Raw genomic sequence first — 55,986 nt, 5'->3', positions numbered from 1 at the left:
CCGCTTATGGTTTCGCTCTTACAGCGACTCACTTTGGAAAAGCCCCAAAGTAAGCAAAGGGCTCTGCCCCGCCTGTCGGCACCTCGCCTAGGCTCGGTGTTCCCTCACTCCGGCATTGCTCCGCGGGCCGCCGCGACGGGGCGTCCCTGCCCCGTCGCGGCTAAACCGGCGTCCTGCCGGTTTACCCGCTCCTCAATCCCTGCGTTCGGCCTCGGGCTTATTGGGGCAGTCAGAGCCAGATCAAAATCAAAAGCAAAAGCACAGCGGCCTACAGGCCGGCTTGAGTGGTAGAAGCCACAGCAAAAGCCAAAGCGAAAACAGAGCTGCTTTTCTGTAGGAGCCGGCTTGCCGGCGAAAAACCTGAGGTCGCCGCGTTCATTCAGGACGCCAACGTCATCGTTAACGACCATCGCCGGCAAGCCAGCTCCTACAGGGGATCGTGCTCGCTTTGGATTTTGATTTTGCCTTTGCTTCACACCACTCAAGCCGGCCGGTAGGCCGCTGTGTTCTTGATCTGCTTTTGATCTTGATCTTAGGCGCCCCGTTAAACCACGCTGGCCGAACGCAGGTAGTACGGAGCGGGTAAACCGGCAGGACGCCGGTTTAGCCGCGACGGGGCAGGGACGCCCCGTCGCGGCGGCCCGCGGAGTAATGCCGGAGAGAGGGCACACCGAGCCCAAGCGAGGTGCCGAGTGGTGGGGCAAGAGCGTTTTGCTTACTTTTGCGCTTTTCAAAAGTGAGCCGCTGTAAGAGCGGAACCCATATCAGCCATCACCCAAATAACGGATATGTACTCAACCCTCAGACACCCAAAGTCAACCCCAGAATTGACCACCCTAGGTACGCCGCAACATCAACGCCGCCACAGAGCACGCCGCCAACGCCACACACGCCAGAAAGAACGCATCACTGTAGGCCATCAAAAACGCCTGATGGCGAACACCCTGGTCCAGCACAGTCAGCACCACCTGGTGATCCGGCAACTGCTCCTGCAGCACCCCGCCATCGGGCAAACGCGCTTGCAGGGCCGGGTCAAACAGCGTCACCGACTCGCCAATACGCGCCGAATGCACCCGCTCGCGCACCACCACCAATTGCGCCAGCAGTGCCGTACCGACCGCACCGCCAAGGTTGCGCAACATCGAGAACACCGCCGACGCCGACCCGGCCTGCGCCTTGGCCAGCCCATGGACCGCCAGCACCGACAACGCCACCATGATCAGCGGCTGCCCCATGCCACGCACCACGATCGAAGGCACGATCACATTGCTGGCGCTGTCTGCCGACAGGTGCGCGCCCATCCAGCAGCCCAACGCCATGATCGCAAACCCCGAGGCCACCAGCATCTTGGCACTGACCCACTTCATCAGGCGCGGCAGAAACGGCGCCATGATCAGTTGCACCAGGCCATAGGCGATCAGGCTCACGCCGATTTCACTCGCGTTGTAGTGCTGCAACTGCGACAGGTAATTGGGCACCAGAAACACCAGGCCGTAGGTGCTGGCACCGAAGATAAACATCGCCACGCTGGCCACGCCAAAGTTGTAGTGCCCCAACAGCCGCAGGTTGATAAAGCCGTGGGCGCCCCACAATTGGCGCGCCACAAAACCGATCAAGCCAACCACCGCCAGCAGCGTCATCCACACGATAAAGGTCGAGCCGAACCAGTCCTTGCGCCCGCCCTCCTCCAGTACGATCTGCAACGCACCCAGGCCCAGCACCATGCAGCCGATACCCAGCCAGTCACCCTGGCGAAGCAGGCCCAGTTGCATCGGCTGGCGGTCGATGGACCAGGCCACCGCCGCCAGCAACGCGATCCCCGGGAACAGTTGCAGGTAGAAGATCCAGCGCCAGGAATACGCGTCGGTCAGCCAACCGCCAATCGACGGCCCCGCCGCCTGGGCGACGCTGTTGGCGAGGCTGAACAAGGCCATGCCCAGTGGGATCTTGCTGGCCGGCAGCTCCGTGATGATCAGCTGGAACGACAAGGGAATCAGCACCGCCCCGGCCGCGCCCTGCACCACCCGAATGAAGATCATCACTTGCAGGTTCGGCGACAGCGAACACGCCACCGAAGCCACCAGGAATATCCCCGAGCCCCACAGCATCACGCGGCGCAGGGAAAACACCTGCACCAGCCACGCCGTGAGGGGAATCATGATGATTTCAGCCACCAGGTAAGCGGTGGAAATCCACGAGCCTTCCTCAAAGGTCGCGCCCAGTGCGCCTTCGATTTCCGGCAGCGCGGCGCTGGTCACGTGCACGTTCATCCCGGCCATGAAGCAGCCGAACAACCCGCCGATCACCGCGACCCAGGCGCGAAACGGCACACGCCCTTCAACCTCCATGGACAGGCTCCTGGCGGGCGGCCGGGCGGGTGTCGACCGTGGCGATCACCGACATGCCCGGCAGAATCCGTGACTCGCCGGGCTCCAGGCGGATCTTCACCGGGAACCGCTGGACGATCTTGGTGAAGTTGCCGGTGGCGTTGTCCGGCGGCAACAGCGCGAACACCGCACCGGAGCCGGGGGCGATGCTCTCCACTTGGCCGTGCCAGTGCGCGCCGGAAAAACTGTCCACCGAGATGTCCACCGATTGCCCGGGCGCCATGTGCTGCAACTGGGTTTCCTTGTAGTTGGCGATCACATACGCCTGCTCCACCGGCACCACCGCCAGCAGCGGCAGACCGGGCATCACGTATTGCTGGCGACGGACCTTGCGCTGGCCCACCACCCCGTCGAAGGGCGCGCGGATCTCGGTGTCCTTCAGCGCATTGCGGGCCAGGGCCAGGTTGGCCTGGGCCTCGCCGATGCGCGCCTGATGCTCGACGATTTGCGCCTGCGCCTGCTGCCGACGCGCCTGCAAAACCTGCAACTGCGCTTGCTGCCGCACGACCTGGGCGTTCGCTTGCACCAGCGCTGCCTGGGCCTTGGCCTGGCTGGCGCTGACGGTTTCCAGGTGCTGGGCGCTGGCAACCTGCTGCGCGACCAATTCGCGGTAACGCTGATAATCGAGCCGCGCGCGCCGGGCTTCGGCCTCGCCACTGCTCAGCTCCGCCCGGGCCTGGGCGATGCGTTGCTGTTGCTCGCTCATTTGCGCGTCGAGGGTTTGCACCCTGGCCTGTTGCGCGGTGGCGGCGGCCTGCGCCTGTTGCAGTTGTGCCTGGGCGCTGTTGAGGCGCTCGGTGAAGTCCCGGTCGTCGATACGCACCAATACATCCCCGGCCTTGACCGGCTGGTTGTCCTCCACCAGCACCTGGGCGACATACCCGGCGATGCGCGGGCTGATGGCGACCCAATCGGCGCGCACATAGGCGTCGTCGGTTTCCTCAAGAAAGCGCCCCCACTGCCACCAATAGCCGGCAAAGGCGGCGAGCCCCACCAGCGTAGCCAGAGAAGCAGTGGTCACCAGGGCACGACGATGACGTTGCATTACAGACAGGCGAATGGGTTCAACAGCCTGGTTCATGGTGTGGCTCCATTGACTACAGCGACAGATAAGGGGGCGGTTTGATCGTCACGCTGCCAGCCGCCACCGAGGGCCTGGAACAGGTCGATCTGGCGATTGATCAAGCGCAGGTCGGACTCGGCCACGCGGGCTTCAAGGCCTACCAGGCTGCGTTCGCTGTCCAGCAGTTGCAGAGCATCCAGTGCACCGGCGTGGTAGCCGCGGGAGGCGAGGTCGAAGGCGCGGCGGTTGTTGTCCAGGGCTGCGGTCAACGCCTGGCGACGCTGCTGCTCGCCTTGATACAAGGCCATGGCTTGCTCGACCTGCTTCAAAGCGTTGAGCACGGTGCCGTCAAACCTCGCCAGGGCCTGGCGGGCTTCGGCCTGGCTCTGTTTGACCCGCGCCTGGGCGATCTGGCGGTTGGGAAAACGCCAGGACACCAGCGGGCCGACGGAATACACCGTCGCGTAGCGGTCTCCCAGCTTGCCCAGGCTGCTGGCGGACGAACCGAGCATCGCGCCGAAGGTAATGCGCGGATAAAGCTCGGCCCGGGACAGGCCCACTGTCGAGGTGGCAGCGCGCAGTTGCCCTTCGGCGCGGCGGATATCCGGCCGGCGTTGCACCAGCGCCCAGCCCTCGCCCACCGGCAACGGCGCTTGCAACTGCGGGCCTTGGGCACAACGGTGTGGCGTCACTTGTTCCGGCGGTAAACCGCTGAGCACCGCCAACTCATATAAGGCGCTGCTGCGCCGGGCCGTGAACATCGGCAAGGGCGCGCGGGTTTCTTCCAGCAGGCCTTGCAGACGCGTCAGGTCCAGGTCCGTCGCCGCGCCGGCCTTTTGCAGCTTTTGCGTGACCGCGACGCTTTGCTCCAGCACCTGCACCGAGTGCGCCTGCACCTGCGCTTGCAACCCATAGACACACGCCTGGGCATAGGCACGGGCGGTCTGCGCGGCCACCGTCACCCGCAACTCGTCCTCCAGCGCCCGGGCCACCTGGGCATCCGCCCGTGCTGCGGCGATGCGGTAGCGCACCTCGCCCCACAGGTCGAGGGTGTAGCTCAGGGAAAACTCAGGGGTGTGGCTCCATTCGGCACCGGCATGGCCGTGGGTGGCCTGGGCCAGGGTCTGGTCATCCCGGCTGCGACCGTAGGCCAGGCCATAGTCCAGGGAAGTGGACGGCAGGCGCTCGCCCTCTGCCTGTTCCAGCCGCGCCAGCAAGGCGTCGACGTGGGCCGCAGCGGCCTCAAGGTCTTTGTTCTGGTGCAGGGCCCGTGCTACCAGGGCGTCCAGCTGCGGGTCGCGGTACAGCTGCCACCAACGGGCGGGCAACGGCTCGGCCGACTCGACCGAGAGCCGCGGCGGCACCTGCGCCGTGACGGTCGTCGGCTTGCCGGCCACGCCACTGCACCCGGCCAATACGCTCAACAGGGCGAAGGGTATCCAGGGATGAAAAGAAGGGCTGTGCATCACAAGGCTCGCTCAAGAAGGAGCCTTGCAGGTTAGGCAGGTGGCCTGTCCGATTCGCCCGCGTCAGGGCCATGTATCGTCGCTAAACGGACAACAACGTTACATGACGCAACACTACGCCCCCGGCCGGAAATGACTCGGCGGATAACCCAGCGACCGACGAAACATCGCACTGAACGCACTCGGGCTCTGATACCCATGCTCCAGCGCCACCTCCAGAATCGACACGCCCTGGGCCAGCAACTTCAAACTCAAGGCCAGCCGGGCACGCTTGCGCCACTCGCCGAAGCTCATGCCCAACTCCCGCTGGAACACCCGGCTCAGGGTACGGGCGCTCATGTTCAGGCTGTCGGCCCAGGATTCCAGGCTGCTGTCGTCAGAGGGGTTGCGGATGAAATGCGTGCACAGCCGGGCCAGCCGCGCCTCACCGGGTACCGGAACGTGCATCGCCACCACCGGTGCGGCCAGCAATTCCATGCGGATCAACTCGACCATGGCTTGCAACCGCGGGCTGTTATGCCCGGCGATCAGGGTGGCGGCGACGATCAGTTCCCGCAGCAACGCCGACACCTCGATCACCTGGCAGGTACGCCCCAGCCCCGGCTCGGCCTCGGGCATCAGGAACAGCGTGCGCATGTGCACCTCGCCGGCCATACGGATTTCGTGCGGGGTGCCGGCAGGCACCCACAGCGCATGCCCGGACGGCACCAGCCAACTGCCCTGGGCGGTGCTGACCACCATCACCCCGGACACCCCATGGATCAGTTGCGCCTGGGCGTGGCAATGGGGATGCACCACGTCGTCGTTGCGGTAGTTGTCGGCATAGGCTTCAAGCCAGGGCCTGGGCGGGTGGGTCATGGGGAAACATCTCATCTCGATCAGGCTTTGATTCTAGCGAAAAGTGTGTTGGCGAAAACGATAGATATAGACAGCCATCGTCGCATTCCAGACAGCCGGTGAACTTGTGAGCCGCCCCGTCAGTCAGCTAATGGGGCACTCTGAAAAAGGTTGGGTGGGCGATGCGTATTTCGTTGGAGCAACAAGTGGCGCTGGTGACGGGCGCCAGTTCCGGGATCGGCGCGGGGGCTGCCAAGGCCCTGGCGGAGGCCGGTGCCGCCGTGGTGCTGAACTACAACGCCCAGGCCGCGCCGGCTGAAGCCTTGGCGGCGCAGATCAATGCCAACGGCGGCCGGGCGATTGCGATTGGCGCCGATGTGTCGAAAGAAGCCGATGTGGAGCGGCTGTTTGCGCAAACCCTTGAGGCGTTCGGGCACCTGGACATTCTGGTAGCCAACTCGGGCATGCAAAAAGATGCCGCCGCCGTCGACATGACCCTCGACGACTGGAACGCCGTGATCGGCGTCAACCTCACCGGCCAGTTCCTGTGCGCCCGTGCGGCCCTGCGAATCTTCAACCGCCAGGGCATCCGCGAAGGAGTGTCCCGGGCCGCCGGAAAAATCATCCACATGGGCTCGGTGCACCAGGTGATTCCCTGGGCCGGACACGTGAATTACGCCGCGTCCAAGGGCGGCGTTGAAATGCTGATGCGCACCCTGGCCCAGGAAGTCAGCCAGCAGCGCATCCGCATCAACGGCGTTGCACCCGGGGCGATTCGCACCGCGATCAACCGTGCCGCCACCGAAGGGGCGGCCGAGGTGGAACTGCTCAAATTGATTCCCTATGGCCGCGTGGGTGACGTCGAAGACGTGGCCAATGCGGTGGTGTGGCTGGCCAGTGACGCCTCCGACTACGTGGTGGGCAGCACCTTGTTTATTGACGGCGGCATGAGCCTTTATCCGGAGTTTCGTGGCAATGGTTGATTTGAAAAACGAACCACAAAGTGCAATCGATGCCCACGGCATCATTGGCGACATGCGCAGTGCGGCGCTGGTCAACGACAAGGGCAGCATCGACTTTTTCTGCTGGCCGGAATTCGACAGCCCCTCGATCTTTTGCTCATTGCTCGACTCCCCCGCCGCCGGGATTTTCCAGCTCACGCCGGACCTGCCCGACGCCCGCCGCGAGCAGATCTACCTGCCGGACACCAACGTGCTGCAAACCCGCTGGTTGAGCAATGACGCGGTGGTGGAAGTCACCGACTTCCTGACCATCAGCGAAGAAGCCGACGACCTGCCCATCCTGATACGTCGGGTGCGGGTAGTCAGCGGCAAGGCGACCATTCACCTGCGCTGCGCGGTTCGCCATGACTATGCCCGCGCCCCCACCCGCGCCACGCTGGATGACGCCGACGTGTGCTTTGAGGCAGCAGGCCAACCGGGCCTGCGCCTGACCGGCAGCCACGCCATGCAGCTGGAAGGCGATGCCGCTGTGGCGACCTTTGACCTGGGCCACGAAGAAGGCGCCGAATTTGTCCTCGGCGGCGTGGACGACGCCCGGGTCAAAAGCGACTGCACCGACCTGTGCCTGGAACGCACCCTGAAATTCTGGCGCGCCTGGATCGCCCAGTCCAACTACCGTGGGCGCTGGCGCGAGATGGTCAATCGCTCGGCCCTGGCCCTGAAGCTTCTGACCTCGCGCAAACACGGTGCCATCCTGGCCGCCGCCACCTTCGGCCTGCCGGAAACCCCCGGCGGCGAGCGCAATTGGGACTACCGCTACACCTGGATCCGCGACGCCTCGTTTACCGTCTACGCCTTTATGCGCCTGGGGTTTATCGAGGAAGCCAACGGCTACATGCGCTGGCTGAAAGGCCGCGTCGGTGACTGCTGTGATCAGCCGATGAAAATCAACATCCTGTATGGCATCGATGGCCGCCAGGAACTGCCGGAAACCGAGCTGAGCCACCTCAGCGGCCACGGCGGCGCGCAACCGGTGCGCATCGGCAACGAAGCCTACGACCAGGTGCAGCTGGATATCTATGGCGAGCTGATGGACGCGGTGTACCTGGTCAACAAATACGGCGAAGCCATTTCCCACGAGGGCTGGAAACACACCGTGGAAGTGGCCGATCAGGTCTGCGAAACCTGGAACCACAAAGACGTCGGTATCTGGGAAATGCGCGGCGAGCAGCATCACTTCCTGCATTCGCGGCTGATGTGCTGGGTGGCCCTGGACCGGGCGATCCGCCTGGCGTCCAAGCGTTCGCTGCCGGCGCCGTTTGCCCGCTGGGACCAGACGCGCCAGGCGATCTACGCAGACATCTGGAGCAACTTCTGGAACGAAGAGCGCGGGCATTTTGTGCAGCATATCGGCAGCACCGCGCTGGATGGCTCGATGCTGTTGATGCCACTGGTGCGCTTTGTGGCGGCGACGGACCCGCGCTGGTTGTCGACACTGAAAGCGATCGAGAAAAGCCTGGTGCGCGACGGCATGGTGTACCGCTACCGCAACGACGACAGCCAGATTGACGGCTTGCAAGGCACCGAAGGCGCATTTGCCGCATGTTCGTTCTGGTACGTGGAATGCCTGGCGCGGGCCGGGCAAGTGGAAAAGGCCCACCTGGAGTTTGAGCAACTGCTGCGCTATGCCAATCCGTTGGGGTTGTATGCCGAAGAGTTCGATAACCAGGCCCGGCATTTGGGGAATACACCCCAGGCGTTGAGCCATTTGGCGTTGATCAGCGCGGCGACATTCCTGGACCGGAAGTTGAGCGGGGTGAAGACGGTTTGGCAGCCGTGAGGCCGTACCCCCTCTGACCACAACAAAGTAACCCTGTGGGAGCTGGCTTGCCTGCGATAGCGGTGTTTCAGTTATTGATGCATGAGCTGATCCAACGCTATCGCAGGCAAGCCAGCTCCCACGAGGACCGCACCAGACTTGGAGGCCAAGTATTCCCGATGCACAATGCGTAGCCCTTCGATCCATGCCAGGACTCCAATGCGCCAGGTTCTACTGATCATCGACGTACAACCCTCCTTCGCTCCACCCGACTGGCTGGTGGACGGCATCAACGCCCTGCTGGGCCGCATGCCGTCAGTGGCCACCGTCGAGCGCCACGACGAAAGCATCACCCCGTTCGCCCGCCAACTCGGCTGGCAGCCAGCGCCCGACGACAACAGCCTGATTGCCGCCGACCATGTCTTCATCAAACACGGCTACGCCCCCACGCCTGAAACCATCAGCCACCTGAAAAGCCTCGCGCCGGAGCGGGTACTGGTGTGCGGCATCCAGACCGACACCTGCGTACTGGCGGCCGGGTTTGCGTTGTTTGATGCGGGCTTGCAGCCCACGCTGATCAGCGACTTGACCGTGGGCTCATCGCTGGATCGCTCGGGGAAACTGGGGGCGGACTTGTGGCGGCATCACTTCAAACACATCGTCACCCGCGCAGAAATTTGACCCGCCCCCCACTGTGGCGAGGGAGCTTGCTCCCGCTGGGGCGCGTAGCGGCCCCAAAAAGCTCACCGCAACCTCCCAGAAAGCACACAGTTAACAAAGCGGTCTGCTGCGCAGCCCAACGGGAGCAAGCTCCCTCGCCACAGGTATTTGGCAAAAATCACTAGATATGTGTATATCAGCTCCACTGTTTACCGCACCGCCAAATATTCAAGGAAGGAATATGACCCAGCGCATACGACAAAGCATCAACGTGCCCCCTCGGCCCATCCTGAGTTGGAGCGAGACGTGGGAAAGCAGCGACAAAGGCTTAATCCAATGCTGGGAGGTGGGGCGAGCGTTGGCGACAAAACGCCCAGACCTTTCGCAAGCATGCCTGGCTGGCGAGCTGCCTTCACTTGGGTGGAAAGGAGGCGTCAGCCGAAGCCTGAAAAAGCTGGAAAAGTTCGGCTCACTCAACTATCTGGCACAGTGGCAAGGTCTTCGTGGTGAAAGTCTTGACATCGACCCAACGGTAGAAACAGTGATGACCTGTTCACGCACCCACATGATCGTGACCTTCACGCCAGACAAGACAAAGTATTTTAATCAGGCCACTGAAACCGAAGAGTAAGGAGCAAGGACGCATGACTGATCTTCATCAGGAATTCGAACGCAGTCACTTCTTCCACAAGGCGCGAATGGATCGACGCTCTGCCGACGCATTACTTGGCGTCACCGCCGGATTGGTCGCCGACGGAAACATCAATCAGTTGGAAGCTGAGTTTCTTAAGAACTGGATAGAAACCCACCTGCTCCAACTGGAGGACCCGGTGGTAAACATTCTTTATCAGCGTCTTGCCAGCATGCTGAGTGACGGCGTTCTGGACGCGGAAGAGTCCACAGAGTTGTTAGAAATGCTGCATCAGTTTTCCGGCGTCTCGGTGGGATCACCTCAACGCCCCTCCTCTGTCACCAGCCTTCCACTGAACAATCCGGCGCCGACACTAGAGTGGCAGGACCGGACGTTTTTGTTTACCGGTGTCATGGCGTATGGGCCGCGCAAGGAATGTGAGTCGCTGGTGGTCGAGCGCGGCGGCCTTATCGGCAACTCGGTCAGCAAGAAGGTTCATTTCCTCGTGGTCGGAAGTGTTGGTAATGAACAGTGGCTGCATAGCTCATATGGCACGAAGATCAAAAAAGCCGTCGAGCTGAGAAATAGCGGCATTCCGATCGCAATCATCAGTGAAACCCATTGGCAGCAGGTACTGTTCGGTTGACTCCTATCATCTCCATCCTGATTCACGTCCCCGACTGGCACACCGCTACCGATTGGTATGCCAAGGCCTTTCCTGGAGCTATCCGAATCTACCACGCGCCCGATGACTTCGGTCATCTGGACGTAGACGGCGTGGCTATTGAAATCGTGAATGCCGACAACAAGGTCGCGAGCGGCGCGGCTGGGTCGGTGGTGTATTGGCGGGTGGCGGACCTGACTCAAGAGGTGCAGCACCTGGTTGCATTGGGCGCCACGTTGTATCGAGGGCCAATGGAAATCGAAGGCGGCGAGTGGATGTGCCAGGTGCGCGACCCATGGGGCAATTGCATCGGCTTGCGCCAAGCCGGTCTAGACAAGTAAAGCAATTGCAGCCTTTCGGATGACGTTCGGTAACTCGTTTGGTCTACAGTTCCACCACCTTCTCTCCACCCTCGGAGCCTCCATGCCCGCCCTCGCCCCATTGCTGCACGTACGCACGCCCATGCTCGATATCGCCTACGAAGCCCATGGCCCGGAAGGTGGCGAGGTGGTGATTCTGCTGCACGGTTTTCCCTACGACCCGCGCGGATATGACGAGATCGCTCCGGTGGTCGCCGAGCGTGGCTACCGGGTGCTGGTGCCGTACTTGCGCGGGTATGGCCCGACGCGTTTTATCAATGCCGGGGTGATGCGCTCCGGCCAGCAAGCGGCGCTGGCCAAAGACTTGCTGGATTTCATGGATGCCCTGTCCATCGAGACCGCCACGCTGGTGGGCTATGACTGGGGCGGACGCGCCGCGTGTATCGTCGCGGCACTTTGGCCCGAGCGGGTACGCGGCCTGGTGACGGGCGATGGCTACAACATTCAGGATATTGCCGCGTCGACCCGGCCTCGGGCGCCGGAAAAAGAGCATCGGCTGTGGTACCAGTTTTACCTTCACACCCAGCGCGGCGTCGCCGGCTTGACCGCCAACCGGCGTGAGTTCTGCCAGTTGCTGTGGGCGCTCTGGTCTCCGTCCTGGGCCGAGGGGCCGAGCCTGTACGGCAACACCGCGCCTTCGTTCGATAACCCGGATTTTGTCGAGGTGGTGGTGCACTCCTACCGTCACCGCTTCATGTACGCACCGGGTGACCCGGCGCTGGAAAGCATCGAACAGGCGCTGGTGCAGCCGCCGCCGATTTCGGTGCCGAGCATCTCGCTGTGCGGCGCCGATGACGGCGTGGGCCCGGCCCCGGCGGAAGATGAAGACCTGGGGCTGTTCAGCGGGTTTTATCGCCGCGAGGTGCTGGCCGGTGTGGGCCACAACATTCCCCAGGAGGCGCCCCGGGCGACCCTTGAGGCGATCTTCGAACTGCTGGCGCTCAGTCCCCGGCCGGGATCCTGAAGCTGAACACACTGCCCTGCCCCACCACGCTTTCAGCCCACAGGCTGCCGCCGTGGGCTTCGATAATGCCGTGGGAAATGTACAGCCCCAAGCCGCTGCCGGTGGGGTTGCCTTCGCGGGAGGTCCAGTAACGATCGAAGATATACGGCAGTTGCGCCGGGTCGATGCCCACGCCGTTGTCGCACACGCGAAATAACACCTCGTCCCCCGCCGGCTCGGCAATCACCTCGATCACCCCGCCCACCGGGGTGAACTTCAAGGCGTTACCCAGCAAGTTGGAAAACACCTGGAACAAACGCTCCGGGTCGGCCTGCACACACAACGCCGCAGCAGAACGCCACGTGAGGTCAACGCCCTTGGCGGCTCCCAGCGGCTGCCACATCGAGCAGATTTGCTCCAGGGTCGCCGCCACATCGAGCGGTTGCAGGGAAACGCTGTAGCGCCCGGCCTCGATGCGCGAGATATCGAGCAAGTCTTCCAGCAAGGTGTTCATGCGTGAAGTGGCGTTCTGCATGGTTTCAATCGCGGTGGAAAGGCGCCGGCTCGCCTTGTTGTCGTCGGCAGGCAACATGCTGCGCATCATGCCGCATTGCATCAGCAGGATGGTCAGCGGGCTGCGCAGGTCATGGGAGACCACCGCCACCAGTTCATCACGCGCCCGTACGGCTTCGTGCTCGCGCTGGACCTGCCGCGCAAGGTCGTGTTCCAGGGCATTGCGCCGCAGGTTTTCCACCGCCTGCAATTGCGAGAGTGTCCAATACAGCGCCTTGCCGTCGACCTGCTGCTTCCACAGTTCAAACGACAGGCGCGGGCTCAGGGACGTGGCGCCGGGCTCCTGATGTTTGACCGGCTGGCCGCTCCACTCCACCGTGGACTGAACCTCTGGACGAAACCACATCACCGCGTTGTCCACCGGCTTGGGCAGGCAGAACGCCAACAGGCCACTGGCATGAGCCTGATAGGCCGCCGCCGGGGGAAAGTCCACGGACAACTGATGGCTATGCACCACGCCTTTGCCCTGCTCGCGCACCCACCGGTACAACCCGTGGATTTCAGCGCGGGTGGGGCAAACACCGAACACGTGCAGGCGCCCTTCCACCAGAATTGCCAGGCCACCGGCATCGGTCAGGTTCAGCAGTGTTTGCGCACAGGGCAACAGGCTTTCCATCACGTCGCACTGGTCGGCCGTCATGGCGGCCACCAACTCTTCGACCATGGCGGCCTTGTCGAGCTGGTGGCGGCGCTCCTGCCGCTCCTGAAGCAAGGTGATCTGCATCGACAACAACTGGCCGATGCTGGTGCACGCCGTGCGCAGTTCATGGGGCACGCGCAACGGCTCGCGATGGCCACAGGTGATCAGGCCCCAGAGCTGGTCGTCCTTGAGCAGCGAAATGCTCATGGAGGACCGCACGCCCATATTCTTCAAATAGTGGCAGTGCACCGGGGACACGCTGCGCAACACGGCGAAGCTGAGGTCCAGGGGCGCGCCGGTATCGGGGCGCAGGGCCGGCAGGATCGGCACCGGTTGATATTGGGCGTCGGGAATCACCCGGACCCAGTTCAGGCGATACAACTCGCGGGCCTGGGGCGGGATGTCCGAGGCGGGAAAACACAACCCCAGGTACGGCTGCATGCCGTCGCTGAGGGCTTCGCCGATGACCTTGCCGTGACCTTCCTGCTCGAAACGGTACAAGGTGACCCGGTCGTAACCGGTCAGGGCGCGAATCTCGGTGACGCTGGTCTGGTACAACCCGTCAAGCGTCTTGGCCGACTGCAAGCGGCGCAGGGTGCGGCCGAGCTGGCCGACGGCGCTGTGCTGAACCGTCATGGCGCGCTCCAGTTCGAGCACCAGCAGGCCCTGATGACGATGCAGCAGGATGTCGTAGGCGTAGCCCTCCAGCGTCAGTTGATGCAACTCGTCTTCGTCGGCGTCCAGGTCTGCCAAGGCCTGAATGACCTTTGCCGCCGCCTTGCTGCCCAGCACACTGGCCAAGGCCTGGCCCGACACGCGCTCTGCGTCCAGGCCCAAGGCGACGCTCAGGTTGCTACTGGCCTGCAGCACCTCTAACGCCGGCTCGCTCAACGTCAACAGCAGCCCGTGGGGCTGGATCGAGCCGGGAATGTGGATGGGTTCACTGGCGCAATCGTCCAGCGGCGTATCGACCGTAGTCATCGCAGCACCCCGCAGCGTTCCAGCCACTGCTCGAAACACACAAAGGTCGACTCGGCGACGTTCACCGCCGCCAGGCGTTTGGCCGCAGCCTGCAGTGGGGAAAGGCACACAAGGAAGCGTTGCCACAGCGCACTGGTCTCAGCACCGTACACATTCATGAACGCGCCGCCGTTGACGGAGCCGACACCAATTTTGATCTCGATCAGGTTGCGCAACACCTGGCCACCGAGGGTGGCGCCTTCCAGCACATACAGGGCGCCGAGGGCCTGGGCCACGTTCGTGATGGCCGGCAACTCGGAGCAAAGAGGCAAGGCGTCGATTTGCGGGTCACTCAGGCCCAGCGCCAGCAAATCTGCCTGCAAATACGGGGTTTTGCTGCGCCGTCCCCATTCCAGCTCGGGAATGATTTCGCCCCAGGGTGCCAGCGCTCGCTCCAGCGGTTGGTAGAAGCCGTAGTAGGCGCTCATCAGCTCGCGGTAGAGCGCCAGGTCCATGCGGGAAAAAGGCAGCCGGGTATCGAGGCGTCGATGCAGGGCAGCGGTCGCCGCGCGCAATTCAACAAGGACAGGAGGTGGTGAATTCATAAGCAGTGCGTACGCCGGAAGGGTCGAAACCGCGACGTAGAGGCCTGGGATCAAGTCACTGCGCAATGGACTGTGGGTAACATAGCACCTTGATACAAAAACATTCCTATTCGTTCATTTTCGATCAGTTCTAACAAGGCGAGGAAAAGCGCTCGCGGTAGGCCTGGGGCGTGATCGACACCGCCCGCAGGAAGCTGCGGCGCATGGTTTCTTCGCAACCAAAACCACAGTGCACGGCAATGCGCTTGATCGACGCGCTGCTGTCCGCCAGTTGCCGGCGGGCGGTTTCCACGCGTATCAGCTCGACGGCCCGCGCAGGCGTCTGGCCGGTTTCGGCGCGGTAGTGGCGCACAAAACTGCGCTCGCTCATGCCCGCCTGGGCAGCCAGCGTGGCGATGTTCAAGTCCAGGGTCAGGTGTTCGGCGATCCAGGCGTGCAGCTCAGCAAAACGGCTACCGCCCTTTTGCAGGGACAACGTCACGCTGAATTGCGATTGCCCGCCGGGCCGCTTGAGAAACACCACCAGGTGCCGCGCCACTTCCAGGGCCACCGCGCGGCCCAGGTCCTCTTCCACCAGCGCCAGGCACAGGTCGATGCCGGCAGTCACACCAGCGGAGGTCCACAGGTTGCCCTGCTGGATGAAAATCGGATTGGCCTCCACCGTCAGGTGCGGGTATTTGCGCGCCAGTTCTTCGCAACGGGTCCAGTGGGTCACCACGCGGCAGCCGTCCAGCAGACCGCTGGCCGCCAGCAGAAACGCGCCGGTGCACACCGAGGTCATGCGCCGCGACTGTGCGGCTTTTTGCCGAACCCAGTCCACCAGGGCCGGGTCTTCGGCGGCACCGTACACGCCCCAACCGCCGGCGATCACCAGCGTGTCGCAGGGCGCGTCGGCGGCCGGCAACGGCTCGGCCACCAGCGCCAGGCCCGCCGAGGTCATCACCGGCTCCGATTGCGCGGCGATCACGCTCACCGCATAGGGCACCGGCAATCCCCGCTGGCGCGCCAGGTCATTGGCCGAGGCAAACACCTGCAAGGGCCCGGTGACGTCGAGCACTTGAACATTGGGAAACGCGAGCACGTTGATGATTCTGGGCATGATTGGCGTAATTCGTGGGTTCAATGGCGTATTCGCCAAAGTCTAGGTGACTAGAGTGAAGCCGTCCATCCCTTTATCAGGCGTATTCCCCATGACTCTACAGATCGGCTTTTTGTTGTTCCCCGGCATCCAGCAACTGGACCTCACCGGGCCCTACGACGTATTGGGATCGCTGCCGGATGTGAAGCTGCATCTGGTCTGGAAGGACCTGGCGCCAGTCACCTCCAGCACCGGCCTGGTGTTCAGCCCGAGCACCACCTTTGAGCAATGCCCAACGCTGGATGTGATCTGCGTACCCGGCGGCTCGGGTGTCGGCGCGTTGATGGAAGATGAGCAAACCCTGGCGTTTCTCAAGGCCCAATCGCACACCGCGCGTTACGTGACGTCGGTGTGCACCGGCTCCCTGGTGCTGGGTGCGGCGGGCTTGCTGCGTGGGCGGCGGGCGACCACCCACTGGGCCTACCACGACCTGCTCGCCCCGCTCGGCGCGATCCCGGTACAGGAGCGCGTGGTGCGTGACGGCAACCTGTTGACCGGTGGCGGGATCACCGCCGGGATCGACTTTGCCCTGACCCTGGCGGCCGAGTTGTACAGCGAGGCGGCGGCGCAACTGGTGCAGTTGCAGATTGAATACGCCCCGGCCCCGCCGTTCAATGCAGGCCGGCCGGAAAGCGCCCCGCCCCACGTGCTGGAAGAAGCCCGCAAACGCACCGCCGAGTCGCGCAAGACCCGGGGTGAAATCGTGGCACGGGCGGCGGCGCGGTTGGGTTAAGCGCTCGCGTGCCCGTGGCGGTCGGCGGGCACCAGATGCCCGATCGTGCCGTCGCCATACGCCCGTTCCACCTTGGAAATCACCACGTGATAACCGCCGTACCAGCGGCGGTACAGGCGCTTGGCTTCCAGGTGGGTCGGGTGGCTGGCAAAGGCGCGGATTGACGCTTCATCGCGCCAGTAATAACTGGCGTTGATCAACCGGCCATCCGCCGAGCGCCACGACTCGGCCCCCACATATCCCGGCAGCCTTGCCGCCAGTGCGTCGATCAAATCCGTGAGGCGCTGGAACTCATCATCCCGTTCACCGGGCTTGTAGATAAAAGCTGCGATGTACATGCGTAACGTCCTTTTATGAGTGGTGTTTCACGTCGGGCGAGCCATCAGCGCCAACCGCACGGCCAGTACCATCAGCACAGTCGCCAGGCCCCATTTCTGTATGCCTGAGCTACCCGATTTGCCGGCAAAAAACCGGCTCACCGCCCCGCCAAAAATCCCCAGCACGGCATGAAATACACCACTGATCAGCGTCAGGATTATCCCCAGCACTACCAATTGCAGCGCGATGGGCCCGGCTTCAGTGCTGACGAACTGCGGCAGGAACACCATGAAAAACAGCAACGCCTTGGGGTTGAGCAGACTGTTGAGCATCGCCCGTACAAACACCCGGCCCAGGGGTATGCGGGTGACGTGGGCGGTGTCCAGGTCCGGTGTTTTTTGCAGGGTCTTGAACACCAGCCACAGCAGGTACACCACCCCGGCGTAGCGAATCAGGTCGAAGGCTGGCGGCCAACTGGCGACCAGTGCTGTCACCCCGGTTGCAGTGAGTGCCGTGAGCAGCAGGTCCGCCACGCTGATGCCCAACCCCGAGGCCACCCCGCCACGCCAGCCATAGCTCACGCCGTGGCTAATGACGAAGGCCATGTTGGGGCCCGGGGATAACAACAGCAGTAGAACTGCGCCAGAGAAAACAGCCAGGGTTGCGAGGTCGATCATGCTCAAGCCATCCGCCGGGAAAGCCTGTAGATTAATCAGCTCACCTGATACAAACAAAAAATTGATCTAGATACGCTTTGCACGGGAACACGCCATGGCTCAGGTCCGCTACAAACTGATCGTTGATGAACTGGCTACGCGGATTCGCGCCGGAAAATTGCCGCCGGGCACTCAGTTACCCACCGTTCGCAACCTGATGAATAGCCATCGCATCGCCCTGGCCACGGCGTTACGTGTGTACAGCGAACTGGAGGCCTGCGGCCTGGTGGTGGGTGAACCGGGCCGCGGCACTTTTGTGCGCGACACCACGTTGCTGCGGGGCATGGGCCTGGTGCAGCAACCGCTGCAACCGGGCACCGTGGACCTGAGCCTCAACTACCCCTCACTGCCCGGTCAGGCCGAGATGCTGCGCGACGGTTTGCGCGCCATTGCCGCCTCGGGAGACCTTGATGCCCTGCTGCATTCTGCTCCGCAAGGTGGCCGCGCCCATGAACGGCAGGCAGCGGCGCGGCACCTGCGCAATCGGCAGATTCGAGTGGGTGGCGAGCAGGTGCTGATCGTCAATGGTGCGCAACAAGGCCTCGCCGTCAGCCTGATGGCGCTGCTGCTACCGGGGGATGTGCTGGCGGTGGACGCGCTGACCTATCCCGGCCTGAAAACCCTGGCCCAGTCCCAGCGCATAGACCTGGAGCCGCTGCCGCAACCGGCTGGCCATACGGATCTGGATGCGCTGGAGGCCCTGTGCAAACGGCGCCCGGTGCGGGCGTTTTATTGCATGCCCACGTTGCACAATCCGCTGGGCACGGTGATGGGTGAAGCTGACCGCGAACGCCTTGCAGCGTTGGCTGAACGCTACGATATTCTACTGATCGAAGACGGCGCCTACGCCTTTCTGGCCGAACCCGCGCCCAAGCCGTTGTTCACCTATGCGCCGTTGCGAACGGTGTATGTGTCCGGCCTTTCGAAGAGCGTGGCGTCGGGGTTGCGGGTGGGGTTTATCGTGGCACCCAACGCGTTGGTGCCGGCGTTGGAGCAAGCCATTCGCGTCTCGACCTGGAGCACGCCGACGCTCACGGTCAACCTGGCGTGCCGCTGGATAGAATCCGGCGCAGTGGATGTGCTGGAAGAACAAAAGCGCAAGGATGCGCGCCAACGTCAGGCGCTGGCCCGGGAGGTCTTGCAGGGTTGCGAGATGATTGCGCATCCGGCGTCGTATTACCTGTGGCTGGTATTGCCCGAAGGCCTGCGGGCAGATGCGGTGGTGGCTGCGCTTGAGGGCCAGGGTGTGCGTGTCACCAGTGCCGAGCCGTTTGCCTGTACGGCGCATGTGCCGCATGCGTTGCGGGTGGCACTGGGGTCGATTGATTTGGCGACATTGCGGGTGGCCTTGGGGAAAATTCGCGAGGCAATTCGGATATGAATAAAGGGCCAGCAGGGTAAATCCCTTTAATTTGCGGGACGTTTCCGAGACAATCTTTCGGCCTTGTGCCTGCCGGAACCGGTGGCTAGTCTTCGCCGCTTCACTGCTCATCAGTGAACGGGTTTAGTCGCCCGGTTCTGAAAAGGCGCATGGTTTCATCATGAGGTTTTATGGTGGCTGTGCGCAGGGCACCTTCGGGTGCGCCGGGTTTTCCTTTTCAGCCGGTCGACTAACCTGCGTACAGCCGCCACCCTACGTTTAGTCGCGAAGGGCGCCGGCTCCTTACCCGAAAAGGAGTTACACCATGAATAAACCCGTCCCCGATCCACCCCTCGACCAGCTTAAAAACCGCGCCGCCTTCAATCGCGCACTTGAACACTACCTGCCGTCCCAGGGTTTCCACACCGTGAACGAAGACCTGAGCTTCGAAGACTCCCTGCTCTACACCGCCAGCCTGCTCAGCAGCGCCTCCGCCACCGCGCTCGACTGCGGCGAACTGCTGCAAAGCCCCGAGCGGGCGAGGTTGTTGGCGGTATGGCATTTGCTGGAAATTGCCAAGACCACCGTCGACCGGTCGATTGAGTGTTTGCACGTGCGCAGGCCGTAAAAACACGCAACGTGACGGTCAGTTTCAAAGGCAACTCCCAAGCCTAGTAGCGCCCCGAGGTGGTGAAGGACCCGCGCCCTCACCACTCGTCGGTTGTCCCCCAAAACCCCCGCATCCTGCCCCCGTCAAAAAAAGGTTTTCCTCAGCCGCAGGAAAATTCTCAATTTTGTTCCTACACTCCAAAACGCCAGCATTTTGTTCTCGATAAACCCGAGAACCCGACCAGGAAAGTCAACAATTTGTCACGGACAATAATACCTGGAGCGTCTAGCACAGCACTCTTATAAAAAAGTCAAAACCTTGACGAATCGAAGAAAGGGAACCATCATTTAGCCATTACCCCGCAAATTCCCTGCAAATAGATAGGTAATTGCGTTTTACCCAGCGAAGCAGCTGTTCGTCTGGCGCCACTTATAAAGCAAGCCCTGCCTTTATGGATGAGCAGCCGAACAAGGAAGCCCTGGTGTGCAATGAGGGATGTTTTTATGCGCGAGAAGTCGTCAGTCGACAGCCTGTTTTTGACCCGGGCCGGTTTCATTGAGTTTTTTGTTGTTTTCGTAAAGTTGATGCACGGCCTCACCGCCGTTTTACCAGCACTGATCCTGCTGTTTTATCCAGACCCGATGGCCACCGAGCTGCGCGCCCACTTTCTAGGCTTGCTGCTGTTTTTCGCGATCCTGACGATTATTCTGTTCCAGGCCATGGGGGTGTACTCCGAGGAACTGTTCAGCAACCGCCTGCGGTTTCGCACCATGCTGGTGGCCTGGTCTTCCGCGTTTTGCATCCTGCTGTTCATGTACCAGATCCTGCAGATGTTCCCGCAGTTGAGCCCACGCAACCTGGCGTTCTGGTTTGTCACCAGCCTGGGGCTGTTCGGGCTGGAGCGGATGGTGATGCTGCGCCTGTTCCGCAACCTGATGATGAACGGCAAATACCTGCAACGTACGGTGATCCTCGGCTTCACCGACACCGCCGTGCACGTCGCCGACCACTTGCAGCGCAATGGCGATATCCGCTCCGGCCTGATCGGTTTTATCGACGACCGCACCGAACGCATTCCCAAGGAACTGAGCAACCTGCCGCTGCTGGGCAATACCCGCGACCTGGAAAAACTGATCCGCTCCGAGCAGGTCAACCAGGTGATGATCACCCTGCCCTGGGCCGCCGAACAGCGGATCAACGGGCTGGTGAAGCGCCTGCGCCAGATGTCGGTCAACGTGATGCTGGTGCCCGACATGGCCGCCCTGCGCTACGGCCACAGCCGCATCACCGATGTCGGCGGCATCCTGATGTTCAACACGTCCCATGTGCCGCTGCGGGGCTGGTCGCCGTTTATCAAGCGCTGCGAAGACCTGATCCTGGCGGCCCTCGGCCTGGTGGCGTTGTCGCCGATCATGCTGATCACCGCGATTGCCATCAAGCTCGATTCCAAGGGCCCGGTGCTGTTTCGCCAGAACCGTTTTGGCTACAACGACAATGTGATCCGGGTGTTCAAGTTCCGCTCGATGTACGCCGAGATGAGTGACTTCAACGCCGACCGCCAGACCACCCGTGGCGACCCGCGCATCACCCGCGTGGGCCGCTTTATTCGCAAGACCAGCATCGATGAGTTGCCGCAGCTGTTCAACGTGCTGCTGGGCAACATGTCGATGGTCGGCCCGCGCCCCCACGCCACCGCGACCAAGGCCGCCGGGGTGCCCTACGAAGTGGCCGTCAGCGAGTACAGCTCGCGGCACCGGGTAAAACCGGGCATCACTGGCTGGGCGCAAATCAACGGCTATCGTGGTGAGACCGACACCCTGTTCAAGATTCAGAAACGCGTTGAGTACGACTTGGAGTACATCTCGAAGTGGTCGGTGTGGTTCGACTTGTACATCGTTTTCATGACGGTCCCGGCCGTCCTTTCGACCAAGGAAGTCTATTGATGAACACCCTCAACGGATTAATTCCCTGCATCATTTCCGGTGGCTCGGGCACCCGCCTGTGGCCGGTGTCGCGGCAGAACATGCCCAAGCCCTTCATGCGCATGCGTGACGACCAGAGCCTGTTGCAGAAGACCTTCCTGCGGGCCAGTCACTTGCCGGGGGTGGAAAGCGTGGTAACGGTGACCAACCGCGACTCGCTGTTCCGCACCCTCGATGACTACCGCGTGGTCAACAAAAACCACCTGGCCCTCGACCTGCTGCTGGAACCGTTCGGGCGCAACACCGCTGCTGCGATCGCGGTGGCCGCCCTGCATGTACAGGAAAACTTCGGCAGCGACGCGCAGTTGTTGATACTCCCCGCCGACCACCTGATCCTCGATGAAAGCGCCTTCGCCGACGCCGTCGCCCAAGCCCGCGAGCTGGCGGAAGCCGGCTACCTGGTGACTTTCGGCATCCAGCCCGACCACCCGGAAACCGGCTTCGGCTACATCGAGCAAGGCGACGTACTGGGCCAGGGTTTCCGGGTCAAGCGCTTCGTCGAGAAGCCTGACCTCGCCACCGCCCAGGGTTACCTGGACGGCGGCAAACACCTGTGGAATGCCGGGATGTTCTGCTTCAAGGCAAGCGTCCTGCTGGAGGAACTGGCCCTGCACGCGCCTGCCGTACTGGATGCGGCGAAAGCCGCCCTCGACCACGGCCACAGCCTGAATAACAACAGCTGCCGCCAGCGCGAGCTGAACGCTGAAGGTTTCGGCGCGGCGCCGGATATCTCGATCGACGTGGCGCTGATGGAAAAATCCGCGCAAGTGGCCGTGGTGCCCTGCGACATCGGCTGGAGCGACATCGGCTCCTGGGACGCGGTGCGCCAACTGACTCCGAGCGATGCCAACGGCAACCAGGTCAATGGCGAAGCGATCCTGCATGACGTGCACAACTGCTACATCGACTCGCCCAAACGCGTATTGGGCGCGGTGGGCGTGAGCGACCTGATCGTCGTCGACACCCCGGACGCGATCCTGATTGCCGACGCCCGGCGCAGCCAGGACGTGCGCTACATCGTCGCCGAACTCAAGCGCCTGGACCATCCGGCGTTCAGCCTGCACCGCACCGTCACCCGGCCGTGGGGCACCTACACCGTGCTGGAAGAAAGCAGCCGCTTCAAGATCAAGCGCATCGTGGTCAAGCCACAGGCCTCGCTGTCGTTGCAGATGCACCATCACCGCAGCGAGCACTGGGTAGTGGTCAGCGGCGCGGCAATGATTACCAACGGTGATCGCGAGTTCCTGATCAACGCCAACGAGTCCACCTACATTCCGGCCGGGCACAAACACCGCCTGACCAACCCCGGCATCATCGACCTGGTGATGATCGAGGTGCAGAGCGGCGAGTACCTGGGCGAAGACGACATTGTGCGGTTTGACGACATCTACGGCCGGGCTCCGGCCGAAGTGAAGAAGTGATGCGTACTGCCCTGATCATCCCGACCCGCAACGCGTCCAGCCACCTCGACCGGCTGCTGCCGGCGCTGCGCATGCAAACCCTGCAACCGGACGAAACCCTGGTGGTCGACAGTGCCTCCAGCGATGACACCGTGGCGCGTTTTCGCGAGTTCGGCGTACGGGTCGAAGTGATCGACGCCAAGGATTTCAACCACGGCGGCACGCGCCGCTGGGCCAGCGAGCAAGTCGACGGCGACGCGCTGATCGTCATGACCCAGGACGCGATTCCCGCCGAACCCGAGACCTTCGCCAACCTGGTGGGCGAGCTGGAACTGGACCCGCTCAATGGCGTTGCGTATGGCCGCCAACTGCCGCACCCGGATGCCGGCGTGCTGGGCGCCCAGTCGCGCCACTTCAACTACCCGCCGCAAAGCCGAAGCAAAAGCCTGGCGGATGCGCCGGAGCTCGGGATCAAGACCTGCTTCAGCTCGGATTCTTTTTCGGTGTACCGGCGCAGCGCCCTGCAAGCCGTCGGTGGCTTTCCCGCGGACGTGATCGGCAGCGAGGACGCCTACGTCGCCGCCCGCATGCTGCTGGAAGGCTACAAGGTGCGCTATGCCGCCACCGCCCTGGTCTATCACTCCCACGATTACCGTCTCATGGATGAGTTTCACCGCTACTTCGACATTGGCGTGTTCTACGGCCGCGAGCCGTGGATTCGCCAGGCTTTTGGCGATGCCGGCGGTGAAGGTAAACGCTATGTACTGGCCGAGCTTCGAGCATTACGCGAAGCCGGTGCATTGCACCGCGTACCCGAAGTACTGGTGCGCAGCGCGTTCAAATTGCTCGGCTACCGGCTGGGCCATCTGGAGCGCCAGCTCCCCCTCGCCCTTAAGCGGCGCATCAGCATGTTCCCCGGTTATTGGAGGTGAGCATCATGACCTACAGGAAGACCCCTTTGATGAAACGAACCTTGCTCGTCCTGGCCATGATGGCATTGGCCGCCTGCAATACCCCGGCGCGGATCGTCGCGCCCGACGGGAAAACCGTGGATGAGGGCAAGCAAGCCCTCGACCGCATGGCGCAGTTGCCACCCGCGGTGGAGCGGATCCGCATCGGCGACCAGCTGCGGATTGTGCGCGATGCCGGGGAAATGCCGACCCTGTCGGCGTTCAACGTCAGCACGATTTATGAGCTGACGCTGTACACCGTGCAGAACGACGGCAAGATCAACTACCCCTTCCTGGGGCCGATCCAGGTGGCGCGGCGCACGCCGGCGGAAGTCGCCGCCGAGCTGAGCCAGAAGCTCGCACCGGTGTATCGCGAACCCCGGGTGACGGTGAACATCAACCAGGCACCGGGTAACACGGTGATCGTCGGTGGCGCGGTGTTCAACCCGTCGGCAATCTCCATCGCCACGGCCCCGACCATGGAACAGGCGATTCTCGGTGCCGGCGGCGTGAGCCCGGTGGGCAACGCGAGCATGGTGGCCCTGTTGCGTGAGGACGGCCAAGGCGTCTACCACGCCTACTTCCTCGATTTCAGCCAGTACCTGAAGAACGGCGCACTGGGCCGCAAGCCCGTGGCGCTGCAACGCGGTGACGTGGTGTTTGTACCCAAGTCCAACGTCGGCGAACGGATCCAGGGCGTGGACACTTACCTGAACCAGCTGATTCCCTTCACCAAATCCATTGGTGTGGGCTACAGCTACACCACGAACCACTAAAGGAGCGACATCCCATGATCGAGATCCGTTCTTTTCGTGATCTTCTGCGTCTGTTCTTCATCTTCAAGCACGAGTTCAAACTGGCGGCGATTGCCGCGCTGGTGATCATTTTGCTGGGGGCGTTTTTGCTGCCGGCCAAGTATGAATCCACCGCGCGACTGCTGGTCAAACCGGGCCGTGACTCGACGATGCCGATCGAGGTCGACAACCGTCAGCCGATCGTCATGCCGAGCACCCAGCGCGACCCGATTGTCGACGAAGAACGCCTGCTGACCGGGCGTCCTATCGTGCGGGCAGTGGCGGAGCATTACCTGGACGTGATGGACAAGATGCAGCCGCCGGAAGGCGTGTGGAAGCGCACCAAGTGGTACGTCAAAAAAGGCATCAGTGCCGTGTTTGACGGTGTGCGAGTGGTGCTGGAAACCGTCGGTATCGTCGAAGAAACCACCCCGGTGGAACGCCTGGCGAAAAGCCTGGAGAAAAACTTCGAAGTGACCCACGCCGTCGGTTCTACGGTGATGGACATCAGCTTCCGCTGGGATGACCCGCAAATCGCCCAGGCGGTGGTCAAGGATTGGGTCGAAACCTACATCGACGAACGCACCCAGGCGTTGGGCCGCAAGAGCCTGTATGCGTTCTATGAAGGCCAGGTGTCTTCCAGCGCTGCCCAGATCAAGAGCTACAAGGACCAGATCCTTACGCACTTGAACGAGATCGGCGCGTCGAGCATCACTGATCGCCTGGAAGACTTGTCCGAGCGAATCAACGTGCTGCGTGGCGAAGTGTTCAACTCCACTCGCCTGATCGCCTCCTCCGACGTGGCGTTGCAGAGCACCCGTGACCAACTCAAGGGCCAGCCCAAAGAGGTGACCACGGTTCGCCAGATCGCGTTGAACCCGCAGCAACAAGACTTGCGTCGCCTGCTGAACCAGAAGCTCCTGGAAAAAGCCGACATGATGCGTACCTACACGGATAACGCGCCGCCGGTCAAAGCCCTGGACGCCTCGATCCGTGCCATGCAGGCCCAGGTGGCGGGTGAAAGCGACACGGTGCAAAGTTCCGAGAACCGCGCGCCGAACACCCTGGAAATCCACTTGCAACGGGTACTGCTGGATGAAACCAGCCGCAACCAGTCCCTGCGTACACAGTTGGTGCAACAGCAGAAACAACTGACGGAACTGGAAGCCCAACGCAAGGAGGCCCTGGCCATCGAGCCGGAACTGGCGCGCCTGGCCCGTGAGCTGAACGGCACCGAGAAAAACTACGCGCTGTATGTGGACAGCCTGGAAAAATCGCGGATCGACCGTGAACTGGACAAGAGCCAAATCAGTAACATCGCGGTAATCGAAGAAGCCACCCTGAACCCTGGGCGCGTCTTCCCGAAAACCCTGCTGATGCTGTTGCTGGCGATCCCGTTCTCGATCGTGGTGGGGCTGCTGGTGATCTACCTGTGCTACCTGCTGGATCAACGGATCCACGACGGCGGCCTGGTGGAAGGCAAGTTCGGCCTGCCGCTGTGGACCACGCTGCCGGAGCTGGACACCAGCACCGCGCAAAGCACCAACGCCTTCAACGCGAGCATCTATCGCCTGTACGGCTTGCTGCCGCTGGAGCGTATTGCCGAACAGGGCCTGACCCTGGGGCTGACCTCCGCGCGACACGGTGAAGGCGTGAGCTTTATTGTCGAGCAGTTGCGCCAGTTGTTGGAAGAGAACGGCGTGCGGGTGCGGGTCGGCGGGATTGAGCCGGCGATTCCGGGCCAGGTGGTGTTGCTGGATGCCTCGGCGTTGCTGGACAACCGCGATGCGTTCATCAACCTGCGCCGTGCCGACCTGATTGCACTGGTGGTGGAAGCGCAAAAAAGCACGGTGCCGGTGGTGGAACACGCGCTGTCGATCCTCACCACGGCGTTCGGCAAGGTCGATGGCATCATCATCAACCGCCGCAAGTTCGAGGTGCCGGTCAAGGTGCTGAAAACCATCGCCAAGTACCGGGGTTCGTTCTGATGCGCATCGCCCTGCTCGCTCCCCTGCCGCCGGAAAAGAACGGGATCGCCGACTACGCGAACCACTTCAAGACGGCACTGGAGCAACTGGGCGTCGAGGTGGCTACCCCCTTGACGGGTGTGGTCGGCAGCACGGCGTCGATCAAGCAAGCCCTTGCCGGTTTCGACTGGCAGGGTGTGGACCTGGTCCACGCCGAGCTGGGCGGTGGGCGGCTGGGGGAGTTTCTGGCCCTGCGCGAGTTGCGCAAGGCCTTCCCTGCCCTGCCGCTGACGGCCACGGTGCATGACCCGGAACGCATGGTCTGGCGGCGCGAGCAATTGCCCTTTCCGCTGAACCTGCTGGAATCCTTGCCCAGCCCATTGCCCCAGGCGGCAGTGGTGCTGGCCGATCCCTTGACCCTGCGCGAAGAACGTCACGTCGCCCAGGGGCTGACCCGGCTGGTGACCCTCACCCGCCTGGGCGCCGACTGCCTGACGGCGCGCATGCAATTGCCCGCCGGCAAGGTGGCGGTGATCAACCACGCCAACCTGGATATTGCGCCCGTGGCGTTGCCGCCACTGGACACGCTGCACCTGCTGTATTTCGGTTTTATCTACCGTGGCAAAGGCATCGAAGACCTGTTGCAGGCACTGGCCGCCGTCTTCGAAAAAGCCCCCGAATTGCGTGACCGTGTGCGCCTGACCCTGGCCGGTGGCACTGCCGCCGAAATGGCGTTTGGCGCGGGCGGCAATTACCTGGAGCAGTTGAAAAGCCAGATCGCCGAACTCGGCCTGGCAAGCTCCATCGACTGGCGGCTGAATTTACCGGCCAGCGACATTGCGCAGACGATCCAGGCGCACCATGTGATGGTGCTGCCGTATCGCGAATCGAAAAAACTCGGCCTGCTGGGCCGCCAGCGCGGCACCAGCGGCGCACTGTCGTGGGCAGCGGCTTGCGGGCGCGGTGCGATTACGTCCGATGCCCGGGCGTTTGCCGAGGAAGTGGCCACCGGCAACGGCGCCATCTATGCACAAGGCGACGTGGCTGCGCTGAGCGAACAGCTGCTGTTGCTCGCGCGCAACCCGCAACGGGCCAGGGACTGGGCCGAACGTGCCGCCGCGATTGGCCGTGAACGGCTGTGGCCGTTGACCGCACAGAAGTTCGCAAGCCTGTTTGAACACGCCATTGCAGGAGGCAACCATGGCACGTAAACGGACTTACCTGGCCACCCTGGCGGTCGTCGCCGCACTGGGTTTGACCGCCTTTCTCTGGGGCCGCCCGGCCGACGCCGAGAGCCATGTGCTCAAGAGCAACAAAGAGATCGTGTGGAAGGATTTCCTGGGGGTGAACGCGCAGTTCCTGTGGTTCAGCCCCGAGCGTTATCAGAAGCAGATCGACCGCCTCAAGGCCCTGGGCCTGGAATGGGTGCGCCTGGACCTGCACTGGGACCAGCTGGAAACCGCCGAGAACCAGTACAACGTCGCGACCCTCGACGAACTGGTGAACAAGCTGCAGCAGAATCAGATCAAGTCGGTGTTCTACCTGGTGGGCTCGGCGAAGTTCGCCACCACTGCGCCGGCCTCCTCGCCGTATCAGGACCAGTTCCCGCCCAAAGACCCGAACATCTTCGCCAACCGCATGGCGTTGCTGGCCCAGCGTTACCCCAGCGTGGAAGCCTGGCAGGTGTGGAACGAGCCGAACCTGCTGGGGTTCTGGCGCCCCGTCGCCGACCCGGCCGGCTACGCCAACCTGTTGCAAATCACCGCTGCCGCGCTGCGGGTGGTGAACCCGAGCAAACCGGTGGTGGCTGCCGGCATGGCGTTCTTCAGCGAAATGCCCAATGGCCAGAACATGCTCGACGGGCTGCTGCAACTGGGCGTGCCGAGCCTGAATACGGTCATGTCGTATCACCCTTATACCCAATTGCCCGAGGGCAACACCCCGTCGACCCTGGACTTTGTCGCCAAGACCAGCGCCCTCAACCAGAAACTGCGGGCTGCCGGGGTGACTACCCTGTGGAGCACCGAGTGGGGCTGGTCGACCTATAAAGGCCCGAAAGAGGTCCAGGATTTCATCACCCCGCAAGGCCAGGCCGACTACATCGTGCGCCGCATCGCGCTGATGAGCGCGCTGGATTTCGACAAGATTTTCCTGTTCACCCTGAGCGACCTGGACCAGCGCGCCAGCGTGCGCGACCGGAGTTACGGCTTGCTGGATATCGACACCAACCCCAAGCCGTCCTATACCGCGTTGCAGAATTTCCTCCAGGTGAGCGGGCCAAAATTGACCCCTGGCGACCCACCCACCGCCGACCAGTTGCCCGACGGCCTGTTCAGCATCGGCTGGACCCGTACCGACGGGCGCAAGGTGTGGTTCTTCTGGTCGGCCCGTGGCGGCAACGCGCACTTGCCCGGCATGACCACTGCCACCTTGTATGACCCCTTGCGCGGCACCGAAACACCCTTGAGTGGCACCAATGGCCTGGACGTACCGGTCAAGCCGAACCTGCAAATTCTGTTATGGGATTGAAGCCACCCATGCGCATCCTCTGGATCCTGCCCTACTCGCCTTGGCCCGCTACCAGCGGCGGCAAGACGCGCCAGTTTCATTTGTTGCGCAGCCTGGCTGCGCGCGGGCACCGGATCACCTTGCTGTTGCATGACAAACACCCGGTGTCGCTGACGGATCGCCAGGTACTGGAAGCCTTCCTGGAGCACGTGATCATCCTGCCGCGCCGCCCGCTGCGCAGCCTGAAAACCCTGCTGGCCGGGCTGTTTGCGCCGTACCCGTTGCTGGCCAGTGTGAATGGCCTGTCGGGCGAGCTGCAGGACACCTTCGAGCGCTTGCTGGCCGAGCATTGGGACGTGGTGCAGATCGAACACACCTACACCTTCCAGCCTTACGAAGATGCATTGGCCCGTCGCTCCCAGCCGTTTGTGCTGACCGAACACAATGTCGAATCGTCCCTCGGGGCCGCTACTTACGACCGCCTGCCCGGCTGGGCGCTGCCGTTCATTCGCTACGATCAATGGCGCTACGGCCGCTGGGAACACCGGGTCATGCGCCAGGCGGCGCAGGTGGTGGCCGTGACTGACGCTGACGCCCAAACCCTGGCGCAGATTGCCGGAAAGCCGGTACCGGTGGTGGTCAATGGCGTGGATTGCGCGCATTTTGCCGCCGCCCGCCCCGACCCGACGACCCGCCGTGTGCTGTTTCTGGGCAACTACGAATACGCGCCCAACGTCGATGCCATCGAGTGGGCCCTGGATGAAATCCTGCCGAAGGTCTGGGCACGCTGCCCCGATGCACGCATGAGCGTGTGCGGCTTCGGCATGCCCGAAAGCTGGCGCGAACGCTGGAAAGACGGGCGCATCGAGTGGCAAGGGTTTGTGCCCAACCTGCTGGCCCTGCAATCGAGCTGCTCGGTGTTTTTGGCGCCGTTGCGCCATGGCGGCGGCTCCAAGCTCAAGGTGCTGGAAGCCCTGGCCGCCGGCCTGCCGCTGGCAAGTACTGACCAGGGCGTGTCTGGCCTGGACCTGGTGGAAGGCCTGGACTACCTCGGCGGCCAGACCGCCGACAGCCTGGCCGACGCCGTGGTGCGCCTGCTGCAACAGCCTGAAGTGGCCGCCCCGATGGGCGAAGCCGGTCGCGCCTATGTGCGCCGCGCCCATGACTGGAGTGTCGCCGCCAGCCAACTGGAGCAGGTGTACGCACAACTGTCGCCCCTGAGCCAAAAGGAGCCGGCATGCGCGTAGGCCTCGATTACCGCACCGTCGGCACCTCGCCGCAATCGGGCATCAGCCGCCAGGTGTACGCCTTGGAAGACGCCCTGCGCGCCATGCCGGGCATCGAGCTTGAGCGCTTCAGCGTCGCGCCGCTCGGCGATGAGCTGCGCCTGAATGCCCATTGCCCGGACTGGGGTTGCGCCAAGACCGCCATGCACCAGCCCCATCAGCGCCTGCGTTTCGAGGCCGGATTCCTGCCCAAGGCCCTGCGCGATGAGCGTATCGATGTATACATCAGCACCTTCAATATGGGCCTGCCGCTGCCGCCCAAACCCAAAGGCCTGCGCACCGTGGTGCTGCTGCATGATCTGTTTCAGATCACCCTGGACAACTACCACGCCAATCGTCTGAAGGCGCTGATCTACAAGGCCAGCGATCGCGCGTCAATCACCTATGCGGTGCACACGGCAGACCGGGTGTGGACGCCTTCGCAGTACAGTGCCGATGAAACGGCGCGGCTGTTTCCCAAAGCGGCGGGCAAGATTCGCGTGCTGCCCAATCAGGTGGTCGGCTTTACCGGACTGCCGGCGGACCTCACGGCCCGGCAACTGCCCGAGCACTACTGGCTGTTGGTGGGCACCCGGGAATTGCGCAAGAACGTGCCGTTCCTGGTGGACGCCTGGCACCAGGCCCGCAGCCAATCGCCGAGCGTGCCTGAACTGGTGCTGGTGGGCAGCCTGGAGCATTTGCCCGAAGCGCAACGCAATTACCCCGGGATACGCGCGTTGAGCGGCGTGTCCGACGCCGAGTTGCACGGCCTCTACCGCAAGGCCTCGCGCCTGTGGCAGCCTTCCTATGCGGAAGGGTTTGGCTTGCCGGTGATCGAAGCCCTGAGTGTCGGCACCCCGGTTGCGGTGGCCAGCGGTACCTCGCTGGACGAAATCACCCCGCCGTTGGCGCCACGTTTTTCACCCACCGACGGCGCAGCCCTGGTGCAATTGATGCTGCACCTGGCCGACCAACCCGTTGAACAGCCACCTGAACAGTTACGCAGCTGGGCCGAACGCTTCAACCACCAGGCCTACCGTCGGCGCCTGGCCGAACTGATCGAGGAATTGAATTGAGAATCTCACTGGGTAGCCTCGTCGCCATCGTCTTCGGCCTGCTGTTTGGTGGGTTGATCCTGTTCCTTTCCCCGGTCAAGGCCTTGCTGGCGGTGATCGGCCTGGCCGCTGCCGTGACGATTTTGCGGTTCCCGTTCTGGGGACTGCTGCTGTTCGCCCTGGTGGCAACGTTCATGCCCTACTCCACCCTCAACCTGGGGATTCGCAGTACGGTCAGCGAAGCGCTGATCGCCCTGACCTGGGCGGCGGTGATCTGGCACGGTTTCCTCTCGCGCCTGCCGGCTGCGCCACCGCTGTCGCGGCGCCCTACCGACCGCATGTTGATGTGGCTGATGATCTTCACCGTGGTGCCGTTTATCGTCGGCCAGGTCAGCATCACCGCCGAGGCCAGCGGCCTGGCGAACTGGTTGCGCTGGCTGCTGAACCTGTCGGTGCTGTTCCTCGCCGCCAAGCTTTTGGTTGAACAGAAGAACCGCGAAGCCCTGGTGATCGCCTTGTTGCTGGGCACCCTGGCGATGCTGGTGATGTCCATCGGCGTATTTATCCGCTCGCGCTCGGCCTCGGGCATGTTGCCGATCCTGACCTTGATGAACTACGGCAGCCTCGACACCCTGTCCCTGGGCCTGGGTGCCATGGCGTCGCGGATGGGCTCGCCATGGATGCACCCGAATGCCACCGGCGGGATCATGGCGCTGCTGCTGCCGTTGGCGTTCTGCTACGGCATCACCAACACCGGCTGGAAACGCGGCCTCGGCCTGGGCGTTGCCTGCCTGGGTGCGGCAGCCCTGCTGTTGGCCAGTAGCCGGGGGGCGATGGTCAGCCTGGCGCTGGTACTGATCTGGATGGCGTCGCGTCGGGTGCCCTACACCGGACGCTTGCTGATGATCGGCGTGGCGTTGGCCGTGGCGCTGGTGCTGTCGTACCCACCGTTGCAGGAGCGTCTGGCGACGATCTTTTCGGCCCAGAACGCGAGTACCGAAGTGCGCTTCGACGAATACCGGATGTTCCCTCAGGCCGTGGCCAGCTACCCGCTGGGTATCGGCTTCAAGGTTGACCCACCGGTACCCGGCACGCACTTGCTGGGGATCTCCAACCTGTGGCTGAACTTCGTCTACAAGACCGGCGTGATCAGCATGCTGCTGTTTATCGCCGTGACCTGGCGCTGGTGGCGCGAGTCCCGGCCGGAGATCGGCCCGATCCGCCTGACCAAGGACAACGCGATCTGGCTGGGCAGCACGGCGGGAATTCTGTCGGCACTGGTCAGCGGTTTTTTTGACCACTACTTCAGCTTCGCCCTGGTGATGATTGCGCTGTTCTGGCTGATGGTGGGGATCAACGTGCTGGAGGCGCGGCGGCTGTTTCCGGCGCGCCTGCCAAAGGTCAAGACCGTGTCCTACCGCAAGCCCGTGCTCGATAGCGTCGGGCCCTAGGCATGCTGGGATCGGCGTTCTGGTTGACCCTGGCGACCCTGCTGGGGCTGTGCCTCGGGTTTGCCCGTGAGTGGTTGTTGGTGGCGGCCTGGGGTGCGGGCGAGCGCAGCGATGCGTTTCTGATCGCGCTGTTTTTGCCCGAAGCGTTGCGCATGTCGCTGGCCGGGGGCGTGCTGAGTGCCGCCGCCCTGCCGCTGTACCTGCAACGCAAGGACGGCGAGCGCCTGGATTGGCTGGCGGTGTTGTTCCCGGCGCTGCTGCTGATCGCCCTGGTGACCAGCCTGCTGCTGACGTTGCTGGCGCCATGGCTGGTGCAACTGCTCGGCCCGGGGCTGGCGGCGACGGCCACCAGCCTCGCCAGCAGCAACTTGCAGATTCTTGCCTGGAGCGTGCCGGGGCTGATGCTGCATGCGCTGTTCAGTATCCCGCTACAGGCCAACGAGCGCTTTGTGGTCGCGGGGCTCGGCTCGTTGCTGTTCAACCTGCCACCGGTGACCTACCTCGCCCTCGCCGGTACCGCCACGCAACCGCACTCGCTGGCACTGGCCTGCCTCACCGGCAGCCTGCTGATGCCGCTGGCGCTGTTGCCGTCGATGCTGCGCCTGGGCTGGCGGCCGTGGCGGCTGAGGGCTTCAACACTGGAATTACGCGAGCTGGGCGCACGCATAGGCCCGCTGCTTTTAAGCAACGGCGCCAGCCAGGGTTTGGCGTTGATTGAACGGCTGGTGGCGTCCTTGCTGGGTGAAGGCGCGGTGACCTGGGTCAACCTGGCCCGCAAGCTGATGAACTTGCCGTTGATTGCCCTGATGAGCCTTAACCAGGTGCTGCTGGGCATGATGAGCCGCCGCCAGGGCGATGAGCGCCTGGCCTTGCTCAAGCGCGGCGTGGAAACCGCCAGCCTGCTGACCCTGCCGGCCGGCGTCGGCCTGGTGGCGGCGGCGCCAAGCCTGGTGGGGTTGCTGCTGCCGGCGCAGTCGGTGGATTCGCCGTTGCCGCTGCTGTTGGCCTGGTTCGCCGTGCCGCTGGTGTTCGGCGCCTGGAATGCCCTGCTGGCGCGCTACGCCTATGCCGCCGGCGACACCCGCCAGCCGCTGCGTTGCGAGCTGTTGGGGAGCCTGGTGAACGTATTGCTGCTGGGTGTGCTGCCGTTTGTGTTTGGCCTGGCGGGCATCCCGCTCGCCGCCCTCGCCGGGGTGCTGTGCACCGCGTTGCTGTTGATGCAACGCCAGGGCTTGCTCGGCGCCCTGCCCTGGAAGTGGCACTGGGTGTTGAGTGGGCTGGTGATGGGTTTGGCCGCGTTGGTGTTGTTTCGGATTCAAGGTATTTGGCTGCAGCTGGGGTTGAGCACCCTGGCTGGGGCCGTGGTGTTGCTGGGCATGGGCCTGTGGCTCAAGCCGTGGCGCAAGGCAGATTTATAGAGTGGGAGCAGTCAGGTGAAAAAACGCTGGATTCAAATGGATATTGCCAAGGGCATTGGCATCCTGATCATCGTGTTCGGGCACGGCTGGTTCGTGGAGCATTCCCCGAACTTGCTGTACCCGATACTCGCGGTCTTCATCCTGCCGCTGTTCTTCTTCCTCTCCGGGGTGTTCTTCAAGCCTGAGCAGCCGTTTGTTGAAATGGCGGTGCGCAAGGCCGATGCCCTGCTCAAGCCGTTCTTCACCACGATGCTGGTGTACGTATTAGTGCGCGACATCCTGCGCGGCCAACCGCTGCTGCCCGACATCGGTGGCGTGCTCTACGCTTCGGTGGATACCCTGCCGTGGCAGGCCTTGTGGTTTTTGCCGCACTTCTGGGTAGCGATACTGTTTGGCTGGGTGATGCTGCGGCTGATGCAACGCCTGGGCCTGTCCCTGGTGTGGAGTTGCGTGGTGGTGGGCGTGCAGTTACTGCTGGGGGTCTGGACCCTGGACTGGTTCTGGCAGGTACCGATCACCGTCGGCGGCCAGACCTGGACGATGCCGGGGCTGCCCTTCAGCCTGGATGTGACGCTGATCAGCAGCACCTATTTCATCCTCGGCTACCTGCTGCGGGACATTCTGCGCAAACACCAGAGTTCGCTGCTGAGCATGGTGGTGGCACTGGTGGTGTACTTCGCGATTTTCATCCCGACCTGGGACACCATGGACCTGGCCCAACGGCGCTATGACCATTGGCTGTGGACGAGTGCCCTGGCGGTGATCGGTGTGTACATCTGCTGGGCGCTGGCCGGGTTGATGATGACGTCTGCGGTGCTGACCCGCGCCATGACCTACATCGGACAGTCGACACTGATCCTGTTGATTTTCCACGGCGAGATCCAGCACAAGACCATTGCCCTGCTGCAGCACCTGGGGTTGCCGGATGTGGCGGCGGCGTTTATCGGGCTGGTGGTGGCGGTGGTGGTGCCGTTGATGATCGGCGAAGTGATCAAGCGGGTGGCCTTCCTGCGGTTTTTCTACTTCCCGTTCCCGGTGCGCAAGGCGCCGGCGGTGGCCGGGGAAAAGCCTGGGGTTTGAGGCCTGATGTGGGAGCTGTCGAGCTTTAGCGAGGCTGCGATGGCATCACCGCGGTGTGCCTGAATTACCGAGGTGATGCTATCGCAGGCAAGCCAGCTCCTACAGAAAAACGCTCAATCATCCAGTGCCGGTTGGGGCGCTGGATGCTTGGTGTTCTTGCCGGCCTTGGCGCCAGGCTTGGCAGCCGCCGGGGCCGCGGGTTCAGGCTCGGCCGGGGCAGCCAGGTCCTTTTCCGCCTGGGGCATCTGGTCAATCGCGCTGAAGAAATCCGCCAGGTTGAGGGTGTCCGGCGGCACGGTCTTCTCAAGTTTCTTCTCGCCGTCCTTGCCCACCAGAATCACTTTGGTGCCACTGCCGGCACCCAGCTTGAGTGCACGGATCAGCGCGTTGGTTTCAGGCGGCGCGAGCTTCTTGTTGTCCTTTGCGTCCTTGGCGAACTTCTCGCCCTCGGCACCGATGCTGCCGAAGGACACGGTGTAGAGCACCATGTTGCGCTCTTCAAAGGACTGCTTGTTGGCAGGCTCGTCCAGCTGTTTCTTGAGGGTGGCCAACGTCGGGTTACCGGAGTCGAGTTCCACCACCACCAACGGGCGTGACTTGCCCAGGTCCTGCTTGAGCGGATTGAGATCATCCGCGGCCAGCAGCGGCCCCGTAAAAGCCATCAAGGTAGCCAGGGTCAGCGACCGGATGAGCATGCACACCTCCTTTGAATTCCATGCAGGGTTCTTGAGTTTCATGTCTGCGACAGTCAAATTCAAGGATGATTCCTACGACAACTTCAGAAAGCGTAGGTCAGGACGCCCGCGAAGCAAGGCGTTTAGCCACCTTACGCCTCATTGTTTCTTTTGATTGCGGTTGCTCACCGCGGCCAGTGTCGGGCAAACACCGGCGCTACGCCGGGGTCGGTATCCACCTGTGCCAGCACCCGGGCGAACTCAGGCCGCGATTGTTGTAGCGCCTCACGCCCTCCCGCCCATCGCGACACCACCGCAGCCATGATCCCCAGTGCATTCGGCCCCTGCGCCGGGGTGAACAGTTGATCGGCAAATTGATCGGCAAACACTTCCCAGGCCCCATGCAGGCGGCGACGGGTGCCGCTGACCAGCTGTTCATGCTGCTGCGCTTCGGCGCTGTCGGTCCAGCGTTCCGGGTAGTCGATGATGCCGATCGCCGAATAACAGTTGGCCGCGATGTACACCAGGCCACGAATGACTTGGGCAGGCGCCTCGGGCAGCAGGCCGGAGGCAGGAAATTGCAGGCCGAGGTGAATCAGGATCGCCGCACTTTCGGTCAACACGCTGCCATCGGGCAGTTGCAGGGTAGGAATTTGCTTGAGCGGGTTGATCCGCGCCAGGGCCTCGCTGCCCGCGCTGTGCTCCCAGGAGCAGGCGTCAACCTGACGCCACTCGACACCGCAACGCTGCAGGGCGATTTCGATGATGCACGAGCCGGTGCCTTGGGTTCCGTAAAGGGTGTACACGGTGCCGAGCCTCCTGGCAGTGGGTTGAGGTGTTAGGCTAGGCCGTTCAATCGTTCAACGGGAAGCCATCATGCACAGTAAACGCGTCACGATCGAAGACTGGGACGGCGACGGCGCCATTCGCCTGCCAGACGAAGCCTTGCAGGAGTTGGGGCTGGATGTGGGCGACACGCTGTATATCGTCGAGACCTATGTGGGCACGCAGAAAGGCTTTGTGTTGTCGACCACACCGAAAATCGCCGACCGGATGGATGAGTTGGTGGAGGAGTTGAGCCACAAGCCCTGAGGCTTGCGGCAACCCTCAGTAAGCCAGCTTGGCCAGCAAGCCCGCCTTCACCTGCGGCCATTCCGGATCAATGATGCTGAAGCGCACCGAGTTGCGCTTGCGGCCATCGGGCATGATGCGCTCGTGGCGCACGATCCCTTCCTGTACCGCACCGAGGCGCAGGATCGCGGCCCGGGATTTCTCATTCAGCTCATCGGTGGTGAACTGCACCCGCACACAGTCCATGACTTCAAACGCGTGGGTCAGCAGCAACAGCTTGGCCTCGGTGTTGACCCCGGATTTCTGCACCGACTGGCTGATAAACGTGTGGCCGATCTCCAGCTTGCGGTTGACCCGGTCGACCTTCCAGAAGCGGGTGCTGCCCACCACCTCGCCGGTGTCACGGCGCACGATCACAAACGGCACCATGGTGCCCGCGTCACGCCCGGCCAGGGCGATATCCACGTACTTGTCGACCGTGTCGGGGCCCGGCACATTGGTCACCTTCAGGTTCCACAATTGCCCGTCGGCGGCGGCCTGTACCAGGGCGGCCGAGTGTTCGCGTTGCAGGGGGCGGAGTTCGACCGTGGTGCCGGTCAGGGTGATTTCAGTCATGGGAGTGCTGCGCCGTCTGGTGGTCGTCAGTGGCCAAGATTGCAGGCTCTGGCCACTGCAAGGCAAGCCGTTTTAGAACAACCCCATCTGGCCACCCACCAGGGTGCCGAAGTCGTCGCTGACAAACGGCAGGATCGCGTCCGCCACCGGCTGCAGTTGCCGGGTGACGTAATGATCGTAGTCGATCGGTGCCTGGCGCACTTCCAGCGGTTCCGGGCCGTTGACGGTGATCACGTAGCTGATCCAGCCACCGTTCTGGTACTGGCGGGGGCGGCCCTGGCGGTCGTTGTATTCGTCGGCCAGGCGCGCGGCGCGCACATGGGGCGGCACGTTGCGTTCGTAGTCGCCCAGTTGCCGGCGCAGGCGTTTGCGGTAGATCAGTAACTCGTCGAGCTCACCACTCAAGGTGCGGCGCACGTAGTCGCGCACGTAATCCTGATGGGGCTGGCGGTGGAAGATCCGCCGGTAGAGCTCCTGCTGGAATTGCCGGGCCAGGGGCGACCAGTCGCTGCGCACGGTTTCCAGGCCTTTGTAGATCATTTCTTCGCTGCCATCGGCGCGGGTGACCAACCCGGCGTAGCGCTTTTTGCTGCCCTCTTCCGCGCCGCGAATGGTCGGCATCAGGAATCGGCTGAAGTGGGTTTCGTATTGCAGCTCCAGGGCACTCTGCAGGCCGAACTCCTTCTGCAGGCGCTCGCGCCACCAGGTGTTGACGTGCTGCACCAGGTCCAGGCCGATGCGCGTGGCGTCTTCCTGGGAGTGGGCGCTGCCGAGCCAGACGAAGGTGGAGTCGGTGTCGCCGTAGATCACTTCATAGCCCCGGGCTTCGACCAGTTCACGGGTCTGGCGCATGATCTGGTGGCCGCGCAGGGTGATGGACGACGCCAGCCGGGTGTCGAAGAAGCGGCAACCGCTGGAACCGAGTACACCGTAGAAGGCGTTCATGATGATCTTCAGGGCCTGTGACAGCGGCGCGTTGTGTTCGCGCTTGGCCACTTCGCGGCCTTCGGAAACCCGCGCGACAATCGATGGCAGGCAATGCCGGGTACGGGAAAACCGCGCGCCGCGAAAGCCTTCCACCGACTCGCTGTCTTCGGGGTGACGCAGGCCCTCGATCAGACCCACCGGGTCGATCAGAAAGCTGCGGATGATCGACGGGTAAAGGCTTTTGTAGTCGAGCACCAGCACCGATTCGTAGAGGCCCGGGCGCGAGTCCATGACAAACCCGCCGGGGCTGGCCTGGGGCGGTTTGTCTCCCAGGTTCGGCGCGACGAAACCCTGGCGGTGCATCAGCGGCATGTACAGGTGAGTGAACGCGGCCACCGAACCGCCGTTGCGGTCTGCCGGCAGGCCGGTGACGCTGGCCCGCTCCAGGAGAAATTTCAGCAGCTCGGTCTTCTCGAAAATCCGCGTCACCAGCTCGCAGTCCTTGAGGTTGTAGCGCGCCAGTGCAGGCTTGTCCTCGGCGAACATGCGGTTGATTTCGTCCATGCGCTGGTACGGCGTAGAGATCGATTTGCCTTCGCCGAGCAAGGCCTGGGCGACGTTTTCCAGGCTGAAGGATTCAAAACTCCAGGTCGCCGACCGCAGGGCTTCGATGCCATCGATGATCAGCCGCCCGGCCGCCGCGGCGAAGTAATGATTGCGGCTGCCGTGTTCGCGCCAGCCCATGGCATCGCCGCCACGGCCGAGCAACAGCGGCACGTTCAGGCGCTGCGCATGTTCGTGCAGGACACGCAGGTCGAACTGCACCAGGTTCCAGCCGATGATCGCGTCGGGATCATGGGTGGCGAGCCACAGGTTCAGGCGTTCCAGCAGTTCGGCGCGGGTGTCGCAGTAGTCGAGCTTGAAGTCCACCGCGTCGGTTTTGTTCGGCGGGCCGAGCATGTACACCTGGCGCTCGCCGCAGCCTTCGAGGGCGATGGAATACAGGTCGCCCTGGGCGGTGGTCTCGATGTCCAGCGATACCAGCTTGAGGGGCGGGCGGTAATCCGGCGCAGGTTTCATCTGCGCCTCTACCAGCATGCCGCCCTCGCCCGGCGTGCCGCCGAACCACACCGGCGCGGTGATGAAGCGTTCCATCATGTAGCGCTCGGGCGGGCGCACGTCGCCTTCGTAGACGTCGATGCCGGCTTTGCGCAGGCGCTTTTCCAGGTCCATCAATTGGCGATGCTGTTTGGTGTAGAGGCCCAGCACCGGGCGATGGTGGAAATCGCACAGCGCCAGGTCGCGCCACTCGATGCCGCGCTCACCCTTGAGCTGCAGTTCGGCGGGCTTGCGATGGGCCTGGGGGATGAACATCACGGAGGTCTGCACCGGCAAGCGCACAAACCTTGGGCCTTGATCGGTGGCCAGCCAGAAACTGACCTCCGTGCCCGCCGGGGTGTCGCGCCAATGCCGGGTCAGGACAAACCCCTGCTGTAAATCCACCTTGCCACACCTCAAGAATCACTTTCAGGGCGTGATTCTACTCGGCCTGTGACAAGGCGCGGCGATTTAACGGAAATGACCTACGCGTACGGAGACCGCAACCTCACAAACTTGTTGCAGAATGTTAATGACAATTACTATCATTCGTACCGGAGTCGTATCCGCGCAGCGAGGACGCGCAACGTTGTTGCCCTTTTCCTCACAGTGACGGTTCGCCGTCAGGATCGACCATGCCCACTTCCACCCGTTTGGCTGTGCCGTTTCGCCCTACCCTGCTCGCCCTTTGCTGCTCCCTGAGCCTCGCCGCTCACGCCGCAACTCCAGAAACCCCGCAGGATGCGAACAACAGTCAGGACGGCAAGGCGCTGGAATTGGGCGCCACCACCATCAGTGCCGACGCGCCTACGCCCAATGCCCTGCCCCCGGTGTACGCCGGCGGCCAGGTCGCCCGTGGCGGGCAACTGGGGGTGCTGGGCAACCAGGACATCATGGACGTGCCGTTCAGCATGTCTTCCTACACCGAAAAACTGATCCGCGACCAGCAGGCCGAAAACGTCGGCGATGTGCTGCTCAACGATTCGTCCGTGCGCCAGGCGTCGGGTTATGCGAACCAGGCCCAGGCCTTTGTGATTCGTGGCTTGCCGCTGAATGGCGACGACATTTCGTTCAACGGTTTGTACGGCATCCTGCCGCGCCAGATCATGTCCACCGACGCCCTGGAACGCGTTGAAGTGTTCAAGGGCCCCAACGCCTTTATCAACGGCGTGACACCCGGCGGCTCCGGGATTGGCGGCGGTGTGAACCTGCAACCCAAACGCGCCGATGATGTGCCGTTGCGCCGTTTCAGCACCGACATCAGCAGTGATGGCCGGGTCGGCGAGCACCTGGACATCGGCCAGCGTTTTGGTGAGGACAATCGGTTTGGCGCGCGGGTGAATATTTCCCAGCGCGAAGGCGATACCGGGGTTGATGACGAGAGCCAGCGCTCGAAGCTGTTTGCGGTTGGCCTGGATTATCGCGGCGATGCGCTGCGCTTGTCGGGAGATTTTGTCTACTCGAAACAGCAGATCAATGGCGGGCGCAACACCGTATTGCTCGGCCAGAACCTGACCCACATCCCCAACGCGCCTTCGGCCGACACCAACTACGCGCCGAACTGGGGCACCAGCAGCCTGGAAGACACCTTCGGCATGCTGCGCGCCGAGTACGACCTGAACGACACCTGGACGGCCTACATCGCCGGCGGTGCCAAACACACCAACGAGATCGGCCGTTACTCGTCGGTCACGCTGAATGACACCCTGGGCAATGCCACCGTCAGCGGCTCGCGCATCGCCCACCAGGAAGACAACACCAGCCTGATGGCGGGCTTGAACGGCAAGTTCCAGACCGGCTCGGTCAGCCACAGGCTGAACCTCGAGTTGACCGGCATCTGGGCCCAGGCGCGCAACGCCTATGACTTCGACTTCACCGGCCACGCCAGCAATATCTATAACCCGGTGGACGTTGCCGAGCCGGTCAAGGGTGGCTCGGTGGGCGGCGACCTGAACGACCCGGGTATCACCGCCAAGACCTTCGCCCGCAGTGCGGCGGTCTCGGACACCCTGGGCTTTATGGATGATCGCTTGCTGGTGACTGCCGGTTTGCGCCGCCAGGAACTGGTGGTTCAGGGCTTTGCCTACGGCACCGGCACTCGCACTGCCGACTACGACAAGTCGATCACCACACCGGTGTATGGCCTGGTGTTCAAGCCGTGGGACCATGTGTCGTTCTATGCCAACCATATTGAAGGGCTGGCACAGGGGCCAACCGCGCCTACTACGTTTGGCACCGCCAAGGTACTCAACGCAGATCAAGCCTTTGCACCTGCCCGCTCGAAACAGAGCGAAGCCGGGGTCAAGGTCGACATGGGCACCTATGGCGCCACGTTGGGTGTCTACCGAATCGAACAGCCGAGTGATGGTTATTCCCAAGTGACCGGCGTCGACGCACTCGGCAAGCCCGTTGCGACTTACTTTCGCCAAGGCGACCAAATCAACAAAGGTGTAGAACTCAACGTCTTCGGCGAACCCATCGCTGGCCTGCGCCTGCTGGGCGGCGCAACCATTATCCACACCGAACTCAAAGGCACCCAGAACGGCACCAACGACGGCAACCGCGCCGTCGGCGTACCAAGCTTCCAGCTCAACGCCGGCGTGGACTGGGATGTGCCCGGCCTGCAAGGCGTGACCGTTGACGGTCGTATGCTGCGCACCGGCGGCCAATACGCCGACCAGGCCAACACCCTCAGCCTGCCCACCTGGAACCGCTTCGACGTGGGCGCGCGCTACACCTTCAAGGTGGACCAGCGTGACGTCACCCTCGGCGCCACCGTGGAGAACGTCGCCAATACCAAGTACTGGGAATCGGCACTCGGCGGCTACCTGACCCAAGGTGACCCACGTGTGGCCAAGTTGTCGGCCAGCATCGACTTCTAAACCCAATCAATGTGGGAGCTGGCTTGCCTGCGATGCAGGCACCTCGGTGTGTCAGATGCACCTCGGTGATGCTATCGCAGGCAAGCCAGCGCCTACAGAAAAGCAGATCTGCTTTCAGCCCTTTCGTTTGCCGGATATTGGACAGCCGCGTGCCAACTGCGTAGTTTTTCACCCACTGCGCACAAGGACCCCGGCATGTCCCCCGACCTCACTTCCATCGAGCTGTTCCTCAAGGCGGTCAAGCTGGGCAACCTGTCCCGGGCGGCCGAGCAATCCCATATCTCCCTCTCTGCCGCCAGCCGACGCCTGTCGCTGCTGGAGCAGCACTTCAAGGTCGCCCTGCTGACCCGCACTTCCACCGGCGTTTCACCGACGGCGGCCGGGGAGGTGTTGGCCCAGCATGCACAGTCGATCCTGCGGGCGGTGGACGGCATGCACGCGGACCTCGCCGACTACGCCAAGGGCGCCACCGGCCGGGTGTGCCTGTACGCCAACAGTTCAGCAATGAGCCAGGAGCTGCCGCGCCAATTGACCCAGTGGAACACGTTGCACCCGGGCATCCGCCTGGACATTCGCGAGGAGCGCAGCCGGGAAATTCTCCAGGCGGTGCGCGACGGCGTGGCGGATGTCGGCATTGTCACCACCCGGCACAGCGGTGAAGAACTGCGCTTCGAACCCTACTGCCAGGACCGCCTGTGCCTGATCGTGCCCCACGACCATCCATTGAAAATGCGCCACGCGCGCTTTGAAGATTTGCTCGGCTATGACTTCGTCGGGCTGGAAGACAACGCCGCCATCACTCCGCTGATTACCGACGCCGCCGCAGCGATCGGCATGCCGTTGCGGCTGCGGATGCAGGTGCGCAGTTTCGAAGCGGTGTGCCGCCTGATCGCCGCCGGCCAGGGCGTGGGCGTGTTGCCACAGGGCGCGGTGCAGATTTTTCGCAAGGAGATGGCCTTGCGCTTTATCGAAATCGACGACAGCTGGGCCGACCGGCAGATGTACCTGTGCATGCGCAAGGAACAGCCTTCACTGACCAGCCTGGCGCTGTTCGACTACCTCAGCGCCAACCCGGCATAAACCTTCGGCCTTCGAATTTCGCGAAGGCCGATTCCACAATTAGCAATTCCCCTGTTGCCGCAGCTGTGCCAAGAATGCCCCCGCCAGACCTTCCTATAAAAACAACACAGGAGACACGGCGTGTCCCAATCCCCCAACCGCTCCACCCACCGCATCGCCGTGATTCCCGGCGACGGCATCGGCCGCGAAGTGGTGCCCGAAGGCCTGCGGGTACTCGACGCCGTCAGCCGGCGCTTCGGTATTCACTTTCACTTCGACCACTTTGCCTGGTGCAGCGAGCACTACCTGGCCCACGGCACGATGATGCCCGACGACTGGGCCGAACAGATCGGCAGCCATGACGCGATCTTCTTCGGCGCCGTCGGCGCGCCAGACATCATTGCCGACCACACCGCTGTGTGGGAGTCGCTGCTGAAGATCCGCCGCCAGTTCGATCAATACGTGAATATCCGCCCGGTGCGCCTGATGCCCGGCGTGCCCTGCCCGCTGGCCGGCCGTGTACCGGGGGACATCGACTTCATCGTGGTGCGGGAAAACACCGAAGGCGAATATTCCAGCGTCGGTGGGCGCATGTGGGAAGGCACGTCGCGGGAAATCGCGGTACAGGAATCGATTTTCTCCCGCGAAGGTGTGGACCGCGTGGTGGATTACGCTTTCAAACTGGCGCAACAACGGCCTCGGAAAAACCTGGTGGCGGCGACCAAATCCAACGGGATCTCGATCACCATGCCGTTCTGGGACGAGCGGGTGAACGAGATTGCCCGGCGCTACCCGGACGTGAAGACCGCCAAGTTCCACATCGACATTCTGTGCGCGCACTTCGTGCAGCATCCCGACTGGTTCGATGTGGTGGTGGCGTCCAACCTGTTCGGCGACATCCTTTCCGACCTTGGCCCGGCGTGCACCGGCACCATCGGCATTGCGCCGTCGGCCAACCTCAATCCGGAGCGGCGCTACCCGTCGTTGTTTGAACCGGTGCACGGCTCGGCGCCGGACATTGCCGGGCTGGGCGTCGCCAATCCGATCGGGCAGATCTGGTCGGCCGCACTGATGATCGAGCACCTGGGTGACGGTGATCCGCTTTATCAGGAAGCCGCGGCGGCCATCGTGTCCGCCATCGAAACGGTGCTTGCCGAAGGCCCGCGCACCCGGGAAATGGGCGGCAGCGCCAGCACCGTCGAAGTGGGCCGCGCCATCGCCGAATGCGTCGCAGGGAACAGGAGCTGAACATGACCCACGCACATTACATTGCCAACCAATGGCGGGCGTCGACCTCGCTGGAAGACATTCCGGTGATCGACCCGAGCACCGGCGAAACCTATTCGAGCATTGCCCGTGGCACGGCCGCCGATATCGACGCGGCGATCAGCGCGGCGCGCCAGGCCCTCGGGGAAACCTTCGATGGACCGTGGGGCCAGTTGTCTGCCGTGGAGCGCAGCCGCTTGCTGGCCAAGCTCGGCGTGGCAGTGCTGGAACATCATGAAGAGCTGGCGCAGATCGAAGCGCGGGACACCGGCAAGGCGCTGAAAGTCGCCCGCGCCGATGCCACCGCCCTTGCCCGCTATTTCGAATATTACGCGGGTGCCGCCGACAAGCTGCACGGCGAAACCCTGCCGTATCAGGCCGGCTACACGGTGCTGACGGTACGCGAGCCCCATGGCGTGACCGGGCATATCATCCCGTGGAATTACCCGATGCAGATTTTCGGGCGCAGCGTCGGCGCCTCCCTGGCGGCGGGCAATGCCTGTGTGGTCAAGCCGGCGGAAGATGCCAGTCTGTCGTTGCTGCGCCTGGCGGAAATTGCCACGGAGGTGGGCTTTCCGGCCGGCGCGATCAATGTGGTCACCGGTTATGGCTACGAAGCCGGCGCGGCGTTGTGCGCACACCCGGGCATCGATCACATCTCGTTCACCGGCTCCACTGTCACCGGCACGGCGGTGTCGAAAGCCGCCGCCGAGCGCCACTGCCCGGTGACGCTGGAGCTCGGCGGCAAGTCGCCGCAACTGGTGTTTGCCGATGCCGATCTGGATGAAGCGCTGCCGGTGCTGGTGAATGCCATCGTGCAGAACTGCGGGCAAACCTGCTCCGCCGGCAGCCGCTTGCTGGTGGAGCGCAGCATTTACGAAACCCTGCTGGCGCGCCTCAGCCAGCGTTTTTCCGAGCTGCGCGCCGGGCCTTCAGCGCTGGACCTGGACATGGGCCCGCTGATCAACCAGAAGCAGCAGCGCCAGGTGCGCGAGTTTATTCGCGAAGCCGAACAGGCCGGGATCACCGTCGCCGCGCGCGGCACGGTGGTGGCCGAGGCCGGCAGCGACGGGTATTTCCAGGAAGCGGTGCTATTTCGCGATGTGCCGCCAGACAGTCGCCTGGCGCAACAGGAAGTCTTCGGCCCGGTACTCGCCGTAATGCCCTTCGACGATGAAGCCGAAGCGATTCGCCTGGCCAACGGCACCGAGTTCGGCCTGGTGGCCGGCGTATGGACCCGCGACGGCGCACGCCAAATGCGCCTGGCCCGCAAGCTGCGCTGCGGCCAGGTGTTCATCAATAACTACGGGGCCGGTGGCGGCGTCGAGCTGCCATTTGGCGGGATAAAGGCCAGCGGTTATGGCCGGGAAAAGGGCTTCGAGGCGCTGCTGGGCTTTACCACCTTGAAGACCATTGCGATCAAACACGGTTGATTCCTCACAACAACAAGAACGGAGAACACACCATGCGTTTAGCCAATAAAGTTGCGATCGTCACCGGCGCCGGTTCGGGTTTTGGTGAGGGCATCGCCAAGACCTTTGCCCGCCAGGGCGCCAAGGTGATCGTCGCCGACATGAACGCGGTCGGCGGCCAGCGGGTGGTCAATGAAATCGCCGAAAGCGGCGGCCATGCGCATTTCATCGAGGTCAACGTGGCCAACGATGAAAGCATGGGCGCCCTGCTGCGCGGCACCCTGGAACAGTTCGGCGGCCTGGATATCGTCATCAACAACGCCGGCACCACCCACCGCAACCGGCCGATGCTGGAGGTCGACGAGGCCGAGTTCGACCGGGTGTTTGCGGTCAACGTCAAAAGCATCTTCCTGAGCGCCAAGCATTTTGTGCCGCACTTTCGCGGCCAGGGCGGCGGTGTGTTCGTCAACATTGCCTCGACGGCGGCGATCCGTCCGCGTCCGGGACTGGTCTGGTATAACGGCAGCAAGGGTGCAGTGGTGGTCATGAGCAAGACCATGGCGGCAGAGTTGGGGCCGGACAATATCCGCGTCAACTGCGTGAATCCGGTCGTCGGTGCCACGGCGTTGCTCAGCGAATTCATGGGCGTGCCGGACACCCCGGAAAACCGCCAGAAGTTCATGGCAACCATTCCCCTGGGGCGCTTTTCCACCCCGCAAGATGTGGCCAACGCCTGCCTGTACCTGGCGTCGGACGAAGCAGCGTTCATCACCGGCACCTGCCTGGAAGTCGATGGCGGACGCTGCGTGTAACTCACTCTCACAGGGACCGGAATTGCTATGTGTGATCTTCATAATAAGAACGAGCCGAACACCAGACAATTGCTTGAAGGCCTGCCAAAGAACTGGGGTAAATGGGGACCGGACGACGAAGTCGGCGCCCTCAATTACCTGACTGAAGCCGAAGTACTGCGGGGCGTCGCCTCGGTGCGCCAGGGCAAGACCTTTACCCTGCAAGTGCAGATCGGCCACCCGGGCGGCGACCCGATGTGGCCGGCGCGCAACCCGTCGATGCGCTTCAACACCCTGGACCACAGCCATTACCACTTCGGCAAACAGCCGCACATGACCGGCGGCGCGGCGTACTCCGACGACGTGATCTTCATGCAGCTGCAAGGCTCGACCCAGTACGACGCCCTCGGACACGCCTGGTACGACAATCAACTGTGGAACGGCTACGACGCCAACACCACGGTCGGCGGCATGGCCAAGGCCAGTGTATTGGCGATTGCCGAACGGGGTGTGGTGGGTCGCGCCGTGCTGATCGACATGGCCCGGTATCGCGGCAAGAAGTGCCTGGGCCGTGGTGAAACCTTCAACCACCTGGACTTGCTCGACGCCGCCAAGGCCCAGGGCGTGACCATTGAAAAGCGCGACATCCTGATCATCCGCACCGGCTCCATGGGCGCGTTTTATGAACTGGGCAAAACCGAGTTCTTCAAGGACCTGATGGAGCCGGGGCTGACGTACAGCCGGGAGCTGGTGGAGTGGTTCCACGAGATGGAAATCCCCAATCTGGTGACCGACACCATCGCCAACGAAGTGATCACCGACCCGGTGTCCGGGGTGCAGATTCCGCTGCATTGCGCGCTGATGCGCAACCTGGGGATCGCCTTCACCGAAATCGTGCTGCTGGAGGAACTGGCCGCCGATTGCGCAGACGACGGCCAGTGGAAGTTCCTCTACACCGCCGCCCCGTTAAAGATTGTCGGGGGCAGTGGCGCGCCGGTGAACCCGGTGGTGATCAAGTAACCCGAGGATCAGACCTGACCTTTGTCCCATAGCCGGACCAACTCTCCAGGTGCCAACTCTTCGGGCACCTGGAGCATCAACCGGTCATCGCGATCATCCTGGCGAAAGCGCACTTCGATCTGGTAGAAGCGCTGGTCGCCCCTCCCCGAGTCAACCGAGGCCAGCGGCAGGCAACCGTTGAGCAACGTGCAGATCTGTTCACGCTCATCCAGATTGCATTGGGCAAACTCGATCTCGCGCGGCCGGCTCAACATCGCTGTTACCCCGCCTTGGCGGGACAGACGCACCGTGGCATCGCTGCCCAGGGGTGGTAGCTGTTTCATCGCATTCTCCTCATCCCGGGCTCACACCCACACCGGCCCAGGCTTTCTCTACCGCCTTGGCCTGGGTGGCGCCGAAACGCTCACGGGCATGCGCGACGGTCAAGGTGGCAAAGCCTTGGAAGTCCGCATCATTATCGAGTTGTTTATCGCAGAGGGTGTCATACCAGACTTGCCCTGCCTGCTCCCAGGCCGCGCCGCCCAAGGCCGTCGCTGCGAGGTAAAACGCACGGTTGGGGATCCCGGAGTTCAGGTGCACGCCGCCATTGTCATCCTGAGTGACGACGAAGTCCCGCATATGCGCCGGCTGCGGGTCCTTGCCCAGCACCGGGTCGTCATAGGCGGTGCCGGGATGGGACATGGAGCGCAGGCCTTTGCCATGGACCTTGTCGGTCAGCAAATCTGCGCCGATGAGCCAGTCCGCCTGCTCAGCCGTGTGCTTGAGCGCGTATTGCCGGGTAAGGACGCCGAACACGTCGGAGATTGATTCGTTGAGCGCCCCGGACTGGTTGCGGTAAACCAGGCCGGCTTCGCTCTCGATGATGCCGTGGGTCAGTTCGTGGGCGACCACGTCCAGGGACCGGGTAAAGCGCTGGAACACCTCACCATCGCCGTCGCCAAAGACCATTTGCGCACCATTCCAGAAGGCGTTGTCATAGCCTTCGCCATAATGCACGGTGCCGGTCAGTGCGAAACCGCGATTATCGATGGAGTCGCGCCCGTAAACCTGCCAGAAAAAATCATGGGTCGCGCCCAAGGCATCATAAGCCTCATCCACCGCCGCATCGCCGCTGGCCCGCTGCCCCTCTGCGCGTACCAGGTCACCTGGAAGCACCGTCAGGTGGCCGGCGTCGTAGACATTGCGTTGCAACGCGCCGGTAACGGGCGCCGCCGAAGCCTGGCCAGGCTTGCCCGGATTGGGCAGTAACTGGCGAACGTGGGTCAGGGTATTCAGGGCTCGCGAGCGCTGCCAATCGGAACCGTGGTCGATCAGCCGATGGAGAATGTAGGGCGGGATAAATCCCGGGCACGAACCTGGACTGGGCATGGGCGTTCTCCTTGTCAGATAGCTGTCTGTCTTGTTGTGATGCGGTTTTGCCCCCGAGGTTCGATTGGATCGGGTGGCGAATTTGCGTATCGCCGACTCGCCACTAGACTCAGGACTCCTCTTACATGGAAGTCCACTCAATGAATGTCATTCGCCCGCTTCGCCAGGCCATTGCCCTGGCAATCCTGTTATCCGCCGGTGCCCTGACGGCACATGCCGCCGATATCCCGCTGTCCAAGTCGCTGGAAGCCGATGAGGTGACCACCAAGGTGCTCAAAGTGGATGCCGCCAGCCATCAGGTGGTGCTCCAGGGCGCTGAAGGCCGCGAGGTGCATGTGCAGCTCAGCGACCAGGCCAAGGACCTGGGCAACCTCAAGGTTGGCGATCAGGTCAAGGTGCTGGTGACTCATTCGGTCGCAGCCGTACTGGACACCGACATCGACAAGGGCGCGCCCGACGCCACCGAGAAAGCCGGCGTGCTGCGTGCCACTGCGGATAACCCGAACCCGGGCGGTGCTGCCTTCCGCCAGGTGCAGGTGCAACTGAAGATCACCCACATCGACTTGAAGAAAAACCAGGTGACCCTGGAGAACCCGGCGGGCCTAAGCAAAGTGCTGACCGTGGAAAAACCGGAAATCCGCGCCGGCCTCAAAGACCTCAAGGTCGGCCAGAGCGTGTTGGTGACCTACACCGACACCCTGGAAATCAGCACCGCCCACGAAGGCTGATGGCAGCGCAGGCCCATCAGCTCAAGGCTGATGGGCCTGCGCCAAATAGTCTTCGATGTTGTTCATCTGATCGTCCCAGCCTCGGGAGTTCTTCTTGTAGGCTTTCTGGCGGCGAGCTTCCGGGATTGCGTCAAACCCTGATTCCACCACTCGCAACAAGATGCCTTCGGCGTGATCCTCAAGGGTGAACTCCACCAGCGTGGGGGTTTCCGTGTCGTAGTCCACATCCTTGTCTACGGCGTAGGGATGCCAACTGAAAGAGAACCGCGTTTGCGGCTCAAGGCGCTCGATTGTCGCCTTCCACACCACATGCTCGTAACCGGGGTAAGTGATCTGGGCTTCAATGGCCCGACCCGGTGCGAACTGCTTGCCCTTGAGGGCGATGCCAAACCAGCTGCCGAATTGCTCGGCGTCGGTCAGTGCTTCCCAGACGCGTTGACGTGGAGCGTTGAGCAGGACCTTACGTTTGATTTCATTTGATTCGTGCATGAGACACCTCCTGTATTGACAGTAGGCGACATCGACCAATGCGCAACCTTTGAGAAGGGATAGGGCATGACTCGCGTCATGCCCCATGGCCTTAAACGTGGGGATCACCCGGTGCCTTGCTGGGGGTCGCGTATTGCGGCTTCAAGTGGCCTTCCTGATCGAGCAACCAGGCATCCATGATCTGGCGCACCACCGGCCCTGCCACACGGCCACCGGCCTCGCCGTTTTCGATCATGACTGAAATCACGATACGCGGGTGCTCCGCCGGGGCGAAGCCGACGAACAGGGCGTTGTCGCGGTTGCGCTCCAGGGTTTTCAAGCGGTTGTAGCGCTCACCCTGCTTGATCGCCACCACCTGGGCGGTACCACTCTTGCCGGCAATCCGGTATTGCGCACCGGCTGCGGCTGCCCGGGCGATACCACGTGGGTCGTGCATAACCAGCTGCATACCGTGGTTGACCTGTTCCCAATCGCGCGGGTCTTTGAGGACGACGTTAGGCATCGGGTTTTCATCCACTGGCGCCACGCCATTGATGGTCTTGGCCAGGTGTGGTCGGTTCCACACGCCTTTGTTGGCGATCAGCGCAGTGGCCTGGGCCAGTTGCAACGGGGTGACCTGCATGTAGCCCTGGCCGATGCCGAGGATCACGGTTTCACCCGGGAACCACGGTTGGCGCCGCGTTGCACGCTTCCAGGCCTGGGATGGCATCAAACCGGCAGACTCTTCGAACATGTCCAGGGAGACTTTCTGGCCGAGGCCGAACTCGGCCAGGTAGTCGTGCAGGCGATCGATGCCCAGCTTGTGGGCCAGGTCGTAGAAGTAGGTGTCGTTGGAGCGCATGATCGCCGCGTCCATGTCCACCCAGCCGTCGCCACTGTGGTTCCAGTTACGGTATTTGTGGTCGAAGTCCGGGAGTTGGTAGTAGCCAGGGTCGAACACGCGGGTCTGGGCGGTGACCACTCCGCTGTCGAGGCCGGCGATGGCCACTTCCGGCTTGATCGTCGAACCCGGCGCATAGAGCCCGCGCAGTACACGGTTGAACAACGGCCGGTCGAGGGAATCGTGAAGCGCAGCGTATTCCTTGAAGCTGATGCCGGTGACGAACAGGTTCGGGTCAAAGCTCGGCTTGCTGACCATCGCCAGGACTTCGCCGGTTGCCGGGTCCAGGGCCACCACCGAGCCGCGCCGATCGCCCAAGGCCTCTTCGGCGGCTTCCTGGAGTTTGACGTCCAGGCTCAGCACGATGTTTTTGCCGGGGATCGGGTCGGTGTGCTTGAGCACCCGCAGCACGCGGCCCTGGGCGTTGGTCTCGACTTCTTCATAGCCGACGTGGCCATGCAGCTCCGACTCGTAGAAACGCTCGATACCGGTTTTGCCGATGGACTGCGTGCCCCGGTACTCCACCGAGTCGAGGGCCTTGGATTCTTTTTCGTTGATCCGGCCAACGTAACCAATGGAGTGGGCAAAGTGCGCACCCAGCGGGTAATGGCGGACGAATTGCGGCTCGACGTCCACGCCCGGCAGGCGAAATTCGTTGACGGCCAGCACGGCGATCTGTTCTTCGGTCAACTCGTAAAACAGCGTGACGGGCACGAAGGGATGACGCGCCTGTTTGAGCGCTTTGTCGAATACACCGCGGTCTTCAGCGGGCAGATGCAGGAGGCTGACGATAGCGTCCAGTTCTCCCTTGAGGTCGGTCGTGCGCTCGCGGGTGATCGTCAGGTTGTAGCTCGGGCGGTTGTCGGCAAGTACTACGCCGTTACGGTCATAAATCAGGCCGCGCGTCGGTGTAATCGGCAGGACATGGACACGATTGTTTTCCGAAATCGTGGAGTGATAGTCGTACTGCACCACCTGCAGGAAGTACATTCGGCCTACCAGGGCGCAGGTAATGCCGATCACCAGCAGTGCGCAGGCCAGCAGCCGCTTGTTGACCAGGCGGTTTTCTTTTTCGTGATCCTTGATGGGTATCGGTTCAGGCATTTCTACAGCATCTCGTTGAATAAGGTCGACGCCGCATCCTGCGGAGTAAAATCAGTCCCTGTGAAAATGTGCTGCACCATACCAAAAATGCAGAAACACTTTGCATCGATTTCCCTGAACGGCGTGCATATGGGGCTGTTCATGCACTTTGGTTTGGGCCGGCGACCTTATTCATGCGTTTTTATGCTGAGAAATCAGCTCAAGACCGACTTGGGTTCCAGGAAGGCTTCCATGCCGAATGTGCCGTACTCGCGGCCAATACCCGATTGCTTGAAACCACCAAACGGTGCCATTGGCTCATGGGCCAGCGTGTTGATCAGGACGCGGCCAGCGTCGATGTGGCTGGCCAGCCTGCGGGCGCGTTCGGGGTTTGATGACAGAATGTACGCCTGGAGGCCGTAGGGCGTGTCGTTGGCGATGGCCAGGGCTTCGTCCTCGGTTGTGTAGGTAATAATCGATAATACGGGGCCGAAAATCTCCTCGCGGGCGATGGTCATTTGGTTGTTCACGCGACTGAATACAGTGGGTCTTACGAACCAGCCGGCGTTGATACCTTCTGGCAAACCGGGACCTCCCGCCAATAGATGAGCGCCCTCCTCAATCCCGATCTGGATGTAGCGCTGCACCCGCTCCCATTGTTTTTGACTGACCATGGGGCCGACGGCGGTAACTGGATCATGAGGATTGCCGGCTCGTACGTTGGCCACCTCCTCGATCATCAGCGCTTCGACTTCAGCCAGGCGATTTTCAGGTACCAGGATTCGAGTGCCAGCAATGCACGCCTGGCCGCTGTTCATGAAGCCGGCCTGAAGCGCCATGGGCACGGCGGTCTTGAGGTCCGCATCATCGAGAATCAGCACCGGTGATTTACCGCCCAGTTCCAGGGTGATTCGTTTCAGGGTGTCGGCGCCGGCACGCAGGATCGTTTTGCCGACAGCAGTCGAGCCTGTGAAAGAGACTTTTGCAATGTCTGGATGGGTGCCCAACACCGCGCCTACGGTTTCGCCACGGCCGGTGACGATGTTGAACACGCCGGGAGGCAAACCCGCTTCATGAAGTGCACGAGTGACGATAGAAGTCTGGATGGCGCTCATCTCACTGGGTTTGATCACCGCGGTACAGCCGGCGGCCAACGCTGCAGCGAGCTTGCCGCAGATGAAACCGGCATTGCTGTTCCAGGGCGTGATCAATCCGGCCACGCCCAGCGGTTGCATGACCACCTCGGCGATGCCAATGCGTCGGGAGAAGCTGTAGTTCTCCAGCATCGAAGCAGCATCCTTCAGGACGCTGGCGGCATGCCTGGCCATCCATCGCGCACGGGAAACCGGCGCACCGTACTCTTCGATGATTGCCTGGGTGAGTTCGTCCTCAATCGATTCAACGGCGGCGTGCATGCGTTGGAGATAGCCGATGCGTACAGCTTTGGAGCTTTGGGAAAACTCGGCAAACGCTCGCTTGGCGGCAGCGATGGCAACCTGGGCGTCCTGTTCATTTGCCAACCGAACCTGACCAATACGCTGGCCCGTCGCGGGATTGAACAGGTCAAAACGCTCTTCGCCGTGGGGCGTCACAAAGGCGCCGTTGATGTAAATCTGGTTGATGTGTTGCATAGGTCCTCCGGGACGCTGAGCTAGTGCGTCCTACGGTAAGTCACTATGATTGAGCTGATAAGCCGTACAAATCGGCATGAGTTAATGAGTGATTCAGGACAATGAACACATCCGGGCTGAATGAACTGGAAGCCGTACTGGCCGTGGCAAGGCATCGCAGTTTTCGCGCGGCGGCGACTGAGTTGAACGTGTCAACGTCGGCGCTGAGCCACTCTATCGCAGGGCTTGAAGCGCGAATGGGGGTGAGGCTGTTCAACCGCACGACGCGCAGTGTGTCGTTATCTGAAGTGGGGGCAGAGTTTGTCGAGACGATTACCCCGGCACTGTTGAGCATCCGCACGGCTTTGGAACAGGCGGGAAATCGCAGCGCGGAACCCAGCGGGACCTTGCGCCTGAATACCTCGGCGGGTGCTGCAAAGCAGGTGATGCCACTGCTGCTGGAGTACCTGCGACGTTATCCTCGGATGAAGTTGGATATCGTCACTGAAGGGCGCCTGGTGGATATCGTAGCGCAGGGATTTGATGCGGGGATTCGACTGGGGGATACCGTTCCTCAAGACATGATCGCAATTGATATCAGCCCTGCCCAGCGTTTTGCGGTATTGGGCAGCCCGGACTACTTTGCCAGCCACCCAATGCCCCTTAGTCCCATGGATTTGCGTGCTCATGCGTGTATTCGTAGCCGGATGCCCAGCGGGGCAATCTATCACTGGGAGTTTGAGCGTCATGGCGAGGCGATCGCTGTAGAGGTGCAGGGTGCTTTGACCCTGGATAACCCGACTCTGATGCTTGAGGCTGCCAGGGCGGGACTGGGATTGACCTATCTTACGGAATGGAATGCGGCCGCTGATTTAGCGAAAGGGACGCTAGTACGCGTGCTGGAGGACTGGACGCCGTCTTTTGACTGCTTGCGTCTCTATTATCCGGGTCGGCGCCATGTGCCGGCCGGGTTAAGGGCGCTGATTGAGCTGATCAGGGAGCAAGGGTTTTAAACGGGGAGGCGGAATTTATAGGCGCGGGGGCATCTGTTGACCCGTGTAATCGTTGAAGTTTTTCGCAAGCAAGCTCGCTAGTTTTCAACCGCCCAAAAACAAAACCCCTGATCGCGTTAGCAATCAGGGGTTCTGGAATTTAATCTTGACGATGACCTACTCTCACATGGGGAAACCCCACACTACCATCGGCGATGCATCGTTTCACTGCTGAGTTCGGGATGGGATCAGGTGGTTCCAATGCTCTATGGTCGTCAAGAAATTCGGGTACTGAGTCGTGGCCAGCTGGCCTCGCTTCAGCAAATTGGGTATGTGACAGCTTTCGGTGTTTGCAAGAATCGAACTTTCGGTTCATTTCGTCTTCACACACCGCAATCTGGTGCCTTTTCAGGTCAGCAAATTGCTTGGGTGTTATATGGTCAAGCCTCACGGGCAATTAGTATTGGTTAGCTCAACGCCTCACAGCGCTTACACACCCAACCTATCAACGTCGTAGTCTTCGACGGCCCTTCAGGGAACTCAAGGTTCCAGTGAGATCTCATCTTGAGGCTAGTTTCCCGCTTAGATGCTTTCAGCGGTTATCTATTCCGAACATAGCTACCCGGCAATGCCACTGGCGTGACAACCGGAACACCAGAGGTTCGTCCACTCCGGTCCTCTCGTAC

Annotated in this window: 49 protein-coding genes and 2 rRNA genes; 31 read left to right on the top strand and 20 right to left on the bottom strand. The window is 62.4% G+C overall.

Annotated elements, in window-relative coordinates:
- Positions 1-836 precede the first annotated feature (836 nt).
- The 4 genes from P3C29_RS28190 to P3C29_RS28175 all read right to left on the bottom strand — a co-directional run bounded on the left by P3C29_RS28190 (position 837) and on the right by P3C29_RS28175 (position 5,774).
- Positions 837-2,348, bottom strand: coding sequence for an MDR family MFS transporter (locus P3C29_RS28190; RefSeq protein WP_201124879.1), 1,512 nt, complete (start codon positions 2,346-2,348; stop codon positions 837-839).
- On the bottom strand, positions 2,338-3,468 hold the full coding sequence (locus P3C29_RS28185) for an HlyD family secretion protein (RefSeq protein WP_201124880.1): 1,131 nt from the start codon (positions 3,466-3,468) through the stop codon (positions 2,338-2,340). Before P3C29_RS28185 ends, P3C29_RS28190 begins: the two co-directional genes overlap by 11 nt.
- Positions 3,465-4,916 carry a TolC family protein gene (locus tag P3C29_RS28180; RefSeq protein ID WP_201124881.1) on the bottom strand — a complete coding sequence of 484 codons (1,452 nt, stop codon included), beginning with the start codon at positions 4,914-4,916 and terminating at the stop codon, positions 3,465-3,467. Before P3C29_RS28180 ends, P3C29_RS28185 begins: the two co-directional genes overlap by 4 nt.
- A gap of 114 nt (positions 4,917-5,030) precedes the next feature.
- Positions 5,031-5,774 (bottom strand): helix-turn-helix transcriptional regulator, encoded by a 744-nt coding sequence (locus tag P3C29_RS28175; protein ID WP_275965992.1) that lies wholly within the window; start codon positions 5,772-5,774, stop codon positions 5,031-5,033.
- Positions 5,775-5,935: 161 nt separating this feature from the next.
- On the opposite strand from P3C29_RS28175, the gene P3C29_RS28170 reads away from it, so the two are divergent.
- The 7 genes from P3C29_RS28170 (at position 5,936) to P3C29_RS28140 (ending at position 11,833) form a co-directional block, all read left to right on the top strand.
- Positions 5,936-6,736 (top strand): SDR family oxidoreductase, encoded by an 801-nt coding sequence (locus P3C29_RS28170; protein WP_275965991.1) that lies wholly within the window; start codon positions 5,936-5,938, stop codon positions 6,734-6,736.
- Entirely contained in the window at positions 6,729-8,555 is a 1,827-nt protein-coding gene (locus P3C29_RS28165) for a glycoside hydrolase family 15 protein (protein ID WP_275965990.1), read from the top strand. The genes P3C29_RS28170 and P3C29_RS28165 overlap by 8 nt, the downstream gene beginning before the upstream one ends.
- 198 nt (positions 8,556-8,753) lie before the next feature.
- Positions 8,754-9,215, top strand: a complete 462-nt coding sequence (locus tag P3C29_RS28160; RefSeq protein ID WP_201124883.1) for a cysteine hydrolase family protein — start codon at positions 8,754-8,756, stop codon at positions 9,213-9,215.
- Between the two features lie 220 nt (positions 9,216-9,435).
- Positions 9,436-9,825 carry a hypothetical protein gene (locus tag P3C29_RS28155; RefSeq protein WP_010166673.1) on the top strand — a complete coding sequence of 130 codons (390 nt, stop codon included), beginning with the start codon at positions 9,436-9,438 and terminating at the stop codon, positions 9,823-9,825.
- 13 nt (positions 9,826-9,838) lie between these two features.
- The gene (locus tag P3C29_RS28150; RefSeq protein WP_010166671.1) at positions 9,839-10,471 is read left to right on the top strand and encodes a BRCT domain-containing protein; all 633 of its coding nucleotides are present in this window, start codon (positions 9,839-9,841) and stop codon (positions 10,469-10,471) included.
- Positions 10,468-10,830: a VOC family protein gene (locus P3C29_RS28145; RefSeq protein ID WP_010166670.1), complete on the top strand. Its 363-nt coding sequence runs from the start codon at positions 10,468-10,470 to the stop codon at positions 10,828-10,830. The genes P3C29_RS28150 and P3C29_RS28145 overlap by 4 nt, the downstream gene beginning before the upstream one ends.
- An 82-nt stretch (positions 10,831-10,912) precedes the next feature.
- Positions 10,913-11,833, top strand: a complete 921-nt coding sequence (locus P3C29_RS28140) for an alpha/beta hydrolase (protein WP_275965989.1) — start codon at positions 10,913-10,915, stop codon at positions 11,831-11,833.
- Here P3C29_RS28140 and P3C29_RS28135 read toward each other — a convergent pair.
- From P3C29_RS28135 to P3C29_RS28125, 3 genes are all read right to left on the bottom strand, one after another.
- Positions 11,811-14,006 carry an ATP-binding protein gene (locus P3C29_RS28135; protein WP_201124886.1) on the bottom strand — a complete coding sequence of 732 codons (2,196 nt, stop codon included), beginning with the start codon at positions 14,004-14,006 and terminating at the stop codon, positions 11,811-11,813. The genes P3C29_RS28140 and P3C29_RS28135 overlap by 23 nt on opposite strands.
- Positions 14,003-14,590: a biliverdin-producing heme oxygenase gene (locus tag P3C29_RS28130; protein WP_201124887.1), complete on the bottom strand. Its 588-nt coding sequence runs from the start codon at positions 14,588-14,590 to the stop codon at positions 14,003-14,005. The genes P3C29_RS28135 and P3C29_RS28130 overlap by 4 nt, the downstream gene beginning before the upstream one ends.
- 130 nt (positions 14,591-14,720) lie before the next feature.
- Positions 14,721-15,689: a GlxA family transcriptional regulator gene (locus tag P3C29_RS28125; RefSeq protein WP_201124888.1), complete on the bottom strand. Its 969-nt coding sequence runs from the start codon at positions 15,687-15,689 to the stop codon at positions 14,721-14,723.
- A 91-nt stretch (positions 15,690-15,780) separates the two neighbouring features.
- Between P3C29_RS28125 and inhA the strand changes: the two genes are divergently transcribed.
- Positions 15,781-16,461, top strand: a complete 681-nt coding sequence (gene inhA / locus P3C29_RS28120; protein WP_201124889.1) for an isonitrile hydratase — start codon at positions 15,781-15,783, stop codon at positions 16,459-16,461.
- Here the strand turns inward: inhA and P3C29_RS28115 are convergent.
- Together P3C29_RS28115 and P3C29_RS28110 are read right to left on the bottom strand one after the other, a co-directional pair.
- The gene (locus P3C29_RS28115) at positions 16,458-16,799 is read right to left on the bottom strand and encodes an antibiotic biosynthesis monooxygenase (protein WP_201124890.1); all 342 of its coding nucleotides are present in this window, start codon (positions 16,797-16,799) and stop codon (positions 16,458-16,460) included. The genes inhA and P3C29_RS28115 overlap by 4 nt on opposite strands.
- A gap of 27 nt (positions 16,800-16,826) precedes the next feature.
- On the bottom strand, positions 16,827-17,456 hold the full coding sequence (locus P3C29_RS28110; protein WP_275965988.1) for a LysE family translocator: 630 nt from the start codon (positions 17,454-17,456) through the stop codon (positions 16,827-16,829).
- Between the two features lie 94 nt (positions 17,457-17,550).
- Between P3C29_RS28110 and P3C29_RS28105 the strand changes: the two genes are divergently transcribed.
- The 14 genes from P3C29_RS28105 (at position 17,551) to P3C29_RS28040 (ending at position 35,335) form a co-directional block, all read left to right on the top strand.
- Positions 17,551-18,876, top strand: coding sequence for a PLP-dependent aminotransferase family protein (locus P3C29_RS28105; protein ID WP_275965987.1), 1,326 nt, complete (start codon positions 17,551-17,553; stop codon positions 18,874-18,876).
- A 304-nt stretch (positions 18,877-19,180) separates the two neighbouring features.
- Positions 19,181-19,483: a hypothetical protein gene (locus P3C29_RS28100; protein ID WP_010166657.1), complete on the top strand. Its 303-nt coding sequence runs from the start codon at positions 19,181-19,183 to the stop codon at positions 19,481-19,483.
- Between the two features lie 485 nt (positions 19,484-19,968).
- Complete coding sequence (locus P3C29_RS28095; RefSeq protein ID WP_010166655.1) at positions 19,969-21,408, top strand: undecaprenyl-phosphate glucose phosphotransferase; 1,440 nt, start codon at positions 19,969-19,971, stop codon at positions 21,406-21,408.
- Complete coding sequence (locus P3C29_RS28090) at positions 21,408-22,868, top strand: mannose-1-phosphate guanylyltransferase/mannose-6-phosphate isomerase (protein WP_201124893.1); 1,461 nt, start codon at positions 21,408-21,410, stop codon at positions 22,866-22,868. Before P3C29_RS28095 ends, P3C29_RS28090 begins: the two co-directional genes overlap by 1 nt.
- The gene (locus P3C29_RS28085) at positions 22,868-23,779 is read left to right on the top strand and encodes a glycosyltransferase (protein ID WP_003208209.1); all 912 of its coding nucleotides are present in this window, start codon (positions 22,868-22,870) and stop codon (positions 23,777-23,779) included. The genes P3C29_RS28090 and P3C29_RS28085 overlap by 1 nt, the downstream gene beginning before the upstream one ends.
- A 29-nt stretch (positions 23,780-23,808) precedes the next feature.
- On the top strand, positions 23,809-24,573 hold the full coding sequence (locus tag P3C29_RS28080) for a polysaccharide biosynthesis/export family protein (protein ID WP_010166652.1): 765 nt from the start codon (positions 23,809-23,811) through the stop codon (positions 24,571-24,573).
- 14 nt (positions 24,574-24,587) lie between these two features.
- On the top strand, positions 24,588-26,579 hold the full coding sequence (locus P3C29_RS28075) for an exopolysaccharide transport family protein (protein WP_010166651.1): 1,992 nt from the start codon (positions 24,588-24,590) through the stop codon (positions 26,577-26,579).
- Positions 26,579-27,769 carry a glycosyltransferase gene (locus tag P3C29_RS28070; protein ID WP_010166650.1) on the top strand — a complete coding sequence of 397 codons (1,191 nt, stop codon included), beginning with the start codon at positions 26,579-26,581 and terminating at the stop codon, positions 27,767-27,769. Before P3C29_RS28075 ends, P3C29_RS28070 begins: the two co-directional genes overlap by 1 nt.
- Positions 27,759-29,087 carry a cellulase family glycosylhydrolase gene (locus P3C29_RS28065; protein WP_275965986.1) on the top strand — a complete coding sequence of 443 codons (1,329 nt, stop codon included), beginning with the start codon at positions 27,759-27,761 and terminating at the stop codon, positions 29,085-29,087. The genes P3C29_RS28070 and P3C29_RS28065 overlap by 11 nt, the downstream gene beginning before the upstream one ends.
- Before the next feature lie 8 nt (positions 29,088-29,095).
- A complete protein-coding gene (locus tag P3C29_RS28060; RefSeq protein ID WP_010166648.1) occupies positions 29,096-30,313 on the top strand; it encodes a glycosyltransferase family 4 protein in 1,218 nt (405 codons plus the stop codon).
- On the top strand, positions 30,304-31,407 hold the full coding sequence (locus tag P3C29_RS28055; RefSeq protein WP_275965985.1) for a glycosyltransferase family 1 protein: 1,104 nt from the start codon (positions 30,304-30,306) through the stop codon (positions 31,405-31,407). The genes P3C29_RS28060 and P3C29_RS28055 overlap by 10 nt, the downstream gene beginning before the upstream one ends.
- 2 nt (positions 31,408-31,409) lie before the next feature.
- Positions 31,410-32,837 carry an O-antigen ligase family protein gene (locus P3C29_RS28050; RefSeq protein WP_029615747.1) on the top strand — a complete coding sequence of 476 codons (1,428 nt, stop codon included), beginning with the start codon at positions 31,410-31,412 and terminating at the stop codon, positions 32,835-32,837.
- Between the two features lie 2 nt (positions 32,838-32,839).
- The gene (locus tag P3C29_RS28045) at positions 32,840-34,255 is read left to right on the top strand and encodes a lipid II flippase MurJ (RefSeq protein WP_275965984.1); all 1,416 of its coding nucleotides are present in this window, start codon (positions 32,840-32,842) and stop codon (positions 34,253-34,255) included.
- 36 nt (positions 34,256-34,291) lie between these two features.
- Positions 34,292-35,335 carry an acyltransferase family protein gene (locus P3C29_RS28040; RefSeq protein ID WP_275965994.1) on the top strand — a complete coding sequence of 348 codons (1,044 nt, stop codon included), beginning with the start codon at positions 34,292-34,294 and terminating at the stop codon, positions 35,333-35,335.
- A gap of 113 nt (positions 35,336-35,448) precedes the next feature.
- Here the strand turns inward: P3C29_RS28040 and P3C29_RS28035 are convergent, their stop codons facing one another.
- Entirely contained in the window at positions 35,449-36,030 is a 582-nt protein-coding gene (locus tag P3C29_RS28035) for a DUF4174 domain-containing protein (protein ID WP_177089940.1), read from the bottom strand.
- A 164-nt stretch (positions 36,031-36,194) separates the two neighbouring features.
- The gene (locus P3C29_RS28030) at positions 36,195-36,815 is read right to left on the bottom strand and encodes a glutathione S-transferase (protein WP_275965983.1); all 621 of its coding nucleotides are present in this window, start codon (positions 36,813-36,815) and stop codon (positions 36,195-36,197) included.
- Between the two features lie 70 nt (positions 36,816-36,885).
- Here P3C29_RS28030 and P3C29_RS28025 point away from each other — a divergent pair, with 70 nt between their 5' ends.
- Entirely contained in the window at positions 36,886-37,101 is a 216-nt protein-coding gene (locus P3C29_RS28025; protein ID WP_003208231.1) for an AbrB/MazE/SpoVT family DNA-binding domain-containing protein, read from the top strand.
- Positions 37,102-37,116: 15 nt separating this feature from the next.
- Here the strand turns inward: P3C29_RS28025 and P3C29_RS28020 are convergent, their stop codons facing one another.
- Both P3C29_RS28020 and P3C29_RS28015 read right to left on the bottom strand, forming a co-directional pair.
- Entirely contained in the window at positions 37,117-37,695 is a 579-nt protein-coding gene (locus P3C29_RS28020) for a GNAT family protein (RefSeq protein ID WP_275965982.1), read from the bottom strand.
- 72 nt (positions 37,696-37,767) lie between these two features.
- Positions 37,768-40,125 carry a DNA polymerase II gene (locus tag P3C29_RS28015; RefSeq protein ID WP_275965981.1) on the bottom strand — a complete coding sequence of 786 codons (2,358 nt, stop codon included), beginning with the start codon at positions 40,123-40,125 and terminating at the stop codon, positions 37,768-37,770.
- Positions 40,126-40,355: 230 nt separating this feature from the next.
- Here P3C29_RS28015 and P3C29_RS28010 point away from each other — a divergent pair, with 230 nt between their 5' ends.
- The 6 genes from P3C29_RS28010 to P3C29_RS27985 all read left to right on the top strand — a co-directional run bounded on the left by P3C29_RS28010 (position 40,356) and on the right by P3C29_RS27985 (position 48,150).
- Positions 40,356-42,602, top strand: coding sequence for a TonB-dependent siderophore receptor (locus P3C29_RS28010; protein ID WP_275965980.1), 2,247 nt, complete (start codon positions 40,356-40,358; stop codon positions 42,600-42,602).
- Between the two features lie 195 nt (positions 42,603-42,797).
- On the top strand, positions 42,798-43,682 hold the full coding sequence (locus P3C29_RS28005; RefSeq protein ID WP_201124901.1) for a LysR family transcriptional regulator: 885 nt from the start codon (positions 42,798-42,800) through the stop codon (positions 43,680-43,682).
- A gap of 120 nt (positions 43,683-43,802) precedes the next feature.
- Positions 43,803-44,909: a tartrate dehydrogenase gene (locus tag P3C29_RS28000; RefSeq protein ID WP_275965979.1), complete on the top strand. Its 1,107-nt coding sequence runs from the start codon at positions 43,803-43,805 to the stop codon at positions 44,907-44,909.
- Positions 44,910-44,911: 2 nt separating this feature from the next.
- Positions 44,912-46,360: an aldehyde dehydrogenase family protein gene (locus tag P3C29_RS27995; protein WP_275965978.1), complete on the top strand. Its 1,449-nt coding sequence runs from the start codon at positions 44,912-44,914 to the stop codon at positions 46,358-46,360.
- A 32-nt stretch (positions 46,361-46,392) separates the two neighbouring features.
- Complete coding sequence (locus tag P3C29_RS27990; RefSeq protein ID WP_008434578.1) at positions 46,393-47,151, top strand: SDR family oxidoreductase; 759 nt, start codon at positions 46,393-46,395, stop codon at positions 47,149-47,151.
- A 27-nt stretch (positions 47,152-47,178) separates the two neighbouring features.
- Positions 47,179-48,150 (top strand): cyclase family protein, encoded by a 972-nt coding sequence (locus P3C29_RS27985; protein WP_201124904.1) that lies wholly within the window; start codon positions 47,179-47,181, stop codon positions 48,148-48,150.
- 8 nt (positions 48,151-48,158) lie between these two features.
- On the opposite strand, the gene P3C29_RS27980 is transcribed toward P3C29_RS27985, so the two are convergent.
- Together P3C29_RS27980 and P3C29_RS27975 are read right to left on the bottom strand one after the other, a co-directional pair.
- The gene (locus tag P3C29_RS27980; RefSeq protein WP_010166611.1) at positions 48,159-48,473 is read right to left on the bottom strand and encodes a protealysin inhibitor emfourin; all 315 of its coding nucleotides are present in this window, start codon (positions 48,471-48,473) and stop codon (positions 48,159-48,161) included.
- 10 nt (positions 48,474-48,483) lie between these two features.
- On the bottom strand, positions 48,484-49,518 hold the full coding sequence (locus P3C29_RS27975; RefSeq protein ID WP_169389225.1) for a M4 family metallopeptidase: 1,035 nt from the start codon (positions 49,516-49,518) through the stop codon (positions 48,484-48,486).
- Between the two features lie 140 nt (positions 49,519-49,658).
- On the opposite strand from P3C29_RS27975, the gene P3C29_RS27970 reads away from it, so the two are divergent.
- Positions 49,659-50,246 (top strand): hypothetical protein, encoded by a 588-nt coding sequence (locus P3C29_RS27970; RefSeq protein ID WP_010166606.1) that lies wholly within the window; start codon positions 49,659-49,661, stop codon positions 50,244-50,246.
- Between the two features lie 21 nt (positions 50,247-50,267).
- Here P3C29_RS27970 and P3C29_RS27965 read toward each other — a convergent pair whose 3' ends face one another.
- The 3 genes from P3C29_RS27965 to P3C29_RS27955 all read right to left on the bottom strand — a co-directional run bounded on the left by P3C29_RS27965 (position 50,268) and on the right by P3C29_RS27955 (position 54,329).
- Positions 50,268-50,735: an SRPBCC family protein gene (locus P3C29_RS27965; RefSeq protein WP_169389226.1), complete on the bottom strand. Its 468-nt coding sequence runs from the start codon at positions 50,733-50,735 to the stop codon at positions 50,268-50,270.
- Between the two features lie 91 nt (positions 50,736-50,826).
- Positions 50,827-52,719 (bottom strand): penicillin-binding protein 2, encoded by a 1,893-nt coding sequence (mrdA, locus tag P3C29_RS27960; protein ID WP_010166602.1) that lies wholly within the window; start codon positions 52,717-52,719, stop codon positions 50,827-50,829.
- 194 nt (positions 52,720-52,913) lie between these two features.
- Positions 52,914-54,329 (bottom strand): aldehyde dehydrogenase family protein, encoded by a 1,416-nt coding sequence (locus tag P3C29_RS27955; protein ID WP_275965977.1) that lies wholly within the window; start codon positions 54,327-54,329, stop codon positions 52,914-52,916.
- A gap of 101 nt (positions 54,330-54,430) precedes the next feature.
- Between P3C29_RS27955 and P3C29_RS27950 the strand changes: the two genes are divergently transcribed.
- Positions 54,431-55,321 carry a LysR family transcriptional regulator gene (locus P3C29_RS27950; protein WP_275965976.1) on the top strand — a complete coding sequence of 297 codons (891 nt, stop codon included), beginning with the start codon at positions 54,431-54,433 and terminating at the stop codon, positions 55,319-55,321.
- Between the two features lie 143 nt (positions 55,322-55,464).
- Here the strand turns inward: P3C29_RS27950 and rrf are convergent.
- Together rrf and P3C29_RS27940 are read right to left on the bottom strand one after the other, a co-directional pair.
- Positions 55,465-55,580: ribosomal RNA gene (gene rrf / locus P3C29_RS27945) — 5S ribosomal RNA — on the bottom strand.
- 156 nt (positions 55,581-55,736) lie between these two features.
- Positions 55,737-55,986: ribosomal RNA gene (locus P3C29_RS27940) — 23S ribosomal RNA — on the bottom strand; the annotation flags it as partial.

Source organism: Pseudomonas sp. 1912-s, assembly GCF_029269205.1.
Classification (GTDB): domain Bacteria; phylum Pseudomonadota; class Gammaproteobacteria; order Pseudomonadales; family Pseudomonadaceae; genus Aquipseudomonas.
Note: the sequence above shows the minus strand (reverse complement) of the source record. Positions and strands in the feature narration are given on the sequence as shown.

What these genes read in the sequence shown, in the direction of transcription:
- P3C29_RS28190 (WP_201124879.1), bottom strand. Translation starts at nt 2,348, where the DNA reads ATGGAGGTTGAAGGGCGTGTGCCGTTTCGCGCCTGGGTCGCGGTGATC.
- P3C29_RS28185 (WP_201124880.1), bottom strand. Translation starts at nt 3,468, where the DNA reads ATGAACCAGGCTGTTGAACCCATTCGCCTGTCTGTAATGCAACGTCAT.
- P3C29_RS28180 (WP_201124881.1), bottom strand. Translation starts at nt 4,916, where the DNA reads ATGCACAGCCCTTCTTTTCATCCCTGGATACCCTTCGCCCTGTTGAGC.
- P3C29_RS28175 (WP_275965992.1), bottom strand. Translation starts at nt 5,774, where the DNA reads ATGACCCACCCGCCCAGGCCCTGGCTTGAAGCCTATGCCGACAACTAC.
- P3C29_RS28170 (WP_275965991.1), top strand. Translation starts at nt 5,936, where the DNA reads ATGCGTATTTCGTTGGAGCAACAAGTGGCGCTGGTGACGGGCGCCAGT.
- P3C29_RS28165 (WP_275965990.1), top strand. Translation starts at nt 6,729, where the DNA reads ATGGTTGATTTGAAAAACGAACCACAAAGTGCAATCGATGCCCACGGC.
- P3C29_RS28160 (WP_201124883.1), top strand. Translation starts at nt 8,754, where the DNA reads ATGCGCCAGGTTCTACTGATCATCGACGTACAACCCTCCTTCGCTCCA.
- P3C29_RS28155 (WP_010166673.1), top strand. Translation starts at nt 9,436, where the DNA reads ATGACCCAGCGCATACGACAAAGCATCAACGTGCCCCCTCGGCCCATC.
- P3C29_RS28150 (WP_010166671.1), top strand. Translation starts at nt 9,839, where the DNA reads ATGACTGATCTTCATCAGGAATTCGAACGCAGTCACTTCTTCCACAAG.
- P3C29_RS28140 (WP_275965989.1), top strand. Translation starts at nt 10,913, where the DNA reads ATGCCCGCCCTCGCCCCATTGCTGCACGTACGCACGCCCATGCTCGAT.
- P3C29_RS28135 (WP_201124886.1), bottom strand. Translation starts at nt 14,006, where the DNA reads ATGACTACGGTCGATACGCCGCTGGACGATTGCGCCAGTGAACCCATC.
- P3C29_RS28130 (WP_201124887.1), bottom strand. Translation starts at nt 14,590, where the DNA reads ATGAATTCACCACCTCCTGTCCTTGTTGAATTGCGCGCGGCGACCGCT.
- P3C29_RS28125 (WP_201124888.1), bottom strand. Translation starts at nt 15,689, where the DNA reads ATGCCCAGAATCATCAACGTGCTCGCGTTTCCCAATGTTCAAGTGCTC.
- inhA (WP_201124889.1), top strand. Translation starts at nt 15,781, where the DNA reads ATGACTCTACAGATCGGCTTTTTGTTGTTCCCCGGCATCCAGCAACTG.
- P3C29_RS28115 (WP_201124890.1), bottom strand. Translation starts at nt 16,799, where the DNA reads ATGTACATCGCAGCTTTTATCTACAAGCCCGGTGAACGGGATGATGAG.
- P3C29_RS28110 (WP_275965988.1), bottom strand. Translation starts at nt 17,456, where the DNA reads ATGATCGACCTCGCAACCCTGGCTGTTTTCTCTGGCGCAGTTCTACTG.
- P3C29_RS28105 (WP_275965987.1), top strand. Translation starts at nt 17,551, where the DNA reads ATGGCTCAGGTCCGCTACAAACTGATCGTTGATGAACTGGCTACGCGG.
- P3C29_RS28100 (WP_010166657.1), top strand. Translation starts at nt 19,181, where the DNA reads ATGAATAAACCCGTCCCCGATCCACCCCTCGACCAGCTTAAAAACCGC.
- P3C29_RS28095 (WP_010166655.1), top strand. Translation starts at nt 19,969, where the DNA reads ATGCGCGAGAAGTCGTCAGTCGACAGCCTGTTTTTGACCCGGGCCGGT.
- P3C29_RS28090 (WP_201124893.1), top strand. Translation starts at nt 21,408, where the DNA reads ATGAACACCCTCAACGGATTAATTCCCTGCATCATTTCCGGTGGCTCG.
- P3C29_RS28085 (WP_003208209.1), top strand. Translation starts at nt 22,868, where the DNA reads ATGCGTACTGCCCTGATCATCCCGACCCGCAACGCGTCCAGCCACCTC.
- P3C29_RS28080 (WP_010166652.1), top strand. Translation starts at nt 23,809, where the DNA reads ATGAAACGAACCTTGCTCGTCCTGGCCATGATGGCATTGGCCGCCTGC.
- P3C29_RS28075 (WP_010166651.1), top strand. Translation starts at nt 24,588, where the DNA reads ATGATCGAGATCCGTTCTTTTCGTGATCTTCTGCGTCTGTTCTTCATC.
- P3C29_RS28070 (WP_010166650.1), top strand. Translation starts at nt 26,579, where the DNA reads ATGCGCATCGCCCTGCTCGCTCCCCTGCCGCCGGAAAAGAACGGGATC.
- P3C29_RS28065 (WP_275965986.1), top strand. Translation starts at nt 27,759, where the DNA reads ATGGCACGTAAACGGACTTACCTGGCCACCCTGGCGGTCGTCGCCGCA.
- P3C29_RS28060 (WP_010166648.1), top strand. Translation starts at nt 29,096, where the DNA reads ATGCGCATCCTCTGGATCCTGCCCTACTCGCCTTGGCCCGCTACCAGC.
- P3C29_RS28055 (WP_275965985.1), top strand. Translation starts at nt 30,304, where the DNA reads ATGCGCGTAGGCCTCGATTACCGCACCGTCGGCACCTCGCCGCAATCG.
- P3C29_RS28045 (WP_275965984.1), top strand. Translation starts at nt 32,840, where the DNA reads ATGCTGGGATCGGCGTTCTGGTTGACCCTGGCGACCCTGCTGGGGCTG.
- P3C29_RS28040 (WP_275965994.1), top strand. Translation starts at nt 34,292, where the DNA reads ATGGATATTGCCAAGGGCATTGGCATCCTGATCATCGTGTTCGGGCAC.
- P3C29_RS28035 (WP_177089940.1), bottom strand. Translation starts at nt 36,030, where the DNA reads ATGCTCATCCGGTCGCTGACCCTGGCTACCTTGATGGCTTTTACGGGG.
- P3C29_RS28025 (WP_003208231.1), top strand. Translation starts at nt 36,886, where the DNA reads ATGCACAGTAAACGCGTCACGATCGAAGACTGGGACGGCGACGGCGCC.
- P3C29_RS28020 (WP_275965982.1), bottom strand. Translation starts at nt 37,695, where the DNA reads ATGACTGAAATCACCCTGACCGGCACCACGGTCGAACTCCGCCCCCTG.
- P3C29_RS28010 (WP_275965980.1), top strand. Translation starts at nt 40,356, where the DNA reads ATGCCCACTTCCACCCGTTTGGCTGTGCCGTTTCGCCCTACCCTGCTC.
- P3C29_RS28005 (WP_201124901.1), top strand. Translation starts at nt 42,798, where the DNA reads ATGTCCCCCGACCTCACTTCCATCGAGCTGTTCCTCAAGGCGGTCAAG.
- P3C29_RS27995 (WP_275965978.1), top strand. Translation starts at nt 44,912, where the DNA reads ATGACCCACGCACATTACATTGCCAACCAATGGCGGGCGTCGACCTCG.
- P3C29_RS27990 (WP_008434578.1), top strand. Translation starts at nt 46,393, where the DNA reads ATGCGTTTAGCCAATAAAGTTGCGATCGTCACCGGCGCCGGTTCGGGT.
- P3C29_RS27985 (WP_201124904.1), top strand. Translation starts at nt 47,179, where the DNA reads ATGTGTGATCTTCATAATAAGAACGAGCCGAACACCAGACAATTGCTT.
- P3C29_RS27980 (WP_010166611.1), bottom strand. Translation starts at nt 48,473, where the DNA reads ATGAAACAGCTACCACCCCTGGGCAGCGATGCCACGGTGCGTCTGTCC.
- P3C29_RS27975 (WP_169389225.1), bottom strand. Translation starts at nt 49,518, where the DNA reads ATGCCCAGTCCAGGTTCGTGCCCGGGATTTATCCCGCCCTACATTCTC.
- P3C29_RS27970 (WP_010166606.1), top strand. Translation starts at nt 49,659, where the DNA reads ATGAATGTCATTCGCCCGCTTCGCCAGGCCATTGCCCTGGCAATCCTG.
- P3C29_RS27965 (WP_169389226.1), bottom strand. Translation starts at nt 50,735, where the DNA reads ATGCACGAATCAAATGAAATCAAACGTAAGGTCCTGCTCAACGCTCCA.
- mrdA (WP_010166602.1), bottom strand. Translation starts at nt 52,719, where the DNA reads ATGCCTGAACCGATACCCATCAAGGATCACGAAAAAGAAAACCGCCTG.
- P3C29_RS27955 (WP_275965977.1), bottom strand. Translation starts at nt 54,329, where the DNA reads ATGCAACACATCAACCAGATTTACATCAACGGCGCCTTTGTGACGCCC.
- P3C29_RS27950 (WP_275965976.1), top strand. Translation starts at nt 54,431, where the DNA reads ATGAACACATCCGGGCTGAATGAACTGGAAGCCGTACTGGCCGTGGCA.